The sequence below is a fragment of the Pseudomonas sp. NPDC089401 genome, assembly GCF_044749485.1.
In the GTDB taxonomy this organism is placed as follows: Bacteria; Pseudomonadota; Gammaproteobacteria; order Pseudomonadales; family Pseudomonadaceae; genus Aquipseudomonas.
This window is the reverse complement of the sequence record NZ_JBIVIA010000012.1, coordinates 86,570-141,207: the sequence shown is the minus strand read 5'-3', so window position 1 is coordinate 141,207 and position 54,638 is coordinate 86,570. Positions and strand designations below refer to the sequence as shown.

Annotated in this window: 54 protein-coding genes, 2 tRNA genes and 1 riboswitch (2 of these 57 running past the window's edge); of the genes, 31 read left to right on the top strand and 25 right to left on the bottom strand. The window is 65.5% G+C overall.

What is annotated here, in order from left to right; all coding sequences use genetic code 11:
* On the bottom strand, positions 1–1,297 hold the 5' portion of the coding sequence (locus tag ACIP21_RS24030) for a fatty acid--CoA ligase (protein WP_400692992.1). Its footprint begins 386 nt before the window's first position; 1,297 of the gene's 1,683 nt are visible here — the first part of the coding sequence; the start codon lies at positions 1,295–1,297; the stop codon falls past the left edge of the window.
* Positions 1,298–1,462: 165 nt separating this feature from the next.
* Here ACIP21_RS24030 and ACIP21_RS24025 point away from each other — a divergent pair, with 165 nt between their 5' ends.
* The 3 genes from ACIP21_RS24025 (at position 1,463) to ACIP21_RS24015 (ending at position 4,336) form a co-directional block, all read left to right on the top strand.
* A complete protein-coding gene (locus ACIP21_RS24025; RefSeq protein WP_400692989.1) occupies positions 1,463–2,428 on the top strand; it encodes a 2-hydroxyacid dehydrogenase in 966 nt (321 codons plus the stop codon).
* A gap of 64 nt (positions 2,429–2,492) precedes the next feature.
* A complete protein-coding gene (locus ACIP21_RS24020) occupies positions 2,493–3,491 on the top strand; it encodes a methyltransferase (protein ID WP_400692986.1) in 999 nt (332 codons plus the stop codon).
* Between the two features lie 51 nt (positions 3,492–3,542).
* Positions 3,543–3,731: riboswitch (yybP-ykoY riboswitch) on the top strand.
* 23 nt (positions 3,732–3,754) lie between these two features.
* Positions 3,755–4,336, top strand: a complete 582-nt coding sequence (locus ACIP21_RS24015; RefSeq protein WP_400693084.1) for a TMEM165/GDT1 family protein — start codon at positions 3,755–3,757, stop codon at positions 4,334–4,336.
* 87 nt (positions 4,337–4,423) lie between these two features.
* On the opposite strand, the gene ACIP21_RS24010 is transcribed toward ACIP21_RS24015, so the two are convergent.
* From ACIP21_RS24010 to ACIP21_RS23995, 4 genes are all read right to left on the bottom strand, one after another.
* Positions 4,424–5,239 carry a M48 family metallopeptidase gene (locus ACIP21_RS24010; protein ID WP_400692984.1) on the bottom strand — a complete coding sequence of 272 codons (816 nt, stop codon included), beginning with the start codon at positions 5,237–5,239 and terminating at the stop codon, positions 4,424–4,426.
* A 198-nt stretch (positions 5,240–5,437) separates the two neighbouring features.
* Positions 5,438–6,058 carry an SOS response-associated peptidase gene (locus ACIP21_RS24005; RefSeq protein ID WP_400692982.1) on the bottom strand — a complete coding sequence of 207 codons (621 nt, stop codon included), beginning with the start codon at positions 6,056–6,058 and terminating at the stop codon, positions 5,438–5,440.
* 15 nt (positions 6,059–6,073) lie between these two features.
* Positions 6,074–6,334, bottom strand: coding sequence for a DUF2007 domain-containing protein (locus ACIP21_RS24000; RefSeq protein WP_400692980.1), 261 nt, complete (start codon positions 6,332–6,334; stop codon positions 6,074–6,076).
* Positions 6,334–6,516, bottom strand: coding sequence for a CPXCG motif-containing cysteine-rich protein (locus ACIP21_RS23995; RefSeq protein WP_010225771.1), 183 nt, complete (start codon positions 6,514–6,516; stop codon positions 6,334–6,336). The genes ACIP21_RS24000 and ACIP21_RS23995 overlap by 1 nt, the downstream gene beginning before the upstream one ends.
* Positions 6,517–6,636: 120 nt before the next feature.
* Between ACIP21_RS23995 and ACIP21_RS23990 the strand changes: the two genes are divergently transcribed.
* Entirely contained in the window at positions 6,637–7,806 is a 1,170-nt protein-coding gene (locus ACIP21_RS23990; RefSeq protein ID WP_400692977.1) for a 1-acyl-sn-glycerol-3-phosphate acyltransferase, read from the top strand.
* Positions 7,807–7,915: 109 nt separating this feature from the next.
* Here the strand turns inward: ACIP21_RS23990 and ACIP21_RS23985 are convergent, their stop codons facing one another.
* Complete coding sequence (locus tag ACIP21_RS23985) at positions 7,916–8,176, bottom strand: hypothetical protein (protein ID WP_400692975.1); 261 nt, start codon at positions 8,174–8,176, stop codon at positions 7,916–7,918.
* A 160-nt stretch (positions 8,177–8,336) separates the two neighbouring features.
* On the opposite strand from ACIP21_RS23985, the gene ACIP21_RS23980 reads away from it, so the two are divergent.
* Positions 8,337–8,543, top strand: a complete 207-nt coding sequence (locus ACIP21_RS23980) for a hypothetical protein (RefSeq protein ID WP_400692972.1) — start codon at positions 8,337–8,339, stop codon at positions 8,541–8,543.
* Between the two features lie 138 nt (positions 8,544–8,681).
* On the opposite strand, the gene ACIP21_RS23975 is transcribed toward ACIP21_RS23980, so the two are convergent.
* Complete coding sequence (locus ACIP21_RS23975; protein ID WP_167058959.1) at positions 8,682–9,266, bottom strand: YajG family lipoprotein; 585 nt, start codon at positions 9,264–9,266, stop codon at positions 8,682–8,684.
* A gap of 145 nt (positions 9,267–9,411) precedes the next feature.
* On the opposite strand from ACIP21_RS23975, the gene ACIP21_RS23970 reads away from it, so the two are divergent.
* Positions 9,412–9,645 carry a hypothetical protein gene (locus ACIP21_RS23970; RefSeq protein WP_400692969.1) on the top strand — a complete coding sequence of 78 codons (234 nt, stop codon included), beginning with the start codon at positions 9,412–9,414 and terminating at the stop codon, positions 9,643–9,645.
* Between the two features lie 603 nt (positions 9,646–10,248).
* Positions 10,249–11,754, top strand: a complete 1,506-nt coding sequence (gene mqo / locus ACIP21_RS23965; protein WP_400692966.1) for a malate dehydrogenase (quinone) — start codon at positions 10,249–10,251, stop codon at positions 11,752–11,754.
* 179 nt (positions 11,755–11,933) lie between these two features.
* Here mqo and ACIP21_RS23960 read toward each other — a convergent pair whose 3' ends face one another.
* From ACIP21_RS23960 to ACIP21_RS23945, 4 genes are all read right to left on the bottom strand, one after another.
* Positions 11,934–12,224: a PA4642 family protein gene (locus ACIP21_RS23960; protein WP_400692964.1), complete on the bottom strand. Its 291-nt coding sequence runs from the start codon at positions 12,222–12,224 to the stop codon at positions 11,934–11,936.
* Positions 12,225–12,292: 68 nt separating this feature from the next.
* Positions 12,293–12,763 carry a hypothetical protein gene (locus ACIP21_RS23955; protein WP_400692961.1) on the bottom strand — a complete coding sequence of 157 codons (471 nt, stop codon included), beginning with the start codon at positions 12,761–12,763 and terminating at the stop codon, positions 12,293–12,295.
* A 43-nt stretch (positions 12,764–12,806) separates the two neighbouring features.
* On the bottom strand, positions 12,807–13,280 hold the full coding sequence (locus ACIP21_RS23950) for a WbuC family cupin fold metalloprotein (RefSeq protein ID WP_400692958.1): 474 nt from the start codon (positions 13,278–13,280) through the stop codon (positions 12,807–12,809).
* A gap of 2 nt (positions 13,281–13,282) precedes the next feature.
* On the bottom strand, positions 13,283–13,840 hold the full coding sequence (locus tag ACIP21_RS23945; RefSeq protein ID WP_400692955.1) for a hypoxanthine-guanine phosphoribosyltransferase: 558 nt from the start codon (positions 13,838–13,840) through the stop codon (positions 13,283–13,285).
* Between the two features lie 161 nt (positions 13,841–14,001).
* On the opposite strand from ACIP21_RS23945, the gene upp reads away from it, so the two are divergent.
* Positions 14,002–14,640, top strand: a complete 639-nt coding sequence (gene upp, locus ACIP21_RS23940; protein WP_011532223.1) for a uracil phosphoribosyltransferase — start codon at positions 14,002–14,004, stop codon at positions 14,638–14,640.
* Between the two features lie 2 nt (positions 14,641–14,642).
* Positions 14,643–15,917, top strand: coding sequence for a uracil-xanthine permease family protein (locus ACIP21_RS23935; protein ID WP_400692952.1), 1,275 nt, complete (start codon positions 14,643–14,645; stop codon positions 15,915–15,917).
* 225 nt (positions 15,918–16,142) lie between these two features.
* On the opposite strand, the gene hemH is transcribed toward ACIP21_RS23935, so the two are convergent.
* Positions 16,143–17,156, bottom strand: coding sequence for a ferrochelatase (hemH, locus tag ACIP21_RS23930; protein WP_400692949.1), 1,014 nt, complete (start codon positions 17,154–17,156; stop codon positions 16,143–16,145).
* 13 nt (positions 17,157–17,169) lie between these two features.
* Positions 17,170–18,075 (bottom strand): TIGR01777 family oxidoreductase, encoded by a 906-nt coding sequence (locus ACIP21_RS23925; RefSeq protein WP_400692946.1) that lies wholly within the window; start codon positions 18,073–18,075, stop codon positions 17,170–17,172.
* A 187-nt stretch (positions 18,076–18,262) separates the two neighbouring features.
* Here ACIP21_RS23925 and ACIP21_RS23920 point away from each other — a divergent pair, with 187 nt between their 5' ends.
* From ACIP21_RS23920 to ACIP21_RS23900, 5 genes are all read left to right on the top strand, one after another.
* Positions 18,263–19,249: an NAD(P)/FAD-dependent oxidoreductase gene (locus tag ACIP21_RS23920; RefSeq protein ID WP_400692943.1), complete on the top strand. Its 987-nt coding sequence runs from the start codon at positions 18,263–18,265 to the stop codon at positions 19,247–19,249.
* Positions 19,250–19,369: 120 nt separating this feature from the next.
* Complete coding sequence (locus ACIP21_RS23915; RefSeq protein ID WP_400692940.1) at positions 19,370–20,338, top strand: YbgA family protein; 969 nt, start codon at positions 19,370–19,372, stop codon at positions 20,336–20,338.
* Positions 20,328–21,227, top strand: coding sequence for a MerR family transcriptional regulator (locus ACIP21_RS23910; RefSeq protein ID WP_400692937.1), 900 nt, complete (start codon positions 20,328–20,330; stop codon positions 21,225–21,227). The genes ACIP21_RS23915 and ACIP21_RS23910 overlap by 11 nt, the downstream gene beginning before the upstream one ends.
* A complete protein-coding gene (gene phrB / locus ACIP21_RS23905) occupies positions 21,218–22,660 on the top strand; it encodes a deoxyribodipyrimidine photo-lyase (protein ID WP_400692934.1) in 1,443 nt (480 codons plus the stop codon). The genes ACIP21_RS23910 and phrB overlap by 10 nt, the downstream gene beginning before the upstream one ends.
* Entirely contained in the window at positions 22,657–23,355 is a 699-nt protein-coding gene (locus tag ACIP21_RS23900) for an SDR family oxidoreductase (protein WP_400692932.1), read from the top strand. Before phrB ends, ACIP21_RS23900 begins: the two co-directional genes overlap by 4 nt.
* Positions 23,356–23,367: 12 nt before the next feature.
* Here ACIP21_RS23900 and murI read toward each other — a convergent pair whose 3' ends face one another.
* The 5 genes from murI to hemA are packed head-to-tail and all read right to left on the bottom strand — an operon-like array spanning position 23,368 to position 28,093.
* A complete protein-coding gene (murI, locus tag ACIP21_RS23895; protein ID WP_400692929.1) occupies positions 23,368–24,165 on the bottom strand; it encodes a glutamate racemase in 798 nt (265 codons plus the stop codon).
* Positions 24,158–24,913, bottom strand: a complete 756-nt coding sequence (locus tag ACIP21_RS23890) for a molybdopterin-synthase adenylyltransferase MoeB (protein ID WP_400692927.1) — start codon at positions 24,911–24,913, stop codon at positions 24,158–24,160. The genes murI and ACIP21_RS23890 overlap by 8 nt, the downstream gene beginning before the upstream one ends.
* Positions 24,907–25,737, bottom strand: coding sequence for a peptide chain release factor N(5)-glutamine methyltransferase (gene prmC / locus ACIP21_RS23885; protein WP_400692924.1), 831 nt, complete (start codon positions 25,735–25,737; stop codon positions 24,907–24,909). The genes ACIP21_RS23890 and prmC overlap by 7 nt, the downstream gene beginning before the upstream one ends.
* Positions 25,737–26,819 carry a peptide chain release factor 1 gene (gene prfA, locus ACIP21_RS23880; RefSeq protein WP_400692921.1) on the bottom strand — a complete coding sequence of 361 codons (1,083 nt, stop codon included), beginning with the start codon at positions 26,817–26,819 and terminating at the stop codon, positions 25,737–25,739. Before prfA ends, prmC begins: the two co-directional genes overlap by 1 nt.
* The gene (gene hemA / locus ACIP21_RS23875; protein WP_400692918.1) at positions 26,816–28,093 is read right to left on the bottom strand and encodes a glutamyl-tRNA reductase; all 1,278 of its coding nucleotides are present in this window, start codon (positions 28,091–28,093) and stop codon (positions 26,816–26,818) included. The genes prfA and hemA overlap by 4 nt, the downstream gene beginning before the upstream one ends.
* 291 nt (positions 28,094–28,384) lie before the next feature.
* On the opposite strand from hemA, the gene ACIP21_RS23870 reads away from it, so the two are divergent.
* The 8 genes from ACIP21_RS23870 to ychF all read left to right on the top strand — a co-directional run bounded on the left by ACIP21_RS23870 (position 28,385) and on the right by ychF (position 35,173).
* Positions 28,385–30,097 carry a tetratricopeptide repeat protein gene (locus ACIP21_RS23870; RefSeq protein WP_400692916.1) on the top strand — a complete coding sequence of 571 codons (1,713 nt, stop codon included), beginning with the start codon at positions 28,385–28,387 and terminating at the stop codon, positions 30,095–30,097.
* Positions 30,098–30,101: 4 nt separating this feature from the next.
* Positions 30,102–30,719 (top strand): lipoprotein insertase outer membrane protein LolB, encoded by a 618-nt coding sequence (gene lolB, locus ACIP21_RS23865; RefSeq protein ID WP_400692914.1) that lies wholly within the window; start codon positions 30,102–30,104, stop codon positions 30,717–30,719.
* 4 nt (positions 30,720–30,723) lie between these two features.
* Positions 30,724–31,584 (top strand): 4-(cytidine 5'-diphospho)-2-C-methyl-D-erythritol kinase, encoded by an 861-nt coding sequence (gene ispE / locus ACIP21_RS23860; protein WP_400692911.1) that lies wholly within the window; start codon positions 30,724–30,726, stop codon positions 31,582–31,584.
* 21 nt (positions 31,585–31,605) lie between these two features.
* A tRNA-Gln gene (locus ACIP21_RS23855) sits at positions 31,606–31,680 on the top strand.
* A gap of 48 nt (positions 31,681–31,728) precedes the next feature.
* Entirely contained in the window at positions 31,729–32,670 is a 942-nt protein-coding gene (locus tag ACIP21_RS23850) for a ribose-phosphate pyrophosphokinase (RefSeq protein ID WP_003247410.1), read from the top strand.
* 120 nt (positions 32,671–32,790) lie between these two features.
* Complete coding sequence (locus ACIP21_RS23845; RefSeq protein ID WP_110638403.1) at positions 32,791–33,384, top strand: 50S ribosomal protein L25/general stress protein Ctc; 594 nt, start codon at positions 32,791–32,793, stop codon at positions 33,382–33,384.
* Between the two features lie 81 nt (positions 33,385–33,465).
* Positions 33,466–34,050, top strand: a complete 585-nt coding sequence (gene pth / locus ACIP21_RS23840) for an aminoacyl-tRNA hydrolase (RefSeq protein WP_012270476.1) — start codon at positions 33,466–33,468, stop codon at positions 34,048–34,050.
* Between the two features lie 22 nt (positions 34,051–34,072).
* Complete coding sequence (gene ychF / locus ACIP21_RS23835) at positions 34,073–35,173, top strand: redox-regulated ATPase YchF (RefSeq protein ID WP_400692906.1); 1,101 nt, start codon at positions 34,073–34,075, stop codon at positions 35,171–35,173.
* A gap of 213 nt (positions 35,174–35,386) precedes the next feature.
* Here ychF and ACIP21_RS23830 read toward each other — a convergent pair whose 3' ends face one another.
* Positions 35,387–35,857, bottom strand: a complete 471-nt coding sequence (locus tag ACIP21_RS23830) for an OsmC family protein (RefSeq protein ID WP_400692903.1) — start codon at positions 35,855–35,857, stop codon at positions 35,387–35,389.
* A 354-nt stretch (positions 35,858–36,211) separates the two neighbouring features.
* On the opposite strand from ACIP21_RS23830, the gene ACIP21_RS23825 reads away from it, so the two are divergent.
* The 4 genes from ACIP21_RS23825 (at position 36,212) to ACIP21_RS23810 (ending at position 41,035) form a co-directional block, all read left to right on the top strand.
* Positions 36,212–36,601, top strand: a complete 390-nt coding sequence (locus ACIP21_RS23825; protein WP_400692900.1) for a YybH family protein — start codon at positions 36,212–36,214, stop codon at positions 36,599–36,601.
* A gap of 94 nt (positions 36,602–36,695) precedes the next feature.
* Positions 36,696–38,195 (top strand): purine-cytosine permease family protein, encoded by a 1,500-nt coding sequence (locus ACIP21_RS23820; protein WP_400692897.1) that lies wholly within the window; start codon positions 36,696–36,698, stop codon positions 38,193–38,195.
* Positions 38,196–38,208: 13 nt separating this feature from the next.
* Positions 38,209–39,639, top strand: coding sequence for an aldehyde dehydrogenase family protein (locus tag ACIP21_RS23815; protein WP_400692894.1), 1,431 nt, complete (start codon positions 38,209–38,211; stop codon positions 39,637–39,639).
* A gap of 178 nt (positions 39,640–39,817) precedes the next feature.
* Positions 39,818–41,035 carry a DUF3422 domain-containing protein gene (locus tag ACIP21_RS23810; protein WP_400692892.1) on the top strand — a complete coding sequence of 406 codons (1,218 nt, stop codon included), beginning with the start codon at positions 39,818–39,820 and terminating at the stop codon, positions 41,033–41,035.
* 45 nt (positions 41,036–41,080) lie between these two features.
* Here the strand turns inward: ACIP21_RS23810 and ACIP21_RS23805 are convergent, their stop codons facing one another.
* From ACIP21_RS23805 to ACIP21_RS23795, 3 genes are all read right to left on the bottom strand, one after another.
* Positions 41,081–43,477 (bottom strand): DUF3772 domain-containing protein, encoded by a 2,397-nt coding sequence (locus ACIP21_RS23805; protein WP_400692889.1) that lies wholly within the window; start codon positions 43,475–43,477, stop codon positions 41,081–41,083.
* A 56-nt stretch (positions 43,478–43,533) separates the two neighbouring features.
* Entirely contained in the window at positions 43,534–44,583 is a 1,050-nt protein-coding gene (gene ada / locus ACIP21_RS23800; RefSeq protein ID WP_400692886.1) for a bifunctional DNA-binding transcriptional regulator/O6-methylguanine-DNA methyltransferase Ada, read from the bottom strand.
* 129 nt (positions 44,584–44,712) lie between these two features.
* A complete protein-coding gene (locus ACIP21_RS23795; protein ID WP_400692884.1) occupies positions 44,713–45,339 on the bottom strand; it encodes a DNA-3-methyladenine glycosylase family protein in 627 nt (208 codons plus the stop codon).
* A gap of 174 nt (positions 45,340–45,513) precedes the next feature.
* On the opposite strand from ACIP21_RS23795, the gene ACIP21_RS23790 reads away from it, so the two are divergent.
* From ACIP21_RS23790 to ACIP21_RS23780, 3 genes are all read left to right on the top strand, one after another.
* Positions 45,514–46,026, top strand: a complete 513-nt coding sequence (locus tag ACIP21_RS23790; RefSeq protein WP_400692881.1) for a sigma-70 family RNA polymerase sigma factor — start codon at positions 45,514–45,516, stop codon at positions 46,024–46,026.
* Positions 46,016–46,972 carry a FecR domain-containing protein gene (locus tag ACIP21_RS23785; protein ID WP_400692878.1) on the top strand — a complete coding sequence of 319 codons (957 nt, stop codon included), beginning with the start codon at positions 46,016–46,018 and terminating at the stop codon, positions 46,970–46,972. Before ACIP21_RS23790 ends, ACIP21_RS23785 begins: the two co-directional genes overlap by 11 nt.
* A gap of 94 nt (positions 46,973–47,066) precedes the next feature.
* The gene (locus ACIP21_RS23780) at positions 47,067–49,541 is read left to right on the top strand and encodes a TonB-dependent siderophore receptor (RefSeq protein ID WP_400692875.1); all 2,475 of its coding nucleotides are present in this window, start codon (positions 47,067–47,069) and stop codon (positions 49,539–49,541) included.
* A gap of 145 nt (positions 49,542–49,686) precedes the next feature.
* Here ACIP21_RS23780 and ACIP21_RS23775 read toward each other — a convergent pair whose 3' ends face one another.
* Entirely contained in the window at positions 49,687–50,847 is a 1,161-nt protein-coding gene (locus ACIP21_RS23775; protein ID WP_400692873.1) for an MFS transporter, read from the bottom strand.
* A 427-nt stretch (positions 50,848–51,274) separates the two neighbouring features.
* Positions 51,275–52,486 (bottom strand): MFS transporter, encoded by a 1,212-nt coding sequence (locus tag ACIP21_RS23770; RefSeq protein WP_400692870.1) that lies wholly within the window; start codon positions 52,484–52,486, stop codon positions 51,275–51,277.
* A 178-nt stretch (positions 52,487–52,664) separates the two neighbouring features.
* On the opposite strand from ACIP21_RS23770, the gene ACIP21_RS23765 reads away from it, so the two are divergent.
* Positions 52,665–53,600, top strand: a complete 936-nt coding sequence (locus ACIP21_RS23765) for a FecR family protein (protein ID WP_400692867.1) — start codon at positions 52,665–52,667, stop codon at positions 53,598–53,600.
* A gap of 95 nt (positions 53,601–53,695) precedes the next feature.
* Positions 53,696–53,772: transfer RNA gene (locus tag ACIP21_RS23760), tRNA-Met, on the top strand.
* A gap of 268 nt (positions 53,773–54,040) precedes the next feature.
* On the opposite strand, the gene ACIP21_RS23755 is transcribed toward ACIP21_RS23760, so the two are convergent.
* A protein-coding gene (locus ACIP21_RS23755) for a D-Ala-D-Ala carboxypeptidase family metallohydrolase (protein WP_400692864.1) crosses the window boundary here: on the bottom strand, positions 54,041–54,638 show its 3' portion. 20 nt of this gene lie beyond the right edge of the window; 598 of the gene's 618 nt are visible here — the last part of the coding sequence; its start codon lies off the right edge, out of view; its stop codon occupies positions 54,041–54,043.

Below are 54,638 nucleotides of genomic sequence, written 5' to 3'. Positions count from 1 at the left end.
CCATGTTGTCGAGGGTCGCGACGTCGCCGGTGTGCAGCCAGCCGCCCTGCCACAGCTCTTCGCTCTTCTCGGGCTCCTTGAAGTAGCCCATGGTCAGCCAGGGCGCGCGCAGCACCAGCTCGCCCTGGGTCTCGCCATCGGCTGGGAGGAACCTGCCCTCGCCATCGACGATCGCCGCCTCCACCAAGGGCACCGGCACACCGGCCTTGATGCGGTAGGTGACACGCTCGTCCTCGCTGCCGGCCTGCAGTTCGTCGTTCAGGTGCGCGGCGGAAATAAGCGGGCAGGTTTCCGACATGCCGTACGCGGCGGTCAGCTGGATCCCACGGGCCAGGGCGGCCTTGTACAGCGAGCTGTTCAGGGCGCTGCCGCCGATGATGATCTTCCAGCCGCCGAAGTCCTGGCCCTGGGCGTTGGGGCAGTTGAGCAGCATCTGCAGGATGGTCGGCACGCAGTGCGAGAACGTGACCTTCTCCTCGCGCCACAGCTTGACCAGCATGTCCGGCTCGTAACGCCCCGGGTAGACCTGCTTCATGCCGAGCATGGTGGCCGCGTAGGGAATGCCCCAGGCATGCACGTGGAACATCGGCGTGATCGGCATGTACACATCATTGCTGCCGAGCAGGCGCACGCTGTCGATGCTGCCGGTCACGGCGGCCTCGGCCAGGGTGTGCAGCACCAGCTGGCGATGGGTGAAGTACACGCCCTTGGGGTTGCCGGTGGTGCCGGTGGTGTAGAAGGTGGTGGCCACCGAATCTTCGTCGAAGTCCGGGAAGTCGTAGTGCGGGCTGGCGGCGGCGAGCAATTGCTCGTACTCGCCGACCAGGTTCGGCAGGTCGGCGGTCTTGTCCGGGCCGTCGGTGATCAGCAGGGTCTTGTCGACCGTGGTCAGCTGATCGGCGATGCCCTGGTAGAGCCCGACGAAATCGCTGTTGACCAGCACCACGCGGTCTTCGGCGTGGTTCATGGTGTAGAGGATCTGCTCGGGTGACAGGCGCACGTTGATGGTGTGCACCACCGCGCCGATCATCGGGATGGCGAACATGCATTCCAGGTAACGGTGGCTGTCCCAGTCCATCACCGCCACCGTGTCGCCGGCCTTGACCCCGGCCTCGGTGAGCACGTTGGCCAGCCGGGCGATGCGCTCGTTGAGCTGTGGATAGGTCAGCCGCAGCTGGTCGCGGTAGACGATCTCGCGGGTTTTCTCGTAGCGGCTGCCAGACATCAGCAGGCGCTTGATCAACAGCGGAAAGGTGTAGGCGCCCTCGGCGGGCTTGATGATGCGGGTCTGCAACATGGATATCCCTTCTATCTGCAAAAACGGGCCGGGCAAGTCTGGAACAACTGTAGTAGCTGAATGTGACGGTCAAATCAGCCGAAGGAATGATTTGGCGCCACGAGGTATGAGTGGCATTGTGCCGACTGATGGATCAACCCCTGCCCTGCCACCGGAGCTTCCCAGATGCCCAGCTTGCGCCGTGCCGTGTTTCTCGATCACCCGTCCCTCGACCTTGGCGACCTCGACCTGTCGCCGTTGCGCCAGCCGTTCGACGAGCTCGAACTGTTCGCCACCACGCGCCCGGACCAGGTCGCCGAGCGCCTGCAGGGCGCGGTGGCGGTGATCAGCAACAAGGTCATGCTCGACGCCCAGGCCCTGGCGGCCAACCCCCAGCTGAAGCTGATCCTGGTGGCCGCCACCGGCACCAACAACGTCGACCTGGCCGCTGCCCGTGCCCAGGGCATCACCGTGTGCAATTGCCAGGGCTACGGCACGCCGTCGGTGGCCCAGCACACCCTCGCCCTGCTGCTGGCCCTGGCCACGCGCCTGTGCGACTACAACCAGGCGGTGGCCGCCGGCCAATGGGCCAAGGCCAGCCAGTTCTGCCTGCTGGACTTCCCCATCGTCGAACTCGAAGGCAAGACCCTCGGCCTGCTCGGCCATGGCGAACTGGGTGGCGCCGTCGCGCGACTGGCCGAAGCCTTCGGCATGCGCGTGCTCAGCGGGCAGATCCCCGGGCGCCCGGCGCGTGACGACCGCCTGCCGCTGGAGGAACTGCTGCCGCAGGTCGACGCCCTGACCCTGCACTGCCCGCTGAACGAGCACACTCGCAACATGATCGGTGCCGCTGAACTGGCCCTGATGAAGAAGGGCGCGCTGGTGGTCAACAGCGCCCGCGGCGGCCTGATCGACGAGCAGGCGCTGGCCGACGCCCTGCGCAGCGGCCACCTGGGCGGCGCCGCTACCGACGTGCTCAGCGTCGAGCCTCCGGTCAACGGCAACCCGCTGCTGGCCGGCGATATCCCGCGCCTGATCATCACCCCGCACAGCGCCTGGGGGGCGGTGGAGGCTCGCCAGCGCATCGTCGGCCAACTGGCCGAGAACGCCCGCGCCTTCTTCGCCGGCGAGCCGCGTCGCCTGATCGTCTGAGCGCCGGCTGAGTCCCAGGCCCAGCTCTGCTAAACTGCGCGCCTTTTTTCAGGAGGCGTCGTCCATGGACCCGCGCAGTGAAGTGTTGCTCCGCCAGGCGGAACTGTTCCAGGGCCCGCTGCTGGTCGCCGGCGCCCCCGCCGACGACCTGTTCGGGCAACTGCCCCAGGCCCATGGCTGGACCTGGCACGCAGGCGACCAGGCCATGCTCGACGCCCGCTTCGCCGGGCGCAGCCATTACGGCGTCGAGGTGCCGCCGGTGGCCTTCGAGGCCGCCGTGCTGTTCCTGCCCAAGTCGCGCGAACTGGCGGCCTACCTGCTCAATGCCCTGGCCTCGCGCCTGGCCGGTCGCGAGCTGTACCTGGTCGGCGAGAAACGCGGCGGCATCGAAGGCGCGGCCAAGCAGCTGCAAGCCTTCGGCAAACCGCGCAAGCTCGACAGTGCACGGCACTGCCAGCTGTGGCAGGTGACGGTGGACAACGCCCCTGAAGCCAAACCGCTGGAGAGCCTGGCCGAGCGCTTCACCCTCGACCTCGAGGACGGGCCGCTGCAGCTGGTGAGCCTGCCCGGAGTGTTCAGCCACGGCCGCCTCGACCGCGGCACCGCGCTGCTGCTGCAGCACCTGGACAACCTGCCGGTCGGCCATGTGCTGGACTTCGGCTGCGGCGCCGGCGTACTCGGTGCCACGGTCAAGCGGCGTTATCCACAGAGCCGGGTGACGCTGCTCGATGTGGATGCCTTCGCCGTCGCGGCCAGCCGCCTGACCCTGGCGGCCAACGGCCTGGAAGGCGAGGTCATCAGCGGTGACGGCATCGACGCGGCACCGGCCGACCTGAGCCTTATCCTGAGCAACCCGCCGTTCCACACCGGGGTGCACACGCACTACCAGGCATCGGAAAACTTGCTGAAAAAATCAGGTCAACATCTGCGAAAAGGTGGCGAAATGCGCATTGTGGCGAACAGCTTCCTGCGCTACCAACCCCTGATCGAAACGGCGCTGGGCAACTGCCAGACCTGCGCCGAGGGCGACGGCTTCCGGATCTATCGGGCAACGCGGGGATAAACTTCCCCCGAAAAACAACGCTTGCCGAAACGCGTTCGGCTAGGCAGAATCCGCACCGTCCTAGGGGAGTAGTCTCCCGCGAGCGCCCTGCTCGCCCGGCACGCGTCAACATACTTGGCCCACAGGCCATGGCGCGTGCGACCCAGCGGCCTGCACAGACAGGTCCTCGGTTTGACAAGACCTATGACACGCACACCTTACCCGGGGCGGGGAGGCTGTACGTGTCATAGCCGTGTCGACCCGCCCCCGTAGGAATCCTGATGCTGGAATCTCTGATGGTCCCCACCGCAATCGTTGCCTTGGCCGAAATCGGCGACAAGACACAATTGCTCGCGCTCATTCTCGCCGCCCGCTTCCGCAAGCCTTGGCCGATCATCGCCGGTATCGTCGCCGCGACCCTGGCCAACCATGCCGCGGCCGGCGCCGTAGGTGCCTGGGTCAGCGGCTTCTTCAGCGAGACGGTGCTGCACTGGGTGCTGGCCGCAAGCTTCACCGCCACGGCCCTGTGGACCCTGGTACCGGACAAGATGGACGACGACGAGAACCCGGCCCGCCGCTTCGGACCGTTCCTGACCACGCTGATCGCGTTCTTCCTGGCCGAGATCGGTGACAAGACCCAGGTCGCCACGGTGATGCTGGCAGCCCAGTATCCGCACCTGTTGCTGGTCATCATCGGCACCACCCTGGGCATGCTGATCGCCAACGTGCCGGTGGTGCTGGCGGGTAATTTCGCGGCGGACAAACTGCCACTGGCGCTGATTCGTCGCCTGGCGGCCGCGGCGTTCTTCGTGCTGGCGATCGTGGCCGTGTACTCGGCGATGAAGACCAGCGGCTGGGTAGGGTAAACCGGGAAAGCTGGGGCGCTTTGCGCCCCTTTCGCGACACAAGGCCGCTCCTACAGGGAAATACGACTCATGCAGTGTCGCTCGGTATCACTGCTTGGCCGCCTGGTACAACGGCATCACCTTGGGAATCGCCGCCTGCAACGAGGCGATCCGGCTGCTGGAGGCCGGGTGGGTGCTCATGAACTCGGGCGGCGCGCCCTCCGACGCCTTGCTCATCTTGTTCCACAGGGTGATCGCGGCGTTCGGGTCATAGCCGGCGCGGGCCGAAAGCTCCAGGCCGATCAGGTCGGCCTCGTTCTCGTTGGCGCGGCTGTTGGGCAGGGTCATGGCGTAGTTCACCACGGTGTCGGCCATGGCCATGCTGTTCTGGCCCAGGCCGAACAACGCTCCGGCGCCCTGGCGCGCCATTTCCACGCCATAGGCCTTGGACATTGCCTCACGGCTGTGCTCGCGCAGGGCGTGGGCGATCTCGTGGCCGACCACTGCGGCGATTTCCGCGTCGGTGAGCTTGAGCTGGTCGATCAGCCCGGTGTAGACGATGATCTTGCCGCCAGGCCCGCAGTTGGCATTGAGCTCGTCACTCTTGATGACGTTGACTTCCCAGTTCCATTGCGCGGCATCCGGCCGGAACTTCGGGGCCTGGGCAATCAGACGGTTGGCGATGACCGAAACCCGCTTGGCGTCGGCACTGGACTTGTCCAGCACACCCTTGGTCGAGGCTTCGCCGAGAGTCTGCTGGTAGGACTTGGCGTACATCTGGTTGACCTCGTCGGTCGACAGCATGCTGAACATGTATTGCTTGCGCTCGACACCGACAGCACCACCGCTGGTGGTGTTCACTGACTGGCAGCCGCCCAGCAGAATGCCAGCACTCAACAGGCTGACGAGAAAAGACTTGCGCATGAAAACTCTCCCTTTTTGCATGCGCCGTATCCTAGGCTGAGTCAGCTGCGGGCCGCCAGAGCCGCAGGGAAGATTTTGTGTTGCAGGCCCGGCCCTTTCGCGGGCAAGCCCGCTCCCACAGGAAATCATCACCTTCAATGCCTGTGCCTTACCTGTGGGAGCGGGCTTGCCCGCGAAGAGGCCGGCACAGGTGGCACATCAGACGGGGGTGAGGCACTCCGGCGCATCCAGCTTGGGGTCATTGACGAAATGCGCCAGCGCCCGCTCACGCAGGGTCGCTGGCGGGCTGGCGAGCAATTCATGCAAGCGCGGCAGCGGCGTGTCCGGGTCGAGCCAGGCCGCCCTGCCGGCCTCATCGAGAATCAGCGGCCGACGCTGGTTCATCGCCGCCTGGGTCACCACCGCACAACTCAACCACACTTGGTCCTGCACCGGATACGCCTCCCAGATCGCCGCGAAGTACAGTGCGGCGCCCTCCCCCGGCGTCAGCCAGTAAGGCCGCTTGCGTACCGTGCCACGCCATTCGTAAAAGCCGTTGGCCGGCATCAGGCAGCGGCGCAGGCGAAACGCCTCGCTGAACATCGGCTGTTCGGCCAGGGTTTCGGCGCGGGCATGGGCAGGGGTGCGCGACAGATCGGTAAGCCACGCCGGGGTCAGCCCCCAGCGCACCCTGGCCAGTTGCTGCTCACCGTCGAGCTGGCGCTGGATCAGCACCGAGGCGCCGGGCGAGATATTCCATTGCGCCGGCTGGCCGGCAGGGAAGCCTGGCAGGCTGGCAAGCGCCTGGGGCCAACGGAACAGGGCGTAGCGTCCACACATGGGCGATTTCAGAACCTAGCAGATCAAGGTACCGGGATAACTCTCCGGTTCGTCGCCGGCAAGCGGCTGGGCACCATTGTACGCATCGATCAGTTGCCGTGCGTACTCGGCCTGCTCATCCGGCACCGCGAGCCCGAGCAGGCCCTGCAGCGGCAGCTCGCCGACACCACCCATCAGGTCACGGCCGGCCAGGTGCACCTCGATGCCCTCGCTGGCCAGCATGCCGGCCAGCATTTCGGCCTCGAGCAGGTTTTCCGGTTCGTAGATCCGCCGCATCAGTCATTCTCGCCATAAACATCCAGCATCCATTCCTCACCATGAACCTGCAGCACGAAACGGATAGGCTTGCAGCACACCTGGCAGTCCTCGATGTATTCCTGGTCACCGCCGGACAAGTCCACCGTGGTTTCGACTTCCTCACCACAATAAGGGCAATCGTAGATCGCAGTTTCCAGCATCGCGGCCTCCGGGGTGACTTGTGCGTATAATTGCCGGTCTGTTTACAGGGCCCGTGTGTGTCGAGCCGTTTTTCGGCCCCGCCCCTACCTTATTACCCTAGCCGTTTCCAACAAGAGAGCATGATGGGCGAATTCGATGCCATCCGACCGTACGACGACGCTGAGGTCCCTGCCGTTCTGGCACGCCTGCTCAGCGACCCGGCATTCCTCGATATCCTCACCCACTTCAAATTCCCGCGCGCTGCCGGCGCCCTCGGCTGGCTGCTCAAACCGCTGATCGCCCGCCGCCTGCGCAAGGAGTTTGCCGGCGTCACCTGCGTGTCCACCCTGCAGGACAAGGTCGAGTACTACGTCGACCAGACCATCGAGCGCGCCACCGACGGCGTCACCTATTCCGGTGTCGAGCAGCTCAAGTCCGGTACCGCCTACCTGTTCCTGGCCAACCACCGCGACATCGTCATGGACCCGGCCTTCGTCAACTACGCGGTGTACCACGCCGGCCTGCCCACGCCGCGCATCGCCATTGGCGACAACCTGCTGCAGAAGCCGTTCGTCAGCGACATGATGCGCCTGAACAAGAGCTTCATCGTCCACCGCTCGATCAGCGGCCGCCGCGAAAAGCTCGCCGCCTACCAGCTGCTCTCGGCCTACATCAACCATTCGATCCGCAATGACGCCACTTCGATCTGGATCGCCCAGGCCGAGGGCCGTGCCAAGGATGGTGACGACCGCACCGATTCGGCGATCCTCAAGATGTTCCACATGAGCCGCAAGGACGAGCCGTTCGGCGCGGTGATCCAGAGCCTCAACCTGACGCCGGTGTCGATCAGCTACGAATACGACCCGTGCGACCAGGCCAAGGCGCGCGAGCTGTACATCCGCGCCACCACCGGCAGCTACACCAAGGCGCCGGGCGAGGACGACGTCAGCATCGCCAAGGGCATCACCGGCTACAAGGGCCGGGTGCACATCAACTTCGCCCCGCCGGTGACCGCGTATTACGAGGACACCAAGCAACTGGCGCAGGAAACCGACCGGCAGATCCTCGCTGGCTACCGGCTGTTCCCGGTGCACTACCTGGCCTATGCGATGTGGGGGGAGAAGGACGAGGCCCTGCAGGTGCCGAGCGCCGAGACGGTGTTCCCGGCCGAGGAGCTGGCCAAGGCCAGGGAAGAATGGCAACGCCGGCTGGATGCCTGCCCTGAGGAGCAACGGCCGTACCTGGTGCTGCAGTATGCGACGCCGGTGCGCAATCAGTACCAGGTCAGGCAGCAGGCTTCGGTCGCCTGACGGATTTCTGGGGGCGCTTTGCGCTCCTTTCGCGACACAAGGCCGCTCCTACCTCCCCTGCAGGAGCGGCCTTGTGTCGCGAAAGGGCCGCAAAGCGGCCCCCAAAGGTTCACACCCAAGTGCTGAACCAGGACAGCAGCAGCGCCATGGCCAGGCAGGCAAACCCGAGAATGTAGTAATAGCGCGGCACCCGCTGGTCGAAGGCATCCACCAGCCCTTCATCCACGGCCAGGCTCTCGCGGGTGATCACCTCACGCCGCCGCGCACTCTGCAGCAGCAGGCCACCCGGGCAGGTCAGCAACAGCGCCAGCAGGTTGATCAGCTTGGTCGGGTGGGCGGACAGGAACCCCCAGAGCACTTGCAAGGACATCACGCAACCTCGGTTAGAACGACAGCGAAGCCCGGCATTCTACCGAAGTCCCGCCATGGCGCCCGGCCTGGGCGACAAAGTGTCACTAAATTTCATCTGTCACAGGTTCGTCATCAAGACAGGCCACCCTATCGGCCTTTTCCCGTACCGGAGCTTGTCGATGCTGCACGCCGAAAACCAGGACCGCCTCTATCTCGTGGCCCAGAGCGAGGAGCAGCAGGCGCTGATCGATGGTTTCGCCATCAATGTCCAGGACCGCCAGTGGCTGGTCTACTGCGCGCTGGGCGGGCATGTGCATGAGGACTTGCCCGAGGTGGACATGGGCACCGGCGTCAGCTTGCTGGACTTCCATATAGCGGCCGCATGAGCCTGTACCGGCCATCACAGGCCTTGAGAGCGGTGCCATACCTGTGGGAGCGGGTTTACCCGCGAAGAGGCCCGCACAGGCAACAAAAAACCCGCTCCCTGAACACAGGCAGCGGGTTTTTCATTTACAGCGAAACGCTTACTCGCCCAGCACCTGCCCGATGGTCGGGTCCTTGAACAGACGGGTCAGCGCATCGCTGAGCACATCGCCCACCAGCTTGGTGTTGGTTTCCTGGTTCGGCGCCATGCCGAAGCGCTGGTCCAGCGAAGCGCCATAGCGGCCACTGTAGCGGCGGTTGGCGTTGGACACGTCGGCACGGAAGGTGGCGCCGATGGTGGCCTCGGTCACGTACAGGTTATCCTTCGGCGACTGGTACTTCAGCTCGGCCAGGGTCACGGTCAGTTGCGGCGCGTTGTAGGCGTTCGGCGTCGGGGTGAAGCCGAGCAGGCGCACGGCCGCTTCGGCCTGGGCCTGCAGCTTGGGCACCACATCGTTGCCATTGACACTGATGGTGCTGGTCTCGGGGTACATGCCACCGCGCGTGCCCAGGGACTGCGAAGGCCGGCCATCGACCACCTTGACCACCACCGGCTGGCCATGGCCGACCGGCGCGAGCTGGGCCTTGAGGGTGGGTTGCGGGCTGAGTTGTTGCGGGCTGTGGGCACATCCGACCAGGCTGAGGCTGGCCACGGCGATCAAACCGAACAACAGACGTTGCAACATGCGCGTTTCTCCAGAAAATGCGGCTAAGGCCCACAGTATACCCAGCCAGGCACGCGCCAGTCATCGGCCCGACCCGCCTGTCACAATGCTTTCATCGCCGTCCCGCTATGCTTGCGCCAAGCCCTCCCGCACTGGACATACCGTCATGGCCTCGCTCTGGAACCAACTCTTCCAACGCCCGCGCGACAACGCCTATGCCCGTCTCGACAGCCAAGGCAAGTGCCTGGCCTTCAAGCAGTGCAGCCAGCCCCCCAGCGGCAGCGGCTGGGTACAGATCGGCGAAATCCAGCTGGCCTGGCTGGGCCGCGAGCTGCCTGCCGAGGCACGGGTTTGCAGCCGCGCAAGCCGCCGTTGGCATCAGCGCATCCTCGCAGCCTGACAAACGCTGCAATAAAAACCACGAATTACGACCTTTCTGCCCGCGACATCGTTATAATCTCCCCCCGATTATAAGGACGTCTCCTGATCGGGCCCCGCATTCGCCGATTGACCCCGGCACCTTGACCCGCTTCGCCCACAGAGAGCCTTCCACTCAGGTCTTGCATCGGCTGTCGTGCCTGCTTTTCCGGCCCTTCGCACTGCATGAACCTGCGGGTTGCCATCGCGCAGTCCCCTTTTGAGGTTCACGTCTCCAAAAGAGCGTGAAAAAACGGTTTTCACTACTTCACAAGAGTGTGGCGAGCAAATGAACAGTCTGGCATGTGCAAAAGCGGCAGATGTGTCCCGAACAGCCCTGAACAGGCGGCTAAAGTACTCATCCCGGATGGGTGCCTGAGGTCGTTCCATAACGCACGCACGACACCTTGACCATAAGTCGAATTGCCGCACCCGTGGCAATCGGGGTTCAATAGCGCAACCCGAAGACTGATTGGCGGTGTCCGCGGTAGTGGCAATAACTGCGAAGAGTCGGACATGGCGCTTCTGGCAACCCCAGTGGCCCATGCTGTCAATTAGGTAGCTGTAGATTGTGGAGACGCGTTAAATGGCGCAGAACGAATCGGTTGATGTGGTATTGGTAGGCGCGGGCATCATGAGTGCCACCCTGGCCGTACTGCTCAAGGAGCTTGACCCGACCCTGAAGCTTGAGGTCGTCGAGGCGATGGACTCCGGAGCCGCCGAAAGCTCCAACCCCTGGAACAACGCAGGCACCGGCCACGCCGGCCTGTGCGAGCTCAACTACACGCCGCAGGCCGCCGATGGCAGCATCGACATCAAGAAGGCCGTGCACATCAACACTCAGTTCGAGGTTTCGCGCCAGTTCTGGGCTTACCTGAGCAAGAAAGGCAACTTCGGCTCGGCCCGTGCCTTCATCAACCCGGTCCCGCACCTGAGCTACGTCGAAGGTGACAAGGGCGTGTCCTTCCTCAAGAAGCGCTTCGAGCTGCTCAAGCAGCACCACGCCTTCGCCGAGATGGAGTACACCGAAGACAAGGGCGTGATGAGCCAGTGGATGCCGCTGATGATGCCGGGCCGCCCGGCCGACCAGCACATCGCCGCCACCCGCGTGGCCAAAGGCACCGACGTCAACTTCGGCGCGCTCACCAACAAGCTGCTCAAGCTGCTGGGCGACGCGCCGGATGCGCAGGTCAAGTACAGCAAGAAAGTCGTCGGCCTGCGCCGCAACGGCAGCGGCTGGACCGTCAGCATCAAGGATGTCAACAGCGGCGGCAGCCGTGAAGTCGACGCCCGCTTCGTGTTCCTCGGCGCCGGTGGCGCGGCTCTGCCGCTGCTGCAACTGTCGGGCATCCCGGAGAGCAAAGGCTTCGGCGGCTTCCCGGTCAGCGGCCAGTGGCTGCGTTGCGACAACCCGGAAATCGTCCGCCAGCACCAGGCCAAGGTCTACAGCCAGGCGGCAGTCGGCGCGCCACCGATGTCGGTGCCGCACCTGGACACCCGCGTGGTGGACGGCAAGACCTCGCTGCTGTTCGGCCCCTATGCCGGCTTCACCACCAAGTTCCTCAAGCACGGCTCGCTGATGGACCTGCCGCTGTCGGTGCGCATGGGCAACATCGGCCCGATGCTGGCCGTGGCCCGCGACAACATGGACCTGACCAAGTACCTGGTCAGCGAAGTGATGCAGTCGATGGAGCAGCGCCTGGATGCCCTGCGCCGCTTCTACCCCGAGGCGAAAGCCGAGGACTGGCGCCTGGAAGTGGCTGGCCAGCGCGTGCAGATCATCAAGAAGGACCCGAAGAAAGGCGGCATCCTGCAGTTCGGTACCGAGCTGGTCTCGGCCCAGGACGGCAGCCTCGCGGCCCTGCTCGGCGCCTCGCCAGGCGCTTCGGTGACCGTGTCGATCATGCTCGAGCTGATCGAGCGCTGCTTCCCCGAGCAGGCCAAGGGTGCCTGGGCGGCCAAGCTCAAGGAAATCTTCCCGGCTCGCGAGAAGACCCTGGCCACCGATGCGGCGCTGTACCACAAGATCAGCGCCGACAACGATGCGGCGCTGGAACTGGTGGAAGACAGCCCGGCCAAGCATTACGCCTGAGCCGGCCTGAAACTGAAAAACGCCCCTCGGGGCGTTTTTTTGTGCCTGGGATCTCCGGCAGCCTGTACTGGCCTCTTCGCGGGTAAACCCGCTCCCACAGGTACAGCACAGGCTTCAGAGACTGCACAAATCCTGTGGGAGCGGGTTTACCCGCGAAGAGGCCCGAACGGGCTTACCAATCAGCCCCGGGCGTTGTCGATGATCTCGACGTACTCCGGCGCATTGCGCTGGTCGGCGATCACTTCGACGAAGGTCTTGCCGTGCTCGTCCTTGCCATCCAGGTCCAGGCCAGCCTCGACGAAGAAGCCGACAAAGCGCTCGAAATCATCGACCCGCAGCCCACGGTAAGCCTTCACCAGTTTGTGGTGCGACGGCGAGGTCACGCCGTCGGCCGGCTCGAACTGTAGGAACGACTTCACGTAGTCGTCGCTGATTTCGTCACCAATCACCTGCTTCTTGTCTTTGCGCATTACCGGCTCCAACTGGACCATCACGGGATTTCGAAGGCCGGCAGTGTACCCCCCACAGGCCGCACGCCTCAACGCGAACGTACGGTCCCGGTATGCAGGTCGGCCCAGACGTGGCCGTTGGCGTAGGTGAGGAACTGCACATAGACGGTCTCGTTGCGCAGCAGGTCCATGATCACCCGGTAGTCGCTGACCGGGTAGTTCAGGCTCAGGGTCCTGGTCTTGTCGTCGTACACCGGCTTCTTCAGGCTCTTGCCGGCTTCGCCGTCGAAGGTCAGCAGCACCTGGCCGATGGTCGCGCCCTTGCTCAGCGGCTTGCCCTTGAGGCGCATCTGCAGCGAGGCGGTGATCGGGATCGGTTGCTGGTCGGACTGACGCTGGGCGCCCACCACCACCGAGTAGTCGGTCACTTGCAGCAACTGCTGGCCGGTCGGCGCTTCCTGGCGCAGGGACTGATCATCGGGGGGGAGGAACTGGCTGTGCAGCGGTGCGGCGGCGAGGGGCAGGCTCACCGCCAGCAGCAGGGGAAGAATCGCACGCATGTGAGGCTCCTTGGCATGAAGGGGCACTCTAGCACGCCAGGCCTCAGTCGAACTGCGCGCGCATCCAGGCATGGTACTCGGCCACGCCCGCTTCACCTTCACGGGGCGCCCAGGGCGCGTGCTCGCCCTCGCCCAGCTGCCGGTACGGGCCTGCCTTGCACTCGAACATCAGGGTGTCGGCCTGCAGCGCCACCAGGGAATGATAGATACCCGGGCGCAAGTCCACCCCCATGCACTCCCCTTCGGGTTCGAGGATGCGCGTTGCGCTCACCCCGCCCTGCTCGTCGAACAGCAGCAGGCCGATGCGCCCCTTGAGCACCAGCAGGGCTTCGGCCTTGTCTTCGCTCAAGTGCCGGTGCGGGGCGATGTAGGTGGAAGGTTGCAGGGCGATTATCAGTCGGTGGCAAGGATCTTCCATGTCATGGAAGTTGTGATGATGCCGCTGACGTGGCGCATCAGCGGCCCTCAGTGCCAGCTCTGCCAACAACGTTCGATCGATGAAAGCAGGCTGGCTCATGGTCACAATCCTTTGACGGCGAAGATGCCGTTTGCGTTACGCCAATAGCCTTTATAGTCCATTCCGTAACCGAAGATATAGCGGTCCACGCACGGCAGGCCCGAATAGCTGGCTTTCAGGCCCGGGCTGGCCTTGCGGTCATGCTCCTTGTCGATCAGCACGGCGGTGTGCACCGCACGCGCGCCGGCGTGCTTGCAGAACTCGATGATGGCGCTGAGGGTGTGGCCCTCGTCGAGAATGTCGTCGACGATCAGCACGTCACGGTCGATGAACGACACTTCCGGCTTGGCCTTCCAGAACAGCTCACCACCGCTGGTCTGGTTGCGGTAACGGGTGGCGTGGATGTACGAGACCTCCAGCGGGAACTGCAGGTGGGTGAGCAGCTTGCCGGCGAAGATCAGGCCGCCGTTCATCACGCAGAACACCACCGGGTTCTTGTCGTGCAGCTGCGTGCTGATCTGTTCGCCGACCTTGGCGATGGCCGCTTCGACTTGGGCTTCGGTGTACAGGCAGTCTGCCTCGCGCATGACTTGACGGATGTGCTCGAGATCGGCGGACATGGCGCTCTCCAGGGGGGGCATTTTGGAAAAGCGGGCAAAGGTACGCATCCGCTCGTCACAGATCAAGCATTTATGGACTAACGTGCAAAAGGACTGCACGACAGCAAAGGCTGAATAGATTAATCTATCGCGGTTTTTTTGCCCGCCTTTCGGAGCCCCCCATGCCTACTCGTGAGATCCGCCATCCGCTGATCCGCCATAAGCTCGGCCTCATGCGCCGTGCCGACATCAGCACCAAGAATTTTCGCGAACTCGCCCAGGAAGTCGGCGCGCTACTGACTTATGAAGCCACCCAGGACCTGCCCCTCGAAACCTACGAGATCGATGGCTGGTGCGGCAAGGTGCAAGTTGAAAAAATCGCCGGCAAGAAGATCACCGTGGTGCCGATCCTGCGCGCCGGTATCGGCATGCTCGACGGCGTGCTCAGCCTGATCCCGGGCGCCAAGGTCAGCGCCGTCGGCGTTGCCCGCAACGAGGAAACCCTCGAAGCGCACACCTACCTGGAAAAGCTCGCCCCGGACATCAACCAGCGCCTGGCCCTGATCATCGACCCGATGCTCGCCACCGGCGGCTCGATGGTCGCCACCATCGACCTGCTGAAGAAGGCCGGCTGCAAGGAAATCCGCGCCATGGTCCTGGTCGCCGCGCCGGAAGGCATCGAGGTGGTGGAAAAAGCCCACCCGGACGTGCAGATCTACACCGCCTCGATCGACCAGCGCCTGAACGAGCATGGCTACATCGTCCCGGGCCTGGGCGATGCCGGTGACAAGATCTTCGGCACCAAGCAGAAGGACGCCTGATCATGCAGGACGGCTTCAACGACCCGCTCTGGCGCCAGGTCGTCTCGGGCGCGCAGATGCTCTTCGTGGCATTCGGCGCGCTGGTATTGATGCCCTTGATCACCGGCCTCGACCCGAACGTCGCGTTGTTCACCGCCGGCATCGGCACCCTGCTGTTCCAGCTGGTCACGGGCCGTCAGGTACCGGTATTCCTGGCTTCGAGCTTTGCCTTCATCACCCCGATCATCCTCGCCAAGGGCCAGTTCGGCCTGGCCGAGACCATGGGCGGCGTGATGGCCGCAGGCTTCGTGTACACCTTCATGGGCCTGATGGTGAAGATCAAGGGCACCGGTTTCATCGACCGCATGCTGCCACCGGTGGTCATCGGCCCGGTGATCATCTCCATCGGCCTGGCCATGGCCCCGATCGCCGCCAACATGGCGATGGGCAAGGCCGGAGACGGCAGCGTGCTTCTGCCGTACAAGACCGCGATGCTGATCTCCATGCCGGCACTGCTCACCACCCTGATCGTCGCGGTGTTCGGCAAGGGCATCTTCCGCCTGGTGCCGATCATTGCCGGCGTGCTGGTGGGCTTTGCCCTGGCGTTCGCCTTTGGCGTGGTCGACACCGCCAAGATCGCGGCCGCGCCCTGGCTGGAAATCCCCAACTTCACCGCGCCGGCCTTCAACTGGCAGGCGATCCTGTTCATCGTCCCGGTGGCCCTGGCCCCGGCGATCGAGCATATCGGTGGGGTGATCGCAGTCGGCAGCGTGACCGGCCGCGACTACCTGAAAAAGCCCGGCCTGCACCGCACCCTGCTGGGTGACGGCCTGGCCACCACCGCCGCCGGCCTGTTCGGCGGCCCGCCCAACACCACCTACGCCGAAGTCACCGGCGCGGTGATGCTGACCAAGAACTACAACCCGAAGATCATGACCTGGGCGGCGATATTCGCCATTTCCCTGGCCTTCATCGGCAAGTTCGGCGCGCTGTTGCAGAGCATCCCGGTCCCGGTGATGGGCGGCATCCTGTGCCTGCTGTTCGGTTCGATCGCGGCGGTGGGGCTCAATACCATGATCCGTCACAAGGTCGACCTGAGCGAAGCCCGCAACCTGGTGATCGTCTCGGTGACCCTGGTGTTCGGCATCGGTGGCGTGCTGGTGGGCAGCGGTGACGGCCCGGACGACTGGGGCCTGAAGGGCATTGCCCTGTGCGCCATCGTGGCGATTGCCCTGAACCTGATCCTGCCGGGCAACGATGGCTGGAAGCACAAGAAGCTGGATGACCAGCAGCCTTGACCCGGCATTAGCCTGTTCTGGCCCTTTCGCGGGTAAACCCGCTCCCACAGGTTCTCTACTGCCCTCAAGGCAGGTGCAGTACCTGTGGGAGCACAGGTTCTCTACTGCCCTCAAGGCAGGTGCAGTACCTGTGGGAGCACAGGTTCTCTACTGCCCTCAAGGCAGGTGCAGTACCTGTGGGAGCGGGTTTACCCGCGAAAGGGCCAGAACAGGCTTACCCACAAATCAGACCTTTTCGCACATCCCCGCCAACACCCTCACCCATTCCGGGTGATCATTCAGGCACGGCACCAGCACCAGCTCCTCGCCCCCTGCCTCGACAAACTGCTCGCTCCCGCGCATGCCGATCTCTTCCAGCGTCTCGATGCAATCGGCGACGAACGCTGGGCACATCACCAGCAGCTTCTTCACCCCAGCCCTGGCCAGTTCATCCAGGCGTGTCTCGGTATAGGGTTCGATCCACTTGGCCCGCCCCAACCGCGACTGGAACGACACCGACCACTTGCCATCAGGGATACCCATCTTCGTCGCGAACGCCTTGGCCGTGGCCAGGCACTGCCCGCGGTAACACACCGCGCGCATCTCGGCGCTGGCGTTCTTGCAGCAATCCGCCGCCTGGAAGTCGTGGGTGCCGGTCGGGTCGAGCTTCTTCAAGTGACGCTCGGGCAGGCCATGGAAGCTCAGCAGCAGGTGGTCGTAGTCCTGTTCCAGATGCGGCCTGGCACTGGCCACCAGCGCCTCGATGTAGTCCGGGTGATCGTAGAACGGCTGCAACACCCGCAGCTCCAGCGGTAATTGTCGCGCCGCCACGCTCTGCCGCGCTTGCGCCACCACCGTGGTCACCGTGCTGTCGGCGAACTGTGGATACAACGGCGCCAGGGTCACCTTGCGCACGCCTTGCGCGGCCAGGCGCTCCAGCACCTCGGGCAGCGCCGGCTGGCCATAGCGCATGGCGATCTCGACCGGCCCATGGGGCCAGTGTTCGACCATCGCCGCCTGCAGCCGCCGGGTCAGCACCACCAGCGGCGAACCTTCGTCCCACCAGATCGAGGCGTAGGCATGGGCCGACTGCTCCGGGCGCTTGACCAGGATCAGCGACACCAGCAAACGCCGCACCGGCCACGGCAGGTCGATCACGTACGGGTCCATCAGGAACTGGTTGAGGTAGCGGCGCACATCGGCCACCTTGGTTGAGGCCGGGGAACCCAGGTTGACCAGCAGCAGGGCGTGATCGGTCATGCAGCGTCCTATGTCAGAGGCGGCTGGACAAGTTGCCCAGGGCCGATTGCAGATCGTTGAAGCGGAACGTGAAGCCCGCCGCCAGCAAGCGTACCGGCCGGGCGCGCTGGCCGCCGAGCAGCAGCGTCGACAGCTCGCCAAGGCCGGCCTTGAGCAGCAGCCCAGGCATCGGCATGAACGCTGGCCGATGCAGGGCACGGCCCAGCTGCCTGGCGAACTCGCGGTTGCGCACCGGCTCTGGCGCGCAGGCATTATAGGGACCGCTGGCATCCTTGTGCTGCAAGAGAAAATCAATCAGGGCGATCTGATCGTCCACATGCACCCACGGCATCCACTGCCGGCCATTTCCCAGGGGCCCGCCCAGCCCCAGCTTGAACGGCAGCCTCAGACGCGACAGAAAGCCGCCGTCACTGGCCAGTACCAAGCCGGTGCGCACCAGCACCACGCGGATGCCGAGCGCCTGAGCGCGCTGGGCGGTCTCTTCCCAGGCGATGCACAGCTGGCTGGCGAAGTCTTCGCGCACCGGTTGCGAGGCCTCGGTCAGTTCGCGCTCGCCGCCGTCACCGTACCAGCCCACCGCGGAGCCTGAGATCAGCACCTCGGGGCGCTGCTCGCGGCTGCCCAGCCAGGCCAGCAACTGCTCGGTCAGGGTAATGCGGCTGGCCCACAAGAGCTGGCGCCGCGTGGCTGTCCAGGGGCGATCGGCAATCGGCGCACCGGCCAGGTTGACCACGGCATCGACCGGGTCGTCCGCCGCCAGGTCTTCCAGGCGGGCGATGCCACGCACACTGCTGCCACAGATTTTCGGCACCTGATCAGGGCGCCGGCTCCACACGGTCAGGCGATAACCCTTGCCCAGCCAGAACTGGCAAAGGTGCTGGCCGATCAATCCCGTACCACCTGTCAGCAATATATGCATGGCTGTGTCCTCGCAGCGTGCGGCCATGGTCTATTTTTAAGAACAAGGCACTTTTCCAGACCCATCGCTCTCGGATAACCATAGGCCATTAGACCTATGAAGCGGAATAACCTTATACAAACATTGTGCATTGTACAGGTTTGCCCGACAGCGTAGTCTGCCTACAGCCAGGTTCGAAGAGGCCATCATGACAGTACCTATCGCCATCATTGGTGCCGGCATCGCCGGCCTGTCCGCCGCCCAAGCCTTGCAGAAGGCCGGGTTGGCCGTCCACTTGTTCGACAAAGGCCACGGCAGTGGCGGGCGCATGGCCAGCAAGCGCAGCGAAGCCGGCGCGCTCGATCTTGGCGCCCAGTATTTCACTGCCCGTGACCGGCGCTTCGTCGACCAGGTGCAGCAGTGGGTAGCCGCCGGCTGGGCCGCGCAGTGGAAGCCGCAGCTGTACAACTACCGCGATGGCGAGCTCACCCCGTCACCGGATGAACAGACCCGCTGGGTCGGCACGCCGCGCATGAGCGCCATCACCCGCGGCCTGCTCAAGGACGTGACGGTGAACTTCGGCTGCCGCATCGCCGAGGTGTTTCGTGGCAAGCAATACTGGCACCTGCAGGACACCGAGGGCTGCAGCCACGGCCCTTACAGCTGCGTGGTGATCGCCGTGCCCGCGCCCCAGGCCACGCAGCTGCTGGCCGCCACCCCCAAGCTCGCGGCGGTGGCCGCGGGCGTGCAGATGGAACCGACCTGGGCTGTCGCCCTGGCCTTCCAGGCCCCCCTGGACACCCCCATGCAAGGCTGCTTCGTGCAGGACAACCCGCTCGACTGGCTGGCGCGCAACCGCAGCAAGCCTGGCCGCGACGAACAGCTCGACACCTGGGTGCTGCACGCCACCTCGAACTGGAGCAAACAGCACATCGACCTGGCCAGGGAGGAAGTGATCGAACAGCTGTGGGGCGAATTCGCCGAGCTGGTCGGCTGCGTGGTACCTGCGCCGTCGTTCGCGCTCGCCCACCGCTGGCTGTACGCACGGCCGGCCGGCAATCATGAATGGGGCGCGCTGGCCGATGCCGACCAAGGGCTGTACGCCTGTGGCGACTGGTGCCTGTCAGGCCGGGTCGAGGGCGCCTGGCTCAGCGGCCAGGAAGCCGCACGCCGGCTGCTGGAACACCTCGAATAGCGGCTGGCGCCAAGGAGCGCTGCAAAGCTATACAAAAAAATTGGTTTGCATAACTTTCTGCCTGTGCTGCAATGGTCTTGTACACATTCGATTACATGTACAAGTTTCCCGGAGGCAGTCATGCACGTCTCATCCGCCCAGCCCAAGCCACGCATTGCCATCAGCGCCTGCCTGATCGGGCAGAGCGTGCGCTACAACGGCGGACACAAGGCCTCCGAACTCTGTCGCCAGCAACTGCAAGCGCACTTCGACTGGCAACCGGTGTGCCCCGAAGTGGCCATCGGCCTGGGCATCCCCCGCGACCCGATCCGCCTGGTGGGTGACCCCGCGCAGCCCAGTGTGGTAGCCACGCGCAACCCTGGCACCGATTTCAGCGGGCCATTGCGTCAGTACGGCGAGCAGATGGCCGACCACCTCGGCGATATCTGCGGCTACATCTTCATGCAGAAGTCTCCCTCTTGTGGCCTGGAACGGGTCAAGGTCTACCAGGACAACGGTCACCCCGCGCCCCAAGGCGGCACCGGTGCCTATGCCGCTGCATTCTGCGCCCGCCGCCCGGACCTGCCGGTGGAGGAAGAAGGCCGCCTGCACGACCCCGTGCTGCGCGAGAACTTCATCAGCCGGGTCTATGCCTATGCCGACTGGCAACGGCTGTTGGCCGATGGCCTGAGCCGTGGCGCGCTGGTGCGCTTCCACTCGCGCTACAAGTACCTGCTGATGGCCAACAACCCCCAGGCCTACCGCGAGCTGGGGCGCCTGCTCGGCAGCCTGCGCCGCGAGGATGACCCGCAGGAAGTCGGCCCGCGCTACTTCAGCCAGCTGATGCAGGCCCTGCGCCGCTGCGCCAGCCGGGGCACCCACTGCAACGTGCTGCAGCACCTGAGCGGCTATTTCAAGGATGCCCTGACCCCGCAGGACAAGGCCGAACTGCAAACCCTCATCGGCCAGTACCAGCAAGGCGAGGTACCGCTGGTGGTGCCCCTGACCCTGCTCAAGCACCACCTGCGCAACCACCCCGACCCCTATTTGCAGCAACAGGCCTACCTGCAGCCGCACCCTGAAAGCCTGGGGCTGCGCAATGCTGTCTGAAACACTCCTGCCCATCGGTGAACTGGCCCGCCGCACCGGCGTCAACCCGGTCACCCTGCGCGCCTGGGAACGGCGCTACGGCCTGCTCAAGCCGCAGCGCACAGCCAAGGGCCACCGCCTGTACGCGCAGGACCAGATCGAACGGGTCGAGGCGATCCTGACCTGGCTTTCCCGCGGCGCTTCGGTCGGCCAGGTCCGCGAACTGCTCGACCAGCCCGCCAGCGCCGCCCCGCAAGGGGATTGGCAGTTGCGCCAGCTGCAGTTGACCGAGGCGATCGGCAACCTGGCGCAACGCACCCTCGACCAGCAACTGAACCAGGTGATGGCCCTGTACCCGGCCGTGACCTTGTGCGAACAGTTGCTGCTGCCGCTGCTGGACGCCCTGGCCCAACGCTGGCGCACGCACTTCAATGCGGAGCTGGAGCAGGTGTTCTTCCAGACCTGGCTGCGCAGCAAGCTGGGGGCCCGGGTCTATCACGACAACCAATCGCTGCAGGGCCCGCCGGTGCTGCTCGCCGAGGACAGCGAACGCCCCTTCGACCCGCGCCTGTGGCTGTGCGCCTGGCTGCTGAGCAGCAATGGCATCGCCGTCGAAGTGCTCGAGCAACCGGTCGGCGGCGCACAACTGCAACGCGCGGTCACGGCGCTGCAGCCACGCGCCCTGCTGCTGCACCTGGGCCCGCGCATCGATGCCAGGACCCTGCTGCGCACCCTCCAGGGCATCCCGGTCACCAAGCTGCTCGGCGGCGCCACGCTGGCCCTGCACCAGGCCCAGCTGGAAAGCTTCGAACTCCCCGACCTGTACCTCTTCGATTCCCCGCAGGCGGCATTGCGTGTGCTGCAAGGCAATGACCGCCGGCCTGTAGAGACGACCGAACCATGCAACTGATCTGGTTGCGCAGCGACCTGCGCATCGACGACAACTCCGCCCTCAGCGCGGCCAGCCAGCGCGGCCCTACCGTGGCCCTGTGGCTGGCCAGCCCCGGCCAGTGGCAGGCCCATGACGACGCCGCGTGCAAGGTCGACTTCTGGCTGCGCAACCTGCGCCGGCTGCGCCAGTCGCTCGAGGCATTGAACATTCCACTGCTGGTCCGCCAGGTCGACACCTGGGACCAGGCCCCCGCAGCCGTGCTGGAGGTCTGCCGCAAGCACGCCATCGAAGCGGTGCACTGGAACGACGAATACGGCATCAACGAACAGCGCCGCGACACCGCCACCCGCACGTTGCTGGAGAACGCCGGCATTCGCGCGCACAGCTACCTCGACCAGCTGTTCTTCCGCCCCGGCACCCTTCTCACCCGCGGCGGCGACTACTTCCAGGTCTTCAGCCAGTTCAAGAAGGTCTGCCTGGAACACTTGCACCGCAGCCTGCCGACACTGGCGCCACGCGTGCAACGCCAGGCGCCGCTGGACATTGCCAGCGACCCGATCCCGCAGCACATCGAAGGTTTCGCCAAGCCCGCGCGCGCCCTCAGCGATCATTGGCCTGCCGGCGAGGGCGAAGCCCAGGCACGCCTGGCCCGCTTCATCGACGAGACCGTCGAGGATTACCAGCACCTGCGCGACCTACCGGCCGAGCCCGGCACCAGCCAGCTGTCGCCGTACCTGGCCGCCGGGGTGATTTCGCCCCGGCAATGCCTGCATGCGGCCCTGGCCGGCAACCGTGGCGAGTTCGACAGCGGCAACGGCGGCACCCAGACCTGGGTCAACGAATTGCTCTGGCGCGAATTCTACAAACACATCCTGACGGGTTATCCACAGGTGTCGCGCCACCGCGCCTTCCGTGCCCAGACCGAAGCCCTGCCCTGGCGCGATGCGCCAGAGGACCTCAAGGCCTGGCAGGAAGGCCGCACCGGCTTCCCGATCATCGACGCCGCCATGCGCCAGTTGCTGCACACCGGCTGGATGCACAACCGCCTGCGCATGGTCGTTGCCATGTTCCTCAGCAAGAACCTGCTGATCGACTGGCGCCTGGGCGAGCGCCACTTCATGCGCCACCTGATAGACGGCGACCTGGCCGCCAACAACGGCGGCTGGCAGTGGAGCGCGTCGACCGGCACCGACGCGGTGCCGTATTTCCGCATCTTCAACCCGGTTTCACAATCCCGGCGGTTCGACCCGCAAGGGCGCTTCATTCACCATTGGCTGCCAGAATTGAGGGGGCTGGATGAAAAATTGATACACGAACCGGCAAAGGCCGGGGATCTTTTCGCCGATAATCACTATCTCAATCCTATCGTCGATCTCAAGAGTAGTCGCCAGCGCGCACTGGAAGCCTTCAAGGGTTTGCCGCGCCGGCAGGATCAGAGGGCCATGAATTGAACGACCCGCGTAGTTTTTGGGTTACGGGAGCCAGCAACGGATTAGGTCTGGCTTTGGTGCAACAGTTGCTCGAGCAAGGGCATCGCGTTGCCGCCAGTAGCAAGGCAGGTGGGGAAATGGAGGCCTTGGCACAGCGCCATGGCCGCAACCTGTTGCGCCTGCCTTGGCAGTTGCATGAGGAAGACCAGGCGGCCAAGGCCGCCGAGCAGATCTGCCATGCCTGGCGTTCGCTGGACGGATTGATCGTCAATGCAGCGACCAGTGACTACCTGGCTGACGATCTGCCGCCGGGCGAGGTGTTCGAAGCCATCGTCAACACCAACCAATTGGCCGCGGAGCATTGCCTGGCCAAGGCACAGCCCTTGCTGGCCCGGGGGCACGGCGCGCAAGTGATGGCGATCTTCAATCGTTACTCGGCGTCGCAGCTGTTTGCCCCCACCCAGGTAACGGCAGGCTGGAACCATGTACCGCAGTGGGTGCGCGAGCAGCGCCAGGCGTTGAAGGAGGCAGGCATCGACCTGACCACCGTGGCGCCGCAGTCGCCGAAGACAGCCGTGACCCCGGTACTGGCACTGCCGGATGCCTGGACACCGGAAACAGCGGCTGAGGTATTGCTGTCGCGGCTGGCACTGCGCGAGCCGGAACTGGTACTGGAAGTGATCGACATCCCCAGCTTGTGGCCACTGCCGCGCTGATTCTGGCGATTTCTACAACGGCAGAGGTTGCACGCTGCCCGCGCTGTGCCACAGAACGGGCAGCACATCGCTCAAGGCGCGCGGCTCGGCACTGCTCCAGAACGCCGCCTCGTGCGCTGGCCCCCGTGCCAGCAGGTCGCGCGCCTCCAGCAGGCGTTGCAGCTGCCGCGCCACCGCGGCTCCGGTGTCGATGATGGCCACGTCGGCGGGCACCATGCTGGCCAGCAATGGGCGCAAAAACGGGTAATGGGTGCAGCCGAGGATCAGGGTATCGCAACCTGCCGCCAGCAGTGGCCGCACATAGCCGAGCAATAGCTGGCGCAGCTGCGTGCTGCCCAGGTCACCCGTCTCGATCAACTCGACCAACCCTGGGCACGGCTGGGTGATCACCTGCACGTCGCTGGCGAAGCGGTCGAGCAAGGCTGCGAACTTGGCACTCTGCAAGGTCCCGGTGGTGGCCAGCACCCCGACCACGCCGGAGCGGGTGGCGGCGGCAGCCGGCTTGACCGCCGGCTCCATGCCCACCAGCGGCCAGTCGGGGTACAGTTCGCGAAGGTCGGCCACCGCCGCGACGGTCGCGGTGTTGCAGGCCAGGACCATGGCCTTGGCCCCCTGGGCCTGGAAGAACCCGGCGATGCGCCGGCAACGCTGGCGGATGTAGTCCGGGGACTTCTCGCCGTAGGGCACATGGCCGCAATCGGCCACGTAGAGCAGTGACTCGTGGGGCAGCAGGCGCTGGATCTCGGCGAGCACCGACAAACCGCCGACGCCCGAATCCATCACGCCAATCGGCGCCGAACGCTCAGCCATCGCGCTTGGCGCACACGGCGCAGGCCGGGTCGCGCTTGACCCGCAGCTCGCGCAGGCGCGTGCCGAGGGCGTCGATCAGCAGCAGGCGGCCCACCAGCGGCTCGCCGAAACCGGCCAGCAGCTTCATCGCCTCCAGCGCCTGCAGGCTGCCGACCAGGCCGACCAGCGGGCCGATCACCCCGGCCTCGCTGCAGGTCAGCTCGTCTTCGCTGCCATGGCCGTACAGGCAGTGGTAGCAGGGGCTGTTCTCACGGCGCGGGTCGAACACCGACAACTGCCCTTCGAGGCGGATCGCCGCGCCGCTGACCAGCGGCTTGCCGAGGGCAAAGCAGGCGGCGTTGACCGCTTCGCGGGTGCCGAAGTTGTCGGAGCAGTCCAGCACCAGGTCGACCGCCGCCACGGCAGCGGCCAGGGAGTCTTCGTCCAGCGCCTGCCGGTGGGCGACCAGGGTGACTTCGGGGTTGATGGCCCGCAGCCGCTGCAGCGCCGAATCAACCTTGCTCATGCCAACGCTGTCGCTGTCATGGATCACCTGGCGTTGCAGGTTGGTCAGGTCGACGGTGTCGAAGTCCGCCAGGTGCAGTTCGCCTACCCCTGCAGCGGCCAGGTACAACGCCACCGGCGAGCCGAGGCCGCCGAGGCCGACGATCAGCGCCTTGCCGTGCTTGAGCCGCAGCTGCCCCTCGATGTCGACCTGGGCCAGCAGGATCTGCCGGCTGTAACGCAACAGTTCCTGATCGGTCAGCATGGCAGGCGCCCCAGGGAAATACGTTCATGGCCACCCAGGTCCCGGCGGCTGGCCACCTCGGCAAAGCCTTGCGCACCCAGCAGCGCACGCACGTCCGCGGCCTGGTCGTAACCGTGCTCGAGCAGCAGCCAGCCGCCCGGCAGCAGGTGCTGCGGCGCCTGGGCGATGATCAGCCGCAGGTCGTCCAGGCCGTCGGCCCCGGCCACCAGCGCGCTACTGGGTTCGAAGCGCACGTCGCCCTCGACCAGGTGCGGGTCCGCGGCACGGATGTACGGCGGGTTGCTCAGGATCAGGTCGAAGCGCTGGCCGGCCAGGCTAGCGAACCAGTGGCTGGCGAGCACCTTCACATTGCCCAGGCCCAGGCGCTGGCGGTTGCGTTCGGCCAGGGCCACGGCCTCTTCGACGCGGTCCACCGCAGTCACCTGCCAGGCCGGGCAATCGCTGGCCAGGGCCAAGGCGATGGCACCGGTGCCGGTGCCCAGGTCGAGGACCCTGGCCGGCGAGGCCGGTTGCAGCTCCAGGGCAGTCTCGACCAGCAATTCGGTGTCCGGACGTGGAATCAGGGTGTGTGGCGCCACTTCCAGGTCGAGCTTCCAGAAGCCTTGCTGGCCGAGAATGTAGGCCACCGGCTCGCCGGCACGGCGGCGCTGCAGGTAACCGGCATAGGTCTGGGCATCCTCGCTGCTGACGATGCGCTCGGGCCAGGTGTGCAGGAAGCTGCGCGACTTGCCGATGGCCGCGGCCAGCAGCAGTTCGGCGTCCAGGCGCTCGCTTGGCGAATCGGGCAGCTGCGCGTTGCGCAGCAGGCTGGCAATGATGGTCATCAGTCCCCCAGGGCAGCCAGTTGGTCGGCCTGGTACTCGGCCAGCAGCGGTTCGATCACGGCGTCGACGCCACCGGCGAGGATGTCGTCGAGCGAATACAGGGTCAGGTTGATGCGGTGGTCGGTGACCCGGCCCTGTGGATAATTGTAGGTGCGGATGCGTTCGGAGCGGTCGCCCGAGCCGACCAGCAGCTTGCGCTCGCTGGCGATGGCGTTCTGCGCGGCGCTGGTCTGCATGTCGTTGAGCTTGGCCGACAGCCAGGACAGGGCGCGGGCGCGGTTCTTGTGCTGGGAACGCTCTTCCTGGCACTCGACCACGATGCCGGTCGGCAAGTGGGTGATGCGGATCGCCGAGTCGGTCTTGTTGACGTGCTGGCCGCCAGCACCCGAGGCGCGGTAGGTGTCCACGCGCAGGTCGGCGGGGTTGATCTCGATCGCCGCTTGCTCGTCGGGCTCGGGCAGCACCGCCACGGTGCAGGCCGAGGTGTGGATGCGGCCCTGGGACTCGGTCTCGGGCACGCGCTGCACGCGGTGCGCGCCGGACTCGAACTTGAGCTTGCCGTACACGTTCTCGCCTTCGACGCGGGCAATGATTTCCTTGTAGCCGCCGTGCTCGCCTTCGTTCTCGGACAGGATCTCCAGGCGCCAGCCGCGCTTCTCGGCATAGCGCGAGTACATGCGGAACAGGTCGCCGGAGAAGATCGCCGCCTCGTCGCCGCCCGTGCCGGCGCGGATTTCGAGGAACACGTTGCGGCCGTCGTTGGGGTCCTTGGGCAGCAGCATGCGCTGCAATTGCGCTTCCAGGCCCACCAGTTGCTCCTTGGCTTCGCGCACTTCCTCGACGGCCATCTCGCGCAGGTCGGGGTCGGCGTCCTTGAGCAACGCCTGGGCGCCTTCGAGGTCGTCCTGCACCTTGCGCCACTCTTTATAGGCGGCATGCACCGGCTCGACTTCGGCGTATTCGCGGGAATAGGCGCGGAAGCGGGTCTGGTCGGAAATCACTTCGGCATCACCGAGCAGGGCGGTGAGTTCCTCGAAGCGGTCCTGGAGAATCTCCAGTTTGTTCAGCAGCGACGCTTTCATTGCGGGGATTTGTCCGTCGAGCCCTCGTTGAGGGCAAAGAGTTCCTGGGCCATGGCCAGCGCATCGACGCGCCCCTCGGCCGAGAGCTTTTTCAACTGCACGCTGGGCGCATGCAGGAGTTTGTTGGTCAGGCCCCGGGCCAGTTGCGCCAGTATGTCTTCGGGGTTGCCGCCATTGGCCAGCAGACGCTGGGCCTTTTGCAGTTCTTCGTCGCGCAGGCGTTCGCTTTGCTGGCGGTAGGCGCGCAGCACGTCGACCGCGGCCAGCTCGCGCAGGCGCACCATGAAGTCTTCGGCGCCCACCGAGACCAGCTCCTCGGCGGCCTGGGCCGCGCCCTGGCGGCTCTTGAGGTTTTCCGCGACTACTTCGTGGAGGTCGTCGACGGTGTACAGGTAGACGTCGTCGAGCTCGCCGACCTCCGGCTCGATGTCGCGCGGCACGGCAATGTCGACCATGAAGATCGGCTTGTGCCGGCGCTGCTTCAGCGCGCTCTCCACCGCGCCCTTGCCGAGGATCGGCAACTGGCTGGCGGTGGAGCTGATGACGATGTCGCTGTTGGCCAGCTCCTGGGGGATGTCGGCCAGCAGCACGGCATGGGCACCGAACTGCTCGGCGAGGATGCTGGCGCGCTCGAGGGTGCGGTTGGCCACGACGATGCGGCGCACGCCCTGCTCGTGCAGGTGGCGGGCGACCAGGGTGATGGTTTCGCCAGCGCCGATCAGCAGCGCCTGGCTGCGGCCCAGGTCGCTGAAGATCTGCCGTGCCAGGCTGACGGCGGCGAAGGCCACCGACACCGGGTTTTCGCCGATCGCGGTATCGGTGCGCACTTGCTTGGCGGCGCTGAAGGTGGCCTGGAACAGGCGCCCGAGCAGCGGGCCGATGGTGCCGGCCTCGCGCGCCACGGCGTAGGCGGACTTCATCTGGCCGAGGATCTGCGGCTCGCCGAGCACCAGCGAATCCAGGCCCGAGGCCACGCGCATCATGTGCTTCACCGCGTCGTGCTCTTCATGGACGTAGGCGCTGGCGCGCAACTCGTCCAGGCTCAGACGGTGATAATCGGCCAGCCATTGCAGCACGGCGTCGGCGGACAGGTGGTCCTGCTCGATGTAAAGCTCGCTACGGTTGCAGGTCGACAGGATCGCCGCTTCGCGGCTGGTGGTCAGTCGGCAGAGCTGCTGCAGGGCGTCGACCAGCTGCTCTGGGGTAAACGCCACGCGCTCGCGTACGTCTACCGAGGCAGTCTTATGGTTGATACCAAGTGCAAGAAAGGCCATGCAAGGTCGCTGGTTGTGACGAGAAGCCGATAATTGTCCTCTTTCGCAGGTTTTAGAACAACCACCGTTCGCTATCAGGGTGATAGTAGGAAGGTAGAGAATCGATCCTGCCAGCCCCCCTCCACGGCCCGTGCCAGAAAACTCGGGCCAGACGCCCGCACCGTCTATGCTCTGGGGAACCCTTCACCCCCCTCGAAGGTCGCAAGTAACCCGGCACGGCGCAGGTGGGTTTGCCCCCGCGCTTGTGTCATCATGCTCCGACCGCCGGTTAGTCCTTCTTTAAGCCTCTTTATGAACAGACCCTACGCATTGCTGCTTGCCTTCGCCCTGCTCCAGGGCTGCCAGAGCCTGGCCCCGCAAAAAGCCGAGCCTCCCGCCGCCGAGGCCGAGGCGCAGAAGCCCGTGGCGTATGGGTCGTTCAAGCAGGACACGCTGTACAGCCTGCTGGTGGCGGAACTGGCCGGCCAGCGCAACCGCTTCGACATCGCCCTGGCCAACTACGCCGACCAGGCCGAGAAGACCCAGGACCCGGGCGTATCCGAGCGCGCCTACCGCATCGCCGAATACCTCGGTGCCGACGAACCGGCCCTGGACAGCGCGCTGATCTGGGCCAGGAACGACCCGCAGAACCTCGACGCCCAGCGCGCCGCAGCCATCCAGCTGGCCCGCGCCGGTCGCTACGACGACGCCATGGCCTATATGGAGAAGGTGCTGCAGGGCCAGGGCGACACCCATTTCGACTTCCTCGCCCTGTCCGCCGCAGAAACCGACCAGAGCACCCGCGACGGCCTGATGCAGAGCTTCGACCGGCTGCTGGTCAAGTACCCGGACAACGGCCAGCTGATCTTCGGCAAGGCCCTGCTGCTGAACCAGGACGGCAAGGCCGAGCAGGCCCTCGAGCTGCTCGAGGCGCACCCGGCGAAGAACGGCGAGATCGCGCCAGTGCTCCTGCGCGCGCGCCTGCTCCAGGCCCTCGACCGCGGCCCGGAAGCCCTGCCGCTGCTGCGCGGGGCGATCCGCGACAACCCCGACGACAAGCGCCTGCGCCTGACCTACGCGCGCACCCTGGTCGAACAGGACCGCATCGCCGATGCCAAGGGCGAGTTCATCAGCCTGGTCCAGCAATACCCGGACGACGACGAATTGCGTTACTCCCTGGCCCTGGTGTGCCTGGAGAACAAGGACTGGGACGAAGCCGAAAGCTACCTGCGCGAGCTGATCGAGCGCGACAGCAACGTCGACGCCGCGCGCCTGAACCTGGGCCGCATCGCCGAGGAGCGCCACGACCCGTCCGGTGCCCTGCGCGAATACGCCCTGGTCGGCAACGGCCCGGACTACCTGCCGGCGCAGTTGCGCCAGGCCGACATCCTCATCGCCAACGGCCGCGGCAGCGAGGCCTCGCGCCTGCTGGCCCAGGCCCGCGAGGCGCAGCCGGACTACGCCGTGCAGCTGTTCCTGATCGAGTCGGAAAGCTACAGCAACAACAACAAGGACGCCCAGGCCGACCAGGTGCTGAAACAGGCCCTGCAGCGCTACCCGGACGACCTCAACCTGCTCTACACCCGCGCCATGCTGGCCGAGAAGCGCGATGACCTGCCGCTGATGGAAAAAGACCTGCGCGCGATCATTGCCCGCGAACCGGACAACGCCATGGCCCTGAATGCCCTCGGCTACACCCTGGCCGACCGCACCAACCGCTACAACGAAGCCAAGGCGCTGATCGACAAGGCCCACCAGCTGAGCCCGGACGACCCGGCAGTGCTCGACAGCCTGGGCTGGGTCGCCTATCGCCTGGGCAACCTCGACGAGGCCGAAACCTACCTGCGCCAGGCCTTCGCCCGCTTCCCCGACCACGAAGTCGCCGCCCACCTGGGCGAAGTGCTGTGGGCCAACGGCAAGCGCCGCGAAGCCCGTCAGGTCTGGGCCAAGGGCTTCGAAGCCCAGGCCGACAGCCCTATCCTGCGCAAGACCCTCCTGCGCCTGACCGGATCCGAGACCCTTTAACGCCATGTTCCTGCGCCATTGCATCACCTTCACCCTGATCGCCCTGCTGGCCGGCTGTGCCGGCTTCGGGAGCCGCGAGGCCCTGCAGGGCCACGGCGACCCGCAACTGTGGCGCGCCCATAAAGAGCAGCTGAGCAGCCTTGACGGCTGGCAGATCAACGGCAAGGTCGGGATCCGCGCCCCACGCGATTCCGGCAGCGGCACGCTGTTCTGGCTGCAGCGCCAGGACTACTACGACATCCGCCTGGCCGGCCCGCTCGGCCGTGGCGCCGCGCGCCTGACCGGCCGCCCCGGCGGCGTGGTGCTGGAAGTGGCCAACCAGGGCCGCTACGAAGCCGGCAGCCCCGAAGCCCTGCTCGAAGAACAGCTCGGCTGGCAGTTGCCAGTGTCGCACCTGGTCTGGTGGGTCCGCGGCCTGCCCGCTCCCGACAGCAAGAGCCAGCTGACCCTGGACGGCGACAGCCGCCTGGCCAGCCTGGAACAGGACGGCTGGCAGGTGCAGTACCTGAGCTACACCGAGCAGCACGGCTACTGGCTGCCCGAACGCCTGAAGCTGCACGGCAAGGACCTCGACGTGACCCTGGTGGTCAAGGACTGGCAGCCACGCCAGCTGGGGCACTGATCCCATGCACAAGCTCACCCTGCCCGCCCCGGCCAAGCTCAACCTGTGGCTGCACATCATCGGTCGCCGCCCCGACGGCTACCACGAGCTGGAAACCGTGTTCCAGTTTCTCGACCACGGCGACGAACTGAGCTTCGCCGTGCGCGAAGACGGCGTGATCCGCCTGCACACCGAGATCGCCGCGGTGCCCCACGACAGCAACCTGATCGTGCGTGCCGCGCGCAAGCTTCAGGAACAGTCCGGCACCCCGCTGGGCGCCGACATCTGGCTGACCAAGGTGCTGCCCATGGGCGGCGGCATCGGTGGCGGCAGTTCGGATGCCGCCACCACCCTGCTGGCGCTGGCGCACCTGTGGCAGCTGGACTGGGACGAAGATCGCCTGGCCGCACTGGGCCTGAGCCTGGGCGCCGACGTGCCGGTGTTCGTCCGTGGTCATGCGGCGTTCGCCCAGGGCGTCGGCGAGCAACTGACCCCGGTCGACCCCGAGGAGCCCTGGTATGTCGTGCTGGTGCCGCAAGTGTCTGTCAGCACAGTAGAAATTTTTTCACATCCGCTGTTGACACGTGATTCGCTCCCCCTTAAGATGCGCCCCGTTCCCAAGGGAAACAGTCGAAATGACTGCCAACCGGTGGTAGAGCAGAATTACCCAGAAGTTCGCAACGCGCTGAATTCATTGGGTAAATTCACAGAGGCTCGACTAACCGGCACTGGAAGTTGTGTGTTTGGGGCCTTCCCAAGCAAAGCCGAAGCTGATAAAGTTCTGGCCCTTCTTTCAGCGACCCAAACAGGGTTTGTGGCGAAAGGAAGCAATGTTTCGATGTTGCATCGCAAGCTGCAAAGTCTGGTCAAGAAGTCGAGCGCATAAGCGTTCGCAAGCAACAGATACAGGGGCGTCGCCAAGCGGTAAGGCAGCAGGTTTTGATCCTGCCATGCGTTGGTTCGAATCCAGCCGCCCCTGCCATTTTCCTTATACTCATCCAGGTATACCCTCAGCCTTCAGGTACTGCGCGTGTCCAAGATGATGGTCTTTACGGGGAATGCCAACCCCGATCTGGCTCGGCGTGTCGTGCGTCAGCTGCATATCCCTCTCGGTGACGTCTCTGTCGGTAAATTCTCCGACGGTGAGATCAGTACTGAGATCAATGAAAACGTTCGCGGTAAAGACGTCTTCATTATTCAGCCGACCTGTGCCCCGACCAACGATAACCTGATGGAACTGGTAGTGATGGCCGACGCCTTCCGCCGCTCCTCAGCATCCCGAATCACCGCCGTGATTCCCTACTTCGGATATGCCCGCCAGGACCGCCGTCCGCGTTCGGCACGTGTAGCCATCAGCGCCAAAGTCGTCGCTGACATGCTCACTGTCGTGGGTATCGACCGTGTTCTCACCGTCGACCTGCACGCTGACCAGATCCAAGGCTTCTTCGATATCCCCGTCGACAACATCTACGGTTCGCCCGTACTGGTGGACGACATCGAAGACCAGCGTTTCGAGAACCTGATGATCGTTTCCCCGGACATCGGTGGTGTCGTGCGCGCTCGCGCCGTCGCCAAGTCCCTGGGTGTCGACCTCGGTATCATCGACAAGCGCCGTGAAAAGGCCAACCACTCCGAGGTCATGCACATCATCGGCGACGTCGAAGGACGCACCTGCATCCTGGTAGACGACATGGTCGACACCGCCGGCACCCTGTGCCACGCGGCCAAAGCCCTGAAAGAACACGGCGCTGCCAAGGTTTATGCCTATTGCACGCACCCTGTCCTGTCGGGCCGCGCGATCGAGAACATCGAGAAGTCGGTACTGGACGAGCTGGTGGTGACCAACACCGTTCCGCTGTCCGCCGCTGCTCAAGCCTGTGACCGTATCCGCCAGCTGGATATCGCACCGGTTGTCGCTGAAGCGGTGCGCCGCATCAGCAATGAAGAATCGATCAGCGCGATGTTCCGCTAAGCGGAACTCGTGTTGATGTGAAGCGCCCCGCCCCAGCATTCGTTGGGGCGGGGCTTTTTTGCCATCCCCGTCTGGCGCTGGTCGCAAACGCCATTCGGGAGGCTATTTTGGAGAAGCAAAATGACTGATTTCATCCTGAACGCCCAAGCGCGTACTGACCTGGGGAAAGGTGCGAGCCGCCGCCTGCGTCACTCCGCCAGCATCCCAGCCGTTGTATACGGTGGCGATAAAGAAGCCCAATCCCTGACCATCGTGGCCAAGGAAATCGCCAAGCTGTTCGAAAACGAAGCTGCCTTCAGCCACGTGATCGAACTGAACGTCGACGGCGCCAAGCAGAACGTCGTGGTCAAGGCCATGCAGCGTCACCCGGCCAAAGGCTTCATCATGCACGCCGACTTCGTTCGCGTCGTTGCTGGCCAGAAGCTGACCGCCAAGGTTCCAGTTCACTTCGTCGGTGAAGAAGCTCCGGTCAAGAAAGGCGGCGAAATCTCGCACGTCGTTTCCGAGATCGAAGTGTCCTGCGAAGCCAAGGACCTGCCTGAGTTCATCGAAGTCGACCTGAGCAACGCTGAAATCGGCGCCATCATCCACCTGTCGGACCTGAAAGCTCCGAAAGGCGTAGAGTTCGTCGCTCTGGCCCACGGTGATGACAAAGCTGTTGCCAACGTTCACGCTCCACGCGTTGCTCCAGAAGCAGAAGGCGCTGCCGAGTAATCCACTCGCGCGCCGGTGTTGATCGGGTTACAGTGCGCGCCGCGCCCTGTAACCCACCAACTCCAAGGAAGAGCCCCTGACGTGACCGCCATCCAGTTGATCGTCGGCCTGGGTAACCCCGGCCCCGAATACGAACAGACCCGGCATAACGCAGGGGCTCTTTTCGTTGAACGCATTGCCAGCGCCCAGCGTGTATCGCTGACCGCTGACAAGAAATATTTCGGCCTGACGGCTAAATTCAGCCATCAGGGCAACGACGTTCGTTTGTTGATCCCCACCACCTACATGAACCGCAGCGGCCAGTCCGTGGCGGCCTTGGCCAATTTCTTCCGCATCAAGCCGGAAGCGATCCTGGTGGCGCACGACGAACTCGACCTGCCTCCGGGCGTTGCCAAGCTCAAGCGCGGCGGCGGCCATGGGGGGCACAACGGCCTGCGCGACATCATCGCGCAGCTCGGCAACCAGAACGACTTCCACCGCCTGCGGCTTGGCATCGGCCACCCGGGTGACGCCAAACTGGTCTCCAACTTCGTCCTGGGCCGCGCGCCGCGCGCCGAGCAGGAGAAGCTCGACGCCAGCATCGATTTTGCCCTCGGCGTGCTGCCGGACGTGCTGGCCGGCGACTTCGCCAAGGCCATGCGCGAGCTGCACAGCCAGAAGGCCTGATTTCCTAGAGAGGGGAATACCCATGGGTTTCAATTGCGGCATCGTCGGCCTGCCCAACGTCGGCAAGTCCACCCTGTTCAACGCCCTGACCAAGTCTGGCATCGCGGCGGAGAACTTCCCTTTCTGCACCATCGAGCCGAACAGCGGCATCGTGCCGATGCCCGACGCACGCCTGGCGGCGCTGGCGGAAATCGTCAAGCCTAACCGCATCCTGCCGACCACCATGGAATTCGTCGACATCGCCGGCCTGGTGGCCGGTGCGTCGAAAGGCGAAGGCCTGGGCAACAAGTTCCTCGCCAACATCCGCGAGACCGACGCCATTGCCCACGTGGTGCGCTGCTTCGAAGACGAGAACGTGATCCACGTTTCCAACAGCGTCGACCCCAAGCGTGACATCGAGATCATCGACCTCGAACTGATCTTCGCCGACCTCGACAGCTGCGAGAAGCAACTGCAGAAGGTCGCCCGCAACGCCAAGGGCGGCGACAAGGAAGCCCTGGCGCAGAAGGCGATCCTGGAAAAACTCATCCCGCACTTCACCGAAGGCAAGCCGGCGCGCAGCCTGATGAAGAACATGGCTGACGACGAAAAGGCCGTCATCCGTGGCTTCCACCTGCTGACCAGCAAGCCGGTGATGTACATCGCCAACGTCGCCGAAGACGGCTTCGAAGACAACCCGCACCTGGACGTGGTCAAGGCCATCGCCGAGGAAGAAGGCGCGGTGGTGGTGCCGGTGTGCAACAAGATCGAAGCCGAAATCGCCGAGCTGGACGACGGTGAAGAGAAGGACATGTTCCTCGAGGCCCTGGGCCTGGAAGAGCCAGGCCTGAACCGCGTGATCCGCGCCGGTTACGAGCTGCTCAACCTGCAGACCTACTTCACTGCCGGCGTGCAGGAAGTGCGCGCCTGGACCGTGCGCGTGGGTGCCACCGCGCCACAGGCGGCCGGCGTGATCCACACCGACTTCGAAAAAGGCTTCATCCGTGCCGAAGTGGTGGCCTATGACGACTTCATCCAGTTCAAGGGTGAAGGCGGTGCCAAGGAAGCCGGTAAATGGCGCCTGGAAGGCAAGGACTACATCGTCAAGGACGGCGATGTGATGCACTTCCGCTTCAACGTGTAACGCCCCGGCGCAGCCTTGCCGCTGACAGAACCCCCTTGATGCCATTGGCACAAGGGGTTTTTCTTTGCCGGTAGCTGGTGGACAGCGCTTCGGGCACATCGATCAAGCGCTGGCAAGGGTATGCGCCAGGCGCTGCATGTCCGCGCGCATGGCGCCCTCGGCAAGCGGCGCGTAGTCTTCCAGGCCCTGGCCGGCACCTGAGCAACCAGGCCATCATTGCTGCTGGATGGTTGGCTCGCAGCGCACCGGGAAGTTGACCGAGTTGGCGATGAAGCATTCATGGTGGGCATCGTCATGCAGCCGCTTGGCGAGCGCCACATCCGAGTCGGCGCCGACGACGATCCGCGGCTTCAGCACTACCTCGGTAAAATGCCCCTTGCGCGATTCATCTTCTTCCACCATGCGGCCTACCGGCTGATCGACGTACTCGAGCACATTCACCTTGTTGACTGCGCACAGGTGCAGGTACCAAAGCTTGTGGCAGGCAGAAAGCGATGCCAGCAGCATGTCTTCGGGGTTCCAGCGCCCGGGATCACCGCGAAATGCCGGGTCGGCGGAGCCCTTGAGCACGGGCTTGCCGCTGGCCTGGACGGTGAAATCACGCTGGTAGGCGGTATAGCTGGACGTGCCCTCGCCGGTGTTGCCTTCCCAGTTCACGGTTACCTTGTAGGTGTGTTCCTTCATGCTTGCTCCTTGCTTGCGAGTTCGATGGGATCCCTTGGCGCAGGGTCAACTATCACAACTGATAGTCGGCCCCGACACCCGATGTCAACTTGAAGTGCAATGCCCGGCTCTTTTGTCGGTATTCACATCCTTTGCTGAACGCCCAACACCCCAACAAACGGCGAAGGTTGTCACCCGTGTCAGCAGGTCTGTCGTGGCCCGCCCATCCGCCGGTTGCCCTCGGCACAGGGGTCAATGAACGGCCCATCACTTCACAGATTCCTGAAGTAATTATTTCCCCCCAGCGATTTTTCCCTTCGCCATCCCCCACCAGAATCGCTTCACCACAATCACAATAACCGTGAGGCCACTCCCGTGGACCAGACCCTCCAGGTACGCCAGGCCGCCGCCGACCTCGTCGATGCCTTCGCCAGCAACGACACCGCCCGCTACTTCGCCTGCTTCAGCGAAGATGCCACCTTTGTTTTCCACACCTTGCCGCAACCGCTGCTGTCACGCCGTGCCTACCAGGACCTCTGGGCCCAGTGGCAGGCCGAGGGCTTTGCCGTGCTCGGCTGCGCATCGAGCAACGTGCAGGTGAGCCTGCAAGGCGAGGTGGCGATCTTCATGCATGACGTGGCCACGCACATCCGCCTGGCCGGTGAAGAGCACCAATTGGCCGAGCGCGAGACCATCGTCTTCCGCCGCCACGGCGAACGGTGGCTGGCCTGCCACGAGCACCTGTCGGTCGTCACTGCAGCCTGACCCGAACCTACGCGGCCTTGCCGCACTGCCATCGCACCCACAAAAGGGCCCGCGCACCGCGACGGGCCTACAACAACCGCGCTGGAGCATCACCATGAGCCACTCGACCGGTATCGAGACCAATGGCGTCGAACAGATCCCCGACGATCAACGCGACGCCGCCCCGCTGGACCTGTTCCGCCTGATCTTCGGCGGTGCCAATACCTTCGCCACCGCCGTGCTGGGCAGCTTCCCGGTGTTGTTCGGGCTGTCGTTCCAGGCCGGTGTCTGGGCGATCCTGCTCGGCGTCGGCGTGGGCGCGCTGATCCTCGCGCCGATGGGCCTGTTCGGCGCCCTCAACGGCACCAACAACGCCGTGTCCTCGGGCGCGCACTTCGGCGTGCACGGGCGCATCGTCGGCTCGTTCCTGTCGCTGCTGACCGCCGTGGCATTCTTCTCGCTGTCGGTGTGGAGCTCCGGCGATGCCCTGGTCGGTGGCGCCAAGCGCCTGGCCGGGCTGCCGGAAAACGACCTGACCCTGGGCCTGGCCTACGGCCTGTTCGCGGTGCTGGTGCTGGTGGTGTGCATCTTCGGCTTCCGCTTCATGCTGTGGGTCAACAAGATCGCCGTGTGGGCGTCGAGCCTGTTGTTCCTGCTGGGCATCTTCGCCTTCGCCGGGCCGTTCGACGCGGGCTTTGCCGGCAGCGTCAACCTCGGCCAGGCGGGCTTCTGGGCGGCGTTCGTCGGCGCGGCGATCCTGGCCATGAGCAACCCGGTGTCGTTCGGCGCCTTCCTCGGCGACTGGTCGCGCTACATCCCGCGACAGACGCCGAAAGCGCGCATCATGCTGGCGGTGATCGCCGCCCAGGTGGCGACGTTGATCCCGTTCCTGTTCGGCCTGTGCACCGCCACCCTGGTGGCCAGCCAGGCACCGGACTACATCGCCGCCAACAACTATGTCGGCGGCCTGCTGGCAGTGGCGCCGAGCTGGTTCTTCCTGCCGGTGTGCCTGATCGCGGTGATCGGCGGCATGTCCACCGGCACCACCGCGCTGTATGGCACGGGCCTGGACATGTCCAGCGTGTTTCCGCGCCTGCTCAGCCGTGCCGGCGCCACCCTGCTGATCGGTGTGCTGGCGATCGCCTTCATCTTCATCGGCCGCTTCACCTTCAACCTGGTGCAGAGCGTGTCGACCTTCGCCGTGCTGATCATCACCTGCACCAGCCCGTGGATGGTGATCATGATCCTCGGCCTGATCACCCGTCGTGGCTTCTACCACGCCGATGACCTCCAGGTGTTCACCCGCGGCCAGCGCGGCGGCCACTACTGGTTCAGCCATGGCTGGAACTGGCGCGGCATGGGCGCGTGGATCCCCAGCGCGCTGGTCGGCCTGTGCTTCGTCAACCTGCCGGGGCAGTTCGTCGGCCCGCTGGGCGACCTGGCCGGCGGCATCGACCTGAGCCTGCCGGTGACCCTCGGCCTTGCCGGCGTGCTGTACCTGCTGCTGCTCAACCTGTTCCCTGAACCTGCTGGCGTGTATGGCCCCCACGGCCCGCGCTGGGTGCGCTGCAAAAGCACCCCGCGCACGCCGGTGACTTCTGCCGAAATGGCCTGACTGGATACCGACCATGACCACCTCCCACTACATCGCCGGCCGCTGGGTCGAAGGCCAGGGCAGCGACTGCATCAGCGTCAACGACCCTGCGCTGGGCCTGCCTTTCGCCGAACTGATGGCCGCCAGCGTCGCCCAGGTCGACCAGGCCGTCAGCGCGGCCCGCGCGGCCCTGCCCGCCTGGAAGCGTGTCAGCGCCAGCGAGCGTGCGGCCTTCCTGCGTGGCTTCGCCGAACAGCTTGGCGAGCGCCGTGAAGCGCTGATCAACTTGCAGATGCGCAACAACGGCAAACCGCGTCACGAAGCCGAAATCGACCTCGACGACGCAATCGCCACCTTCTCCTACTACGCCGACCTGGCCGAGCAACTGCCGGCGAAAAACCGCGACGTGCCGCTGGCCGCGCCCGGCTTCACCGCCCGCACCCGCCTGGAGCCAGTGGGTGTGGTCGGCCTGATCGTGCCGTGGAACTTCCCGCTGGTGACCAGCGCCTGGAAGCTCGCCCCGGCTTTGGCCGCCGGCTGCACCGTGGTGCTCAAGCCATCGGAAGTGACCCCGCTGATCGAGCAGGCCTACGGCCAGATCGCCGACAGCCTGGGCCTGCCGGCCGGCGTGCTGAACATCGTCAACGGCAAGGCCGAAACCGGCGCGGCGCTGAGCAACCACAATGGCCTGGACAAGCTGTCGTTCACCGGCAGCAACAGCGTCGGCAGCCAGGTGATGCGCAGTGCTTCGGCGCAGTGCCGGCCGGTGACCCTGGAGCTGGGTGGCAAGTCGGCGATCGTGGTGTTCGACGACTGTGACCCGGACCAGGCAGTGGAGTGGATCGTCGCCGGCATCAGTTGGAACGCCGGGCAGATGTGCTCGGCCACCTCGCGCCTGCTGGTCCAGGACGGCATCGCCGACACCCTGTTGCCACGCCTGCAGGCGGCGCTGGACAACCTGCGCGTTGGCAACCCGCTGACGGCGGAAGTCGACATGGGCCCGCTGACCAGCCAGGCCCAGTGGCTGAAGGTGGCCAGCTACTTCGCCACTGCCCGCGAAGAAGGCTTGCAATGCCTGGCCGGTGGCAAGGTGCTGGAGCGTGACGGCTGGTTCGTCAGCCCGACGCTGTACACCGAGGTGCCCAAGGACAGCCGCCTGTGGACCGAAGAAATCTTCGGCCCAGTGCTGTGCGCCCGGCGCTTCGCCAGCGAGGCCGAGGCGATTGCCGAAGCCAACGACAGCCGCTTCGGGCTGGTGGCCACGGTCTGCTCCGCAGACCTTGAGCGCGCCGAGCGCGTGGCCGATGCACTGGAGGTTGGCCATGTGTGGATCAACTCGGTGCAGGCGGTGTTCGTCGAGACCTCGTGGGGCGGTACCAAGGGCAGCGGGATCGGCCGCGAGCTGGGGCCTTGGGGGTTGTCGGCGTATCAGTCGGTGAAGCATGTGACCCGCTGCCTGGGCTGACGCCAAAAGGGGCCGCTGTGCGGCCCATTCGCGGGTAAACCCGCTCCCACAGGTGCGGCGGCGCACTCCAGGAAGATGACTTTCCTGTGGGAGCGGGTTTACCCGCGTGACTTTCCCATTCCTCCGCTGAGTCCCACTCCCTGGTACCCCCACAATCACAACACCAGGCCGGACCACCATGCACCCTCAACGCACCGCCTTGCACAATGAGTTGCACGCACGCCCGTCGCTGTATTTCGACGGCCCGGCGCACGTCTTCCACCTTGCCCTGCTCGGCGGCGACGCGGCCTGTGCCGCGCTGCTGCAACGCTGCTGCCCGCAGGCGCCCGACACCGACGCGGCCCAAGGCATCACCCGCCTGGATGGCCACCCGTTCAAATGGGAGCGCCACACCGAGTTCTTCACCCTGACCCTGGTGGTGCCCTGCTCCGCGGCTGACACCGAGTGGCAGGCATTGCCACCGGTGCTGGCCGAGGCCATCGCGCCGCAGGCCGCCCAGGTGATCAACTCGGTGCAGGTGCTGGTACGCGATGAGCAGGACCTGAACCTGCCCCAGTACGGCTTCAAGGACCCCTGCGGCTCCTGCGTCGGCGGCGGCGATGCGGTGGCGTGGAGCGACTTTCGCCTGACCGAGGACGGCACCAACCGCTTCCTGTTCATCAACCGCCGCCTCAACGCCTACCGCCAGGGCCGCATGATCCGCCGTCTGCTGGAGATCGAGACGTATCGCATGATGGCCTCGCTGGCCCTGACCACGGCCAAGGCCCTGAGCCAGGAACTGGATGCCTTCGACAAGACACTGGTGCAGTTGTCCGAACGCAGCGCCGGGGGCGACGGCCATGACGCCAAGGCCCTGCTCGAAGCCATCGCCCACCTGTCGCGCCAGGTGGTCAGCCGCACGGTGAAGACCCGCCACCGCTTCGGCGCCACCCAGGCCTATGCGCAGCTGGTGTTCGAGCGCCTGGGGGAACTGCGCGAGAGCCATGTTGCCGATTGCCAGCGCCTGGGGGTGTTCATCGAACGCCGCTTCAAGCCGACCGTGCGCTACTGCGCGGCCACCGAACAACGGCTGGAGCAGCTGGCGAAGAACGTCGCCAACCTGGGCGACCTGTTGCAGGCGCGGGTGCAGGTGGAGATGGAAGAACAGAATGCCGGGATCCTGCGTAGCCTCAATGCCCGGGCCGATGCCCAGGTGAAGATCCAGCGGGCGGTGGAAGGCTTGTCGATCATCGCCATCACCTATTACCTGCTGAACCTGTTCAAGCTGCTGTATGGCGGGCTGAACGTGCTGGGTCTGGGGTTGACGGCGCGGGATGCGCTGGTGGGGATGGCGCCGCCGGTGTTGCTGGTGTTGTTGGTGATTCTGCTGCGGATCAGGCAGGCCAAGCAGCATTGAGGCCGGGGGGCGCGAAAGGGCCGCAAAGCGGCCCCAGCCTCCCACCTATTCCCCTGCCGGGCGCGACCCTTCCTGCACCAACACCATGCTCTGCGGCGAAGACAAGGCAATCCCCTCGTCGCGCAAGCGCCCCAGGATGGTGAACAGCAGATCACTGCGCGTGCCCGACACCTGCCGCGGCCCCGCCACGTATCCACTCACCGCAATCACCATGCCGCTGGCCGTGAGGTCCTTGAACGATACCGAGCAGGCCGGCGCATCGAGAATCGCCTCATGCTCGTGGTACGCCGCCAGCAGCACCTCGCGCACGCGGTTGGCATCGGTCTCCAGCGGCAGGGTCAGGCTGACCCCGACCACGCCCAGGGCATTGCCCATGGTCACGTTGCGCACGTTCTGGGAGATGAACTGCGAATTCGGCACGATCACCGTCGAACGGTCGGACATCTGGATCTCGGTGGCGCGCACGTTGATCCGCCGGATGTCGCCCTCCACCCCCGCCAGGCTGACCCAGTCGCCGACCTTCACCGGGCGCTCGGTGAGCAGGATCAGGCCGGAGATGAAGTTCTGCACGATCTGCTGCAAGCCGAAACCGATACCCACCGACAGCGCACTGACCACCCAGGTCAGGCTGGTCAGGTTGATGTGCAGGGTCGACATCACCAGCATGGCCAGGAACAGGAAGCCCAGGTAGCCGACCAGGGTCACCAGCGAGGCACGCATGCCCGCGTCCATGTCGGTTTCCGGCAGCAGCCGCTCGCTCAGCCAGCGCTTGACCACGCGGATGCCGAACAGGCCGCCGAACAACATCGCCAGCGCCAGGAGGATGTCCTGGGGCACGATGTTGAGGTTGCCGAGCAGCTTGCCGCCGGTGCCGTCCCAGTCGCCCAGGCTCAGCAGCAGCTCGCCGGGGCTGGTGCCCGACGGCATCAGCGCCAGCAGCACGGCCAGGAACAGCAGCACCGTGCGGCTGATGCCGACCAGGATGGTGCTGGCCTGGGCCTGGTGACGTGGCGCCAGGCCCAGGGTCGAGGCCAGCGCCAGGCCGCCCGGTTGGCGCGGCGACAGCAGCGCTTCGCAGAGGTCGCTGAGGAAGGTGGTGAGCAGGTACGCACACACCGCCACCACGCTGATCCACAGCAGCTTGGCGGTGAGGAAGTAGGCCAGGGTCAGGTAGCCGGCCAGCAGCGCCAGCACGATCAGCCCGACCCACACCACGATCACGAACGGGATCAGCCCGGCCAGCCCGGTCGGGCGCTGCAGCGCATGCTTGCGCAGGGTCCGGCGGTAGCGCAGCAGCGCCAGGGTGAAGATCGCCGCCACCACCAGCGCGGTCAGGCCGTTGGTGGCCACGGTCAGGGCCAGGCTGGTGCCGATCACGCTGTTGATCCGCTCCATGGTCAGCATGACCATCAGCGCCAGCGCCAGCGCCTTGGGGAACCAACCCAGCGCACTGGCCACTTCGTCGTGGATCGCCGGCAGGCGCCAGGACGGGCGTTGCAGCATCAGCATGGCGCGGCCCAGGCCGGTGATGAAGGCGCTGAACACCACCAGGGTGAGGATGTGGTTGGTCAGGCTGGCGATGTCCGAACCCAGTTCGGCGCTGCTTTCCAGGCCCCAGCGCAGCAACGACACCGAGCCGGAGATGGTGCCCAGGGTAGCCAGGCTGACACTCAGGGCCAGGGCGCTGCGGCGCAGGCGGCCTTCCGGCAGGCGGTGCACCATGGTGCTCGCCAGCAGGCGTTCGACCAGGCCACGGACCACGGTCCAGACCAGCACCGCCGCCACCAGGCTGGCGATGAAGAACCAGCGGTGCACGGCGCTGAAGGCGCTGGCCACGGCATCGGCGGCCTCGCCACGCAGGTCGCCCAGGCGCTGCACGTCGTCCGCGGTCGGCCGGATCAGGCTGTGCCAGAACGCCGGGCTCAGCGGCGTCTGCGCGCGGCTGAGGATCTGCGAGTTGAACTGGCTGCGGCGCAGGTTGACGATCTGCGTGGACAGGTCGCGGGCCGACTGCATCAGCTTGGTGGCCTGGTCCTGCTGGGTCACCAGGGCCTTCTTCTGGGCATCGAGCTGCTGGCGCTGGCGGGTCAGGCTTTCGGCTTCGTCCGGCTGCACCGGGCCGAGTACCTTGAGCTTGTCGTCGAGCTTTTCCACGTCGGCGCTGCGCAACGCGCTCAGGGCATCGGCCTGGCGCTGCACCTGCACGGCGGCCAGGCGCAACTGCGACAGCACGTCGTCGTTGGCGTTGCTGGTGACGCCCTGGCGGATCTGGTCGAGCCGGTCGCTCAACTGCTCGTAGCTGGCGTTTTCGTCCAGCACCGGCATTTCGGCGGCGGCCAGGCTGGAAACCGGGGTGGCCCCCGCCGACCAGGCCGGCGTCGCCGCGACCAACATCAGGGCTAGAAAGCCCAGGCAAAAACGGGCAAGGCTGACACGCCTCATCGACTATTCCTCTTTACATCTCGATTTGGCGGGGGATTCTACGCGGCTTGAGCGCTTCAGGAGAGTGCCGTTTCTCGCGCCAGCAGTTGCCGCTTGCGCTCCACCCCCCAGCGGTAGCCGCTGAGGTCGCCGTCACGGCGCACCACCCGGTGGCAAGGAATGGCCACGGCGATGCGGTTGGCCGCGCAGGCCATGGCCACCGCGCGCACTGCCTTGGGCGCGCCGATGCGCTCGGCGATGTCGGTGTAGCTGACCCGGCTGCCCACCGGCACTTCGCGCAGGGCCTGCCAGACCCGCTCCTGGAAGGCCGTGCCCTGAACGTCCAGCGGCAGGGCCAGGCCCAGCGCCGGTGCCTCGACGAAACCCACCACTTCGGCGACCACCCGCTCATAATCGGCGTCGCCACCGATCAGGTGGGCCTTGGCGAACTGGTCCTGCAGTTGCTCGAGCAGCACCTCAGGCTCGTCGCCCAGCAGGATCGCGCAGATGCCCTTGGCGCTTTGCGCCACCAGGATCGCCCCCAGCGAACATTGGGCGATGGCGAAATGAATGGTCGCCCCGGCACCACCGGCCCGGTACTCGCGCGGGCGCATGCCCAGGCGTTGCCCGGCGCTTTCGTAGAAGCGGCTGTTGGAGTTGTAGCCCGCGTCGAAAATGGCCTCGGTGACCGAGCCTTGATCGCCCAGGCGCTCACGCAGCAGCCGAGCCCGATAGGCACTGGCGTAGGCCTTGGGGGTGAGGCCGGTTTCGGCCTTGAACAGGCGGTGCAGGTGGAACGGGCTGACGGCCAGTTGCGCGCCGAGCTGGTCGAGGCTGGGCGCAGTCTCCGCGGTTTCCAGCAGGCGGCAGGCGCGGGCTACCAGGGTAGAGCGACGGCTATCGTCGGGCTTCGCCTGGCAGCGGCGGCAGGCACGGTAGCCGGCGGCCTCGGCACTGGCGGAGTCGTTGAAGAACTCGACGTTCTCGCGCTTGGCCATGCGTGATTTGCAGCCGGGCTGGCAGTAGATGCCGGTGGTGCGCACGGCGTAGACGAAATGGCCGGCGGCTTCCGTGTCACGGTCCTGGACCGCTTGCCAGCGTTGGGGGTCGGTCGTGAAGGCTTTCATCGCGTAGTACCTCGGTCATCTCTTTGCCCTGTTCCGGCCCTTTCGCGGGTAAACCCGCTCCCACACCCGTGGTGATCCTGTAGGAGCGGGTTTACCCGCGAAAGCGCCAGTAAAGCCAGTGCAGCATCATCAGGCCCGCCACAGGTACCAGGCAGCCACGGTTCGATAGGGCCTCCAGCCAGCCCCCAGCGAGCGCATCTGCGCCGGCGTCGGCGCCTTGTCCAGCCCCTTGAGCCGCCGATACCCCTCACGCACGCCAAAATCGTCCACCGGCAGGATGTCAGAACGCTCCAGGCTGTAGATCAGCAACATCTCCACGGTCCAGCGCCCTACCCCGCGCAAGGCCACCAACCGCTGGATCAACGCCTCGTCGGCAAGGCCCAGCGCTTCTTCACGGCTGGGTACCACCCCCTCCAGCGTGGCCTGGGCGATGCCGTGGAGGGTGGTCAGCTTGCTCGCCGAAAACCCGCACTCGCGCATCACCTCGGGCGTCACCGCCAGCAACTGCTCCGGCGCTGGAAACGCCTGCCCCGGAAACAGCGCCAGCATTCGCCCCAGGATCGCCTCGGCCGCCCGCGCATGCAATTGCTGGTAGGCAATCGCCCGCACCAGCGCTTCGTAAGGCTCACGCCCAGGCGTGGCACGGTGCAGGCACGGCCCGATGGCGGCGATATGGCGAGACCAGTCAGGGTCCAGCGCGGCCAGATGCTCGGTGGCCGCCAGGTAGGCGTCAGGCGAAAGGTCGGCGAGGATCATCCATCACTCCAGTGCGTTCAAGGCAGGTCCAGCTTAGCCCAGCCGCTCATCGGGCAAACCCCGGATCTTGCGCAGGCAATTGCTGGTATGCCATTGCTCCGCGCCACCCTCCCCGCCTAGAATTGAGAACTATTCACAATCACATGCGCACCACGGGACCAGGCTTTCGCCACGATGCCGATCAACGACACGCTCAAGCCGACCGAGGTCGCCCTGCTCTATCAGTCCCACCACGCCTGGCTGCGGGGCTGGCTGCGCAGCCGCGTCGGCTGCCAGGAGCATGCCGCCGACCTGGCCCAGGATACCTTCGTGCGCCTGTTGCGGGCCCGCCAGGTGTCGCCGCTGAAGGAGCCACGCGCCTACCTCAGCAGCATTGCCCGCGGGCTGATGATCGATCAGTTCCGCCGCCGCGCCCTGGAGCGTGCCTATCAGGAAAGCCTGGCGCTGCTGCCGGAGGGCGAAGTACCCAGTGAAGAACACCGGCTGGTCATTCTCGACACCCTCGAGCGCCTCGACCGTGCCCTGCACCAGCTCAAGCCACGTGCGCGCCAGGCCTTCCTGCTGGCCCAGCTCGATGGCCTGAGCATCCCGCAGATCGCCCTGCACCTGGATGTGTCGCGGGCCACGGTCGAGCGCGACCTGGCCAAGGCCCTGGGCGCCTGCTACCGGTTGCGCTATGCCGACTGATGCGCGCGCCCCGGCGCAGGCCCAGGTCGAGCAGGCCATCGAGTGGCTGGTCAAGCTGCGCTTCGATACCCCGAGCCCGCACACCGAACGGCAGTTTCAGCAGTGGCTGGGCAGCGATCCGCAGCACGCCCTGGCCTGGCAGCGGGTCAGTGGCCTCGGCGATGAACTGGCCGGGCTGCCGGGGGCACTCAGCCGGCGCACGCTCGACAGCACCCAGCGCCAGTGCAGCAGCCGCCGCGACCACCTCAAGCTGCTGGCAGTACTGGCGGTCGGCGGTGGCCTCGGCTGGGCTGCCCGCGAGCCTCTGGGACTGCCGGCGCTGATGGCCGACAGCAGCACCGGCACTGGCGAACGCCGCCAGGTGCAGGGCAGCGACGGCAGCCAGCTGCAGCTCAATACCGCCAGCGCCATCGACCTGCGCTACAGCAGCGAACAGCGCGAGCTGACCCTTGTGCGCGGCGAAGTCAGCCTCGACAGCAATGCCAGCGACAACCGCCCGTTCCGTATCAGCACCCGCGTGGGTGACCTGGGCACGCACGACGGCCAACTGCTGCTGCGCGAGAACGACCAGGGCCTGCTGCTGGCCGTGCGCCGCGGCGAGGTGACGCTGTTCCCGTTCTCCCCGTCCCCGCGCCTGGTACACGCCGGCGAGGTGTTGCAGGTATCACCGACTGGCACCTATGCCCTGGCCAGCCTGCACGGCGACCCTTGGGGCTGGACCGACGGCGTGCTCAGCGTGCAGCAGATGCCGCTGGGCGAGTTCGTCGCCGAGCTGTCGCGCTATCGCCCGGGGCTGCTGCGCTGCGCGCCGGAAGTGGCGGCGCTGAAGGTTTCCGGCACCTATCAACTGGCTGACACCGAGAAAATCCTGCGTCTGCTGGCCCACAGCCTGCCGGTGCGCATCGATTACCGCACGCGCTACTGGGTCAGCATCGGCGCGGCCTGAAATTTTCAAAAAAGAATGAGGGGGAATCTCATTCTCGTCCGGCCTGAAGGAACAAAGCCCGAAAAGTGGTCTACGAAACCTTCAGGAGCGGTCCATGATTCACCCGTGTTTCCCCCGCAACGACAGGCTGCGCCGTGCCGTGCACGGCGCCGTGTTCGGCCTCGCCCTGGGCGCTGGCCTGGCGCTTCCGGCCATGGCGCTTGCCGCACCGGCCACGCAAGACCAGGCGCTCGACTGGAACATCCCGGCCGGCCCGCTGGCGCCGGCACTGGACCAGCTGGCACGCCAGGGCGGGTTGAACCTGTCGTTCGACGCCAACAGCCTGCAAGGCAAGACCACCCAGGGCGTGCAGGGCCGCCATGACCGCGCCGGGGCACTGTCGATCCTGCTCCAGGGCAGCAATGTGCAGGTGCAGCAGGAAGGCGACAACAGCTTCCTGCTGATCCCGGCCTTCGACCCGCAGGGCGCCCTGGAGCTCGGCGCCACCAGCATTTCCAGCAACCGCCTGGGCGAGACCACCGAGCACAGCGGCGCCTACACCACCGGCGCGGTGACCATCGGCAAGACCGCCCAGAGCATCCGCCACACCCCGCAGTCGGTGACCGTGGTGACTCGCCAGCGCATCGACGACCAGAACATCACCAACCTCACCAACCTGCTGGAGCAGACCCCGGGCGTGGTGGTGAACCTGACCGACAGCGAGCGGGTGCAGTACTACTCGCGCGGCTACGCGATCGACGCCATCCAGTACGACGGCGCCACCGTGGTGCAAAGCAGCGGCGGCGGCTCGTTCATCCAGAGCGACGCGGCGATCATCGACCGCGCCGAGATCCTGCGCGGCGCCACCGGCATGTTGCGCGGCGCCGGCAACCCGTCCGGCACGGTCAACCTGGTGCGCAAGCGCCCGACCCATGAATTCCAGGGTGAAGGCAGTGTGACCCTGGGCACCTGGGATGCCCAACGCTACGTGGCGGACATCTCCGGCCCGCTGACCGAAACCGGCAACGTACGCGGCCGGGTGATCGCCGTGCACGACGACAAGGACCACTTCCAGGAGTCGCGCCAGGAACGCAAGGAAGTGTTCTACGGCGTGCTGGCCTTCGACCTGGACGACAGCACCACCCTGACCACCGGCCTGGAATGGACCAAGCTCGACGCCACCGGCGCCTGGGGCAACCTGCCCGCCGACTACGACGGCTCGCCCCTGCCGTTCGGCCGCAGCACCTACCTGGGCGCCGACTGGAACCGCTGGAACCGCAGCAACCTGCAGACCTTCGCCGAGCTCGAGCACCGCTTCGACAACGACTGGAAGCTCAAGCTGATGGCCCAGCGCACCCACTTCAAGCTGGCCGACGATGGCTTCAAGCAGACCTATTTCACCCGCGCCAGCGGCGCCGCCAACCCGACCCGCAACCCGTACCTGATGAGCTACCAGGTCACCGAGGGCGATGGCGGAGAAAGCCTGCAGAACAACCTCAGCGCCACCTTCAGCGGGCCGTTCGACCTGCTCGGCCGGACTCATGAGCTGATGCTGGGCGTCGAGCGCATCCGCAACGATTCCTACGCCTCGGCCACCAACTTCGTCAGCTCCGGGGTGTTCGACATTCGTGAGTGGGACCCGAAGACCAGCCTGGCCAACCCGGACATCGACATCACCGCCCACCCGGTGCGCACCCGCACCACCCAGGAAGGCGCCTACGCCACCTGGCGCATCTCGCTGGCCGAGCCGCTGACCGCGATCATCGGCGCGCGCAGCAACTGGTACGACTACGAGCAGGAAAACAACACCCGCAGCAACGGCAAATTCAGCGTCGACAACAAGATCGTGCCCTATGCCGCGCTGATCTACGACCTCAACGACAATTTCAGCACCTACGCCAGCTACACCGAAATCTTCAACCCGCAGACCGCCACCGACGTCAGCGGCTCGGTACTCGAGCCGACCACCGGCGAGGCCTACGAGACCGGGATCAAGGGCGAGTTCTACGAAGGAAGGCTGAACGCCTCGCTGGCGTTCTTCCGCATCTACCAGGTCGGCAACGCCCTGGACGACATCAGCGGCCCCAACCCGTGCCTGCCCAACTACACCTCGGGCTATTGCAAGGTGGCAGCGGGCAAGAACCGCAGCCAGGGCTTCGAGCTGGAGATTTCCGGGGAGGTGCTGCCAGGGTGGAATGTCAGCGGTGGCTATACCTACAACACCACCGAGTACCTGAAGGACACCACCAGCGCTACCGGCAACCCGATCCGCACCACCGACCCCAAGCGCATGCTGCGGCTGTTCACCTCCTATCGCCTGCCGGGCGAGCTGGAGGCCTGGACCATCGGCGGCGGAGTGCAGGCGCAGAGCGACATCTACAACCGCAGCGGTACAGCGGTGGCCACGCAATCGGGGTATGCGGTGTACAACGCCATGGTCAATTACCGCTTCAACGACAACTACTCGGTGCAGCTGAACGCCAACAACCTGTTCGACAAGAAGTACTACCGCCAGGTGGCACCGACGCCGACCGGGTATTACTGGGGTGATCCGCGCAATGTGTCGGTGACCCTGCGCGGGACCTTCTGATCTCTAGCGCCTGAATGGGCCCTTTCGCGGCGGTTCGACGCCTCGATGAACCCGCTCCCACAGTGGCCGCACATGTTTCAGGGTTTGTGCAATTCCTGTGGGAGCGGGTTTACCCGCGAAGAGGCCCGCACAGGCAACCAGGATCTCAATCGGCAACCGCCCGCAACTTGCCCGCCCGCCGATACGACTGCCGGGCAAAGCACACGAACAGCCCCGCCATCACCGCCAGAGCCATCGGCAGACCATGGGGCGCCACATCCATCGCCGCCCCGCTCACCAGCGGCCCGACCAGGCTGCCCACGCCCCACAGCAGGCCCACGCTGGCGTTGGCGGTGACCAGGTCCTGCCCCTTGAAGCGCTGCCCGATCAACACCAGCGCCAGGGTGTAGATCCCCCCCGCCACCGCGCCCAGCAGCACCAGCATCGGCCACAACAGCCAGGTCATCTGCAGCAGCCACGGCAGCGCGATGCCGATGGCCATCGCCACCAGCCCGCACACCAGGTGCAGCCCGGTACGCTCGACCCGGTCGGCCAGCCAACCCAGCGGCAGCTGGAATACCATGTCGCCGGCGAACACCACGGTCACCATCAGCGCCGCCACCGCCACGGCAAAGCCATGGCTGCTGGCGTACACCGGCAACAGCGACAGCACCACGGCATCGAAGAACGAGAAGAACAGCACCGCCACGCACAGCGCCGGGGCAACGCGGAAGAAGCCGGCCAGGCCAAAGCTTTTCTCACCTTCGTCACCATGCTCGACATGGTCGTTGGGCACGGTCAGCAGGATGCACAGCAGCGCCAGCAGGTAGCCAAGCGTCACCACTCCGATGATCCACGGGCTGTCGGCGCCGAGCAGCGCGAGCAACGCCGGGCCGAGCACCTGGAAGCCGGTGAAGCTGGTGGCGTACAGGGCCATGATCTTGCCACGGTTGTGGTCCGGGCACAGTTCGTTGACCCACGACTCGCCGAGGATGATCGCGATGCCCATGCCGATGCCCAGCCCCAGGCGCAGCACGGCCAACAGCCACAGCGAATCGAAGGCCGATTCGAGCAGGGCGATGCTCACCGTGCACAGGCTGAAGCTCAGCAGGTAGATCATGCGCCGGGTCAGGTGCCGGCAGCAGGCATCGACCATGAACGCCGACAGCATCATGCCGGCGGCGGGAATCGCCGAGATGACACCGATTTCCAGGGTACCGGCCCCGGCCTCGTGCAGGCGCAACGACACCAGCGGCAGGCTGGCCCCCAAACTGAAGCCAACCACCGACACGGCGAACAAGAGGCCCGCCAGCAAACGCATGTTCATGTACCACTCCAGGGAAAACTGAAAAGACGCGCAGAAAGAAACGCCCAGGCGCACGCCGGGACGGCGCAAATCACTGGGACGCGGGAGTCAGTTCAGGGCTGGGTGTGGCGAGAAGGTGAAGGCGAACAGCACGCTGCGCCGACGCTTGAGCACCGTATCGCTCGGCCACGCGCGACGCATGGCCTGGAGGGCAGGCTGGCGGGCGTGAGGGAGGGATGGGTTACGGCGCATTGCTTGGGCTACTGGGCAGGTGTGTGAAGTAAGAGAGGCGGCACTCTAGGCCAAGGCGGGATGGATCGTCAATTGCCACAAAGGCCATTCGCGGGCAAGCCCGCTCCCACAGGAAAGATGGCGACCTTGAAGTTCACACAACACCTGTAGGAGCGAGCGTTGCTCGCGAAAGGGCTGCAAAGCAGCCCCCGCGCTGTCAGCGCTTACCGGTATTTGGCAGAAACACCGCCAGGATCCCGAACAACGGCAGGAACGAGCACAGCCCGTACACGTACTCGATCCCGCGCAGGTCCGCCACATACCCCAGCAGCGCCGCGCCGATCCCGCCAAAGCCGAACATCAGCCCGAAGAAGATCCCGGCGATCATGCCCACGCTGCCCGGGACCAGTTCCTGGGCATACACCACGATCGCGGAAAACGCCGAAGCCAGGATGAAGCCGATCACCACGCTGAGCACGGTGGTCCAGAACAGGTCGGCATAGGGCAGCGCCAGGGTGAACGGCGCCACGCCCAGGATCGAGAACCAGATCACCGCCTTGCGCCCGATGCGGTCACCGATCGGGCCACCGAAGAAGGTGCCTGCCGCCACCGCGCCAAGGAACAGGAACAGGTGCAACTGCGAGCTGGCCACCGACAGGTCGAATTTCTCGATCAGGTAGAAGGTGAAATAGCTGGTGAAGCTGGCCATGTAGAAGTACTTGGAAAACACCAGCAGGCCGAGCACCGCCAGGGCCGCCATCACCCGCTGGCGCGAGATGCCATGGGTGGCCTGGACTGGCTTGCGGGCCTTGGCCTGGTTGAGGTGCGCCTTGTACCAGCGGCGCAGCATCAGGGTCACGGCAAAGAACAACAGCGCCGCCACGCCGAACCAGGCGACGTGGGTCTGGCCGAACGGGATGACGATGGCCGCCGCCAGCAGCGGGCCGAAGGCGGAACCGGCATTGCCGCCGACCTGGAAGGTCGACTGCGCCAGGCCGAAGCGCCCGCCCGACGCCAGGCGGGCGATACGCGAGGTCTCCGGGTGGAAGGTCGACGAGCCGATACCCACCAGCGCCGAGGCCAGGAGGATCATCGGGAAACTGCCGACGAAGGCCAGCATGACGATGCCCACCAGGGTGCACAGGGTGCCCAGGGGCAGCAGGTTCGGCGTCGGCCAACGGTCGGTGAAGAAGCCGACCCACGGCTGCAGCAGCGACGCGGTGATCTGGAAGGTCAGGGTGATCAGGCCGACCTGGGCGAAGGTCAGGTCGTAGTTGGCCTTGAGCATCGGGTAGATCGCCGGCAGCACCGACTGGATCAGGTCGTTGATCAGGTGCGCAAGGGCGCAGAAGGTGATGATGCGCATCACCAGCGGGTTGGCCTGGCTGGCCGTCGAGGGGCTGGTGGCGGGGGTGCTGCTGATGGCCATGAACTTTATTCCGTCCGCAGGTTTGGGATCCGATTATCAGGAAACAAATAGATACATAGCTACCTTTTTTATCCCCTGGTCGTCACGCACTTGTAAATGGTTCTCAATATATTTAGCATCCCTGGCCTACTTTCCCCGTAATCATTGGGCGAAAACGCCCCTCGCGAGCACCCCGACCATGAGCCCGATGCCCGCCACACCGCTTGAGGCCGATCCCCAGCAGGAAGCGCTGGAATGGTTTGCCCGCTTGCGCCAGCCTGGTTGCGATGAGCGCGAGCGCCAGGTGTTCGCCCGCTGGTGTCAGGACCCGCTCAATGCACATGCCTATGCCGAGCTGGAGGCCCGCTGGCAACAGTTGCAGTCACCGCCCCCTGCGCGCCCGCGACCACGCCAGCTCACCCTGCGCCGCAGCAGCCTGGGCAAGTGGCTGGCGGCCCTCTTCATCCTGCTGCTCGGCGCACTGGCCTTGCTCTACTGGCCGCTGGCGCAACGCCTGGCCTGCGAGCTGCACACCGACGCGGGCGAGCGCCGCAGCACGCGCCTGGCCGACGGCTCGACCCTGCACCTGGACAGCGCCAGCGCGATGAATGTCGACCTGCGCGGGCGCACCCGCCTGCTGCATCTGGTGCAAGGGCAGGTCTCCCTGGAGGTGATGCTCGACGGCCGCGCCCTGGAGGTGCAGGTGGACGATGCGCGCATCCAGGTGTTCGGTACCCGATTGAGCGTGGCGCGGCATGCCGACCATGACGAACTGCTGGTGCTCAGCGGCAAGGCGATGATCAGCCAGGGCGGCGACCAGCGCCTGGTGTCGGCGGGGGAACGGGTGACCTTCACCGAGGCACGCATCGATCCGGTGCAGAAAGCCGATGTGAAACGTGCCGATGCCTGGCGCACAGGCCATCTGCATGCCAGCGAAATGCCCCTGGGCGAGGTCATCGAACGTCTGGCCGGCTATCAGGGCCAGCGGGTCTGGGTGATGAATGAACAGACCGCTTATCGACGGGTAAGCGGCGACTTCGATCTCGACCGCCCTGGCCAGACCCTGGAAGCGCTGGCTGCCGAGCAGCATTTGCAGCTCTACAGCGTGCTCGGGCAGTGGCTGATCGTTCGCTGAAACCGGGCTTGGCCGCTAAGTTTTTGAAAGCGTGCAAATTTTTTTTGAAATGAGTGTTGACACAGGTCCCTCACAAGGGAATAATGCGCGCCATCGGCTACATAGCTCAGTTGGTTAGAGCATAGCATTCATAATGCTGGGGTCCGGGGTTCAAGTCCCTGTGTAGCCACCAAACAAGACGAAGGGCTTACCGCAAGGTAAGCCCTTTTTCTTTGCCTGTGAAAAAGACTCACCCCTTCGTCAGCGGAAGCGGATCTGCCAGTTCTCCTGACAGATATGGAGCGCCTGTTCTGGCCTCTTCGCGGGTAAACCCGCTCCCACAGGGATTGCACAAGCCTCAAGGCCTGCGGGAGCCACAGGGACTGCACAAGCCTCAAGGCCTGCGGGAGCCACAGGGATTGCACAAGCCTGAGGTCTGTGGAGATCCTGTGGGAGCGGGTTTACCCGCGAAAGGGCCGGCCCAGGCCAAGAGGGTCCACGGGCCTGGCGCAGAACGACGAGCCGCTGCCACCATCACCGCCCCAGGTGCGATAGCCTGCCGTATCGATATGGATGCGCCCACTCGGATAGCGCCCCAGGCCCATGTTCCAGGCCTGGCCATGTTGCTGCCAGAAGCGGCATAGCGGGTTGGGGTCGCTCCAGGCCGGCAGCAGCACATCGACCGCGAAGGCACGGGTGTGGGCACTGCCCAGCGCACCGCCCGCGCAACGGTTCAACAGCGGATCGCGGTACGCCGACACCACCTCGAAATGGCCCAGAATGCCTTGCTCATCGAGGGTCTTGAGCAACGACAAGGTAGCGCGTACGGCCGGCCAGTTGGCCACCGGCGGTACCGCGAACGGCGAGGCATGGCACAGCTTCCAGTCCGACGCCGAGCGCAGCAGCTGATGGATCGGCACCACGCCGTACAACCGGGCCTCCACCAGCATCTGGCGAAACGGCCGGGTCTGATGGTCCCCGGCCCACTGGGCGAACATCCACAGGTCACGCTCGTCGGCCTGAGCCACGCCGCCCAGCATCACCCAAGCCGCCAGCAGC

Excerpts from the sequence above, each read along its gene's own strand:
- ACIP21_RS24025 (WP_400692989.1), top strand. The coding sequence starts at position 1,463 with ATGCCCAGCTTGCGCCGTGCCGTGTTTCTCGATCACCCGTCCCTCGAC.
- ACIP21_RS24020 (WP_400692986.1), top strand. The coding sequence starts at position 2,493 with ATGGACCCGCGCAGTGAAGTGTTGCTCCGCCAGGCGGAACTGTTCCAG.
- ACIP21_RS24010 (WP_400692984.1), bottom strand. The coding sequence starts at position 5,239 with ATGCGCAAGTCTTTTCTCGTCAGCCTGTTGAGTGCTGGCATTCTGCTG.
- ACIP21_RS24005 (WP_400692982.1), bottom strand. The coding sequence starts at position 6,058 with ATGTGTGGACGCTACGCCCTGTTCCGTTGGCCCCAGGCGCTTGCCAGC.
- ACIP21_RS24000 (WP_400692980.1), bottom strand. The coding sequence starts at position 6,334 with ATGCGGCGGATCTACGAACCGGAAAACCTGCTCGAGGCCGAAATGCTG.
- ACIP21_RS23995 (WP_010225771.1), bottom strand. The coding sequence starts at position 6,516 with ATGCTGGAAACTGCGATCTACGATTGCCCTTATTGTGGTGAGGAAGTC.
- ACIP21_RS23990 (WP_400692977.1), top strand. The coding sequence starts at position 6,637 with ATGATGGGCGAATTCGATGCCATCCGACCGTACGACGACGCTGAGGTC.
- ACIP21_RS23985 (WP_400692975.1), bottom strand. The coding sequence starts at position 8,176 with ATGTCCTTGCAAGTGCTCTGGGGGTTCCTGTCCGCCCACCCGACCAAG.
- ACIP21_RS23980 (WP_400692972.1), top strand. The coding sequence starts at position 8,337 with ATGCTGCACGCCGAAAACCAGGACCGCCTCTATCTCGTGGCCCAGAGC.
- ACIP21_RS23975 (WP_167058959.1), bottom strand. The coding sequence starts at position 9,266 with ATGTTGCAACGTCTGTTGTTCGGTTTGATCGCCGTGGCCAGCCTCAGC.
- ACIP21_RS23970 (WP_400692969.1), top strand. The coding sequence starts at position 9,412 with ATGGCCTCGCTCTGGAACCAACTCTTCCAACGCCCGCGCGACAACGCC.
- mqo (WP_400692966.1), top strand. The coding sequence starts at position 10,249 with ATGGCGCAGAACGAATCGGTTGATGTGGTATTGGTAGGCGCGGGCATC.
- ACIP21_RS23960 (WP_400692964.1), bottom strand. The coding sequence starts at position 12,224 with ATGCGCAAAGACAAGAAGCAGGTGATTGGTGACGAAATCAGCGACGAC.
- ACIP21_RS23955 (WP_400692961.1), bottom strand. The coding sequence starts at position 12,763 with ATGCGTGCGATTCTTCCCCTGCTGCTGGCGGTGAGCCTGCCCCTCGCC.
- ACIP21_RS23950 (WP_400692958.1), bottom strand. The coding sequence starts at position 13,280 with ATGAGCCAGCCTGCTTTCATCGATCGAACGTTGTTGGCAGAGCTGGCA.
- ACIP21_RS23945 (WP_400692955.1), bottom strand. The coding sequence starts at position 13,840 with ATGTCCGCCGATCTCGAGCACATCCGTCAAGTCATGCGCGAGGCAGAC.
- upp (WP_011532223.1), top strand. The coding sequence starts at position 14,002 with ATGCCTACTCGTGAGATCCGCCATCCGCTGATCCGCCATAAGCTCGGC.
- ACIP21_RS23935 (WP_400692952.1), top strand. The coding sequence starts at position 14,643 with ATGCAGGACGGCTTCAACGACCCGCTCTGGCGCCAGGTCGTCTCGGGC.
- hemH (WP_400692949.1), bottom strand. The coding sequence starts at position 17,156 with ATGACCGATCACGCCCTGCTGCTGGTCAACCTGGGTTCCCCGGCCTCA.
- ACIP21_RS23925 (WP_400692946.1), bottom strand. The coding sequence starts at position 18,075 with ATGCATATATTGCTGACAGGTGGTACGGGATTGATCGGCCAGCACCTT.
- ACIP21_RS23920 (WP_400692943.1), top strand. The coding sequence starts at position 18,263 with ATGACAGTACCTATCGCCATCATTGGTGCCGGCATCGCCGGCCTGTCC.
- ACIP21_RS23915 (WP_400692940.1), top strand. The coding sequence starts at position 19,370 with ATGCACGTCTCATCCGCCCAGCCCAAGCCACGCATTGCCATCAGCGCC.
- ACIP21_RS23910 (WP_400692937.1), top strand. The coding sequence starts at position 20,328 with ATGCTGTCTGAAACACTCCTGCCCATCGGTGAACTGGCCCGCCGCACC.
- phrB (WP_400692934.1), top strand. The coding sequence starts at position 21,218 with ATGCAACTGATCTGGTTGCGCAGCGACCTGCGCATCGACGACAACTCC.
- murI (WP_400692929.1), bottom strand. The coding sequence starts at position 24,165 with ATGGCTGAGCGTTCGGCGCCGATTGGCGTGATGGATTCGGGCGTCGGC.
- ACIP21_RS23890 (WP_400692927.1), bottom strand. The coding sequence starts at position 24,913 with ATGCTGACCGATCAGGAACTGTTGCGTTACAGCCGGCAGATCCTGCTG.
- prmC (WP_400692924.1), bottom strand. The coding sequence starts at position 25,737 with ATGACCATCATTGCCAGCCTGCTGCGCAACGCGCAGCTGCCCGATTCG.
- prfA (WP_400692921.1), bottom strand. The coding sequence starts at position 26,819 with ATGAAAGCGTCGCTGCTGAACAAACTGGAGATTCTCCAGGACCGCTTC.
- hemA (WP_400692918.1), bottom strand. The coding sequence starts at position 28,093 with ATGGCCTTTCTTGCACTTGGTATCAACCATAAGACTGCCTCGGTAGAC.
- ACIP21_RS23870 (WP_400692916.1), top strand. The coding sequence starts at position 28,385 with ATGAACAGACCCTACGCATTGCTGCTTGCCTTCGCCCTGCTCCAGGGC.
- lolB (WP_400692914.1), top strand. The coding sequence starts at position 30,102 with ATGTTCCTGCGCCATTGCATCACCTTCACCCTGATCGCCCTGCTGGCC.
- ispE (WP_400692911.1), top strand. The coding sequence starts at position 30,724 with ATGCACAAGCTCACCCTGCCCGCCCCGGCCAAGCTCAACCTGTGGCTG.
- ACIP21_RS23845 (WP_110638403.1), top strand. The coding sequence starts at position 32,791 with ATGACTGATTTCATCCTGAACGCCCAAGCGCGTACTGACCTGGGGAAA.
- ychF (WP_400692906.1), top strand. The coding sequence starts at position 34,073 with ATGGGTTTCAATTGCGGCATCGTCGGCCTGCCCAACGTCGGCAAGTCC.
- ACIP21_RS23830 (WP_400692903.1), bottom strand. The coding sequence starts at position 35,857 with ATGAAGGAACACACCTACAAGGTAACCGTGAACTGGGAAGGCAACACC.
- ACIP21_RS23820 (WP_400692897.1), top strand. The coding sequence starts at position 36,696 with ATGAGCCACTCGACCGGTATCGAGACCAATGGCGTCGAACAGATCCCC.
- ACIP21_RS23815 (WP_400692894.1), top strand. The coding sequence starts at position 38,209 with ATGACCACCTCCCACTACATCGCCGGCCGCTGGGTCGAAGGCCAGGGC.
- ACIP21_RS23810 (WP_400692892.1), top strand. The coding sequence starts at position 39,818 with ATGCACCCTCAACGCACCGCCTTGCACAATGAGTTGCACGCACGCCCG.
- ACIP21_RS23805 (WP_400692889.1), bottom strand. The coding sequence starts at position 43,477 with ATGAGGCGTGTCAGCCTTGCCCGTTTTTGCCTGGGCTTTCTAGCCCTG.
- ada (WP_400692886.1), bottom strand. The coding sequence starts at position 44,583 with ATGAAAGCCTTCACGACCGACCCCCAACGCTGGCAAGCGGTCCAGGAC.
- ACIP21_RS23795 (WP_400692884.1), bottom strand. The coding sequence starts at position 45,339 with ATGATCCTCGCCGACCTTTCGCCTGACGCCTACCTGGCGGCCACCGAG.
- ACIP21_RS23790 (WP_400692881.1), top strand. The coding sequence starts at position 45,514 with ATGCCGATCAACGACACGCTCAAGCCGACCGAGGTCGCCCTGCTCTAT.
- ACIP21_RS23785 (WP_400692878.1), top strand. The coding sequence starts at position 46,016 with ATGCCGACTGATGCGCGCGCCCCGGCGCAGGCCCAGGTCGAGCAGGCC.
- ACIP21_RS23780 (WP_400692875.1), top strand. The coding sequence starts at position 47,067 with ATGATTCACCCGTGTTTCCCCCGCAACGACAGGCTGCGCCGTGCCGTG.
- ACIP21_RS23775 (WP_400692873.1), bottom strand. The coding sequence starts at position 50,847 with ATGAACATGCGTTTGCTGGCGGGCCTCTTGTTCGCCGTGTCGGTGGTT.
- ACIP21_RS23770 (WP_400692870.1), bottom strand. The coding sequence starts at position 52,486 with ATGGCCATCAGCAGCACCCCCGCCACCAGCCCCTCGACGGCCAGCCAG.
- ACIP21_RS23765 (WP_400692867.1), top strand. The coding sequence starts at position 52,665 with ATGAGCCCGATGCCCGCCACACCGCTTGAGGCCGATCCCCAGCAGGAA.